This window comes from Asticcacaulis sp. AC460 (assembly GCF_000495795.1).
Taxonomy (GTDB): Bacteria; Pseudomonadota; Alphaproteobacteria; order Caulobacterales; family Caulobacteraceae; genus Asticcacaulis.
The window spans coordinates 1-57,671 of record NZ_AWGD01000020.1 but is presented as its reverse complement, the minus strand read 5'-3'; the positions used below and the strand labels follow the sequence as shown (position 1 = coordinate 57,671).

Below are 57,671 nucleotides of genomic sequence, written 5' to 3'. Positions count from 1 at the left end.
CCAGCAGGGTCCTGGGGTTGCTGTAGATCGAGCGTTCGCCGGACGGCTCGTCCACCCACAGATCCATGTCGGTCTTGTCGGTGTTCCATTCCAGCAGGATGCGGATATCGACGTCCAGCAGCGCCGTCAGTTGTTTCGGCAGGACCGCGGCGATATCGCCCGCCGGCACATCCAGGGCTTTCAGCTTTGCCGCCAGGTGGTTGGCTTCCATCAGCGCGATCAGTTCGATACCGTCATAGTCGTCATCCCACGGCGTCAGAACGACCTCGCACAACAGGACCAGCGCCCGCAAATAGGCGTCGGCGGCCGCGTCTTCATCGAGGCCTCCCGCCTCAAGCCGGGCATCGGTCGCCGCAATGATCGCCAGTGCCAGGTTGCGCTTAGCCTGGGGCTTGTCCGGCGTCATGCGCGCCACCTGCTCATCCAGCCAGATGGCGTCGTCGAAGGCGCCGTAGCGCAGCAGGCGGCCGGCCAGGATGATACGGGTGGTGATGTCGCTGTCGGACAGTTCCAGGGCGGTGCGCGCCACGGCCGGCGCCGCTGTGGCGAAACCGTTGCGGAACATCCACTCGGCCATGTCGAAATAGAAGGCCGGCGTGGCGCCATTGGCCTTTTCCTGCTCGGCAAACACGGCGCGGAAGGCGGCCACGTCGCCCGGCTTGACGCCCTTGAGCGCCCCCAGATAGGGCCGGTCAGGGTTCCATTCCGCCGTTTCGATCTCGATCTGACCTTCGCCCGCCTCCCGGACGCCGGAAGCGTCGCGCTTGGCCATGACGGAACTGTGCAAAGACCGGCGCGCCCCGGTTACCACCACCATCCCGTCGCTGTCCGATTGGGCCTCCATGGCGGGTGGCGTTGCCGCAGGCGCCGGCAGTGCCGCCATTTCGGCCATGGCGCTGTTGCGGTCGTCGCTGCGCCGATTCCGCTTCTGTATCTCCCGCCGCGCCTCACCCAGGCTCAGCGGTTTGGACTCCCACCACAGCACCTGGCTCTCCCAGGCGTCGGTAATGTCCTCCAGCCGCTCGGCCTTGCGCCGGGCGGCTTCGGTGGCGACCTCATCACGGATAAGGGTGTAGTCGTCGAGAAGGGCCTTCGGCGCCGTCGCCGGCGGCGCGATCCCGGCCCGGGCATAGTCGGCGCCGGTTTCAAGTACGATGAAGCTGACGTCCGGCGTGGCGACGCGATACCGCCGCGCCGTCGCCAGGATCTTGTCCGCGTCGGGTGTATCGGTGGCGCCCAGGGCGTCGATCAGCGCCGCGCCCCACGCGACACCGGCGCCGTCATGTTCGATGATCTGTTTCGGGTGCAGCGGAAAGGTGTGCACGCGCTCACCGTCGTCCAGCGCCAGCATGTCGCCGCGCGGCAAGGGACCGACGATGCGGTAATAGTCATCGCCCATCGGCGTGACCGTATAGTCGGCAAGCGAACCGTCGCCGGCAAAGACATCGGCCGCCCGCGGCCCGCGCGCCACCAGAAGCTTCATCGCCGCCTCCGGCCCCAGTTCGGCCAGGTCGACATAGGCGCCCCCATTGCGCACCGAGACCTGGCGCAGCACGTCGCGTCGCGCCTCCGGGTCCGACGAAAGGGTCAGAACCCGGCACGGCCAGCGCCCCGGCTTGAAGCTGTCGATGGTCATGCGGCCATCCGACACGACCAGGCAGATATCGGCGCGGCCAGGCACGGCCTTCTGCAGGTCGGTAAAACGGGTGGCGCCGGTGTACTGGACCTGGCTCAGCGCTTCCAGAATAACCTCCGGCGTCGGGCTGTCGAAATGGCGGACCGTCGGCTTGCCATCGGAAAACAGGACCAGATCGAGCGATTTTGGCGCCGTGCGGGCGACATAGTCGGCGACCAGCCTGGCCTCTGCCGCCACATTCTGCGTGGCGCGCGACCGCGAGGCGTCCCAGTACAGCCGCACGGTTCGCGTCCTGTAGTTGCCGGCCGGTTCGGCGGCGACGATCAGTTCGAAAAACTTGTCGCCATTGCTGTGGCGGGTCAGGGTCAGGGGCTGGTCCGGCTCCAGCCCGGTGACGGCCACCTCCCCCGCCAGACTCACCTTCTCGCGCTCCAGCACGAAAGCTTCGCCGGAACGGGTAAAGGCCTGTCCCGCAAGGGTAACCAATGGCGCCGCCTTCATGCCCAGAGCCGTGACCGTCAGTTTCAACTTTTCGACCTCGCCGCCGGTGGTCACCGGCAGAACGAATCGGCCGTCGGGTCCCAGGGGAGCGATATAGGTGATGCGCACCGTCCGGCCCGCGCCGGGCAGGATCGGGAAGATGCGCGTGCGGAAGGCATTGCCGGTAACCTCGCCCAGGCCGGGATCGACGCCTTGCCGCAGTTGCTCCTCATAGGCTTCGCGGGCCTGTTCGCGCGGCTGAAGGACTCCGTCGACCATGACGCCGTCGATATCCAGGGCATAAGCCGTCACCGAGGCGCCGATCGGCAGGGCCAGGCTGAAATCGCCTTCCAGCGCATCCTCGGTCGGATTGGCAAAGGTGACCAGAAGGGTGGTCTGCGCCATGCGGCCGGCGATATCGATCTTGATATCCAAAGTCGAAATCTTCAGCGCGGCATCGACGTCCTCGCCGCGATCGTTGCGGATGTTGTGCGCCACCAGTTGCAGCGCCGGCGCGGGCGGTTTTACGGCTGTTTCCGCCCAGGCCGGGGCACCCGCCACCAGCCAGGCCGCCGTCATCATCAAAAGTGCCGTTCTTCGCATGTCCCCGCCCCCGTTTGTCAACCCGCGCCGACGCTGCGACGGCATCGTGGCAAAGTGAAGGCAGGACAGGCAGGGCCGGAACCTGCATCGCAATGCAGCATAACCGCGATTTTCGGCTTGAGTCTGCGGCCATGCGGCGCATATAATTGCAGTTGAGACCACTATCACGTTTAGGTGTGGCGGCGACCGGCGATTCGGGTAAATTTTCCCTTTATGCACGGCGAATCTGAGCTAAAACGCAATTTCCCTTTGTGTTTGGCCCGCCGGAAGGCTAAATCTGAAACCTCAGCGTTCACGTATCGTAACCGATTCCTTCAGCCATGTGAGCCTCGCGTTACCAAAACGGCTTGCATTCTTGCGCGATGCAAACAAGTTACGACATTGAACGGTCTAAAAGTTTTTATGGATTGCTCATGAAAAAGATAGAAGCCGTCATCAAGCCCTTCAAGCTCGACGAAGTGAAGGAAGCCCTTCAGGAAATCGGGGTTCAAGGCATGACTGTCCTGGAGGCCAAGGGCTACGGCCGCCAGAAGGGTCACTCGGAACTCTACCGGGGTGCCGAATACGTTGTTGATTTTCTTCCGAAGATCAAGATCGAGCTGGTCGTGGCCGACGACCTTGCCCCCGCCGCCCTGGAGGCCATCCAGACCGCGGCGCGCACCGGCAAGATCGGCGACGGCAAAATCTTCGTGAGTGACGTCCAGGACGTCGTTCGCATCCGAACCGGAGAGTCCGGACCACAAGCGGTCTAGGTCTTTCTTTGTAATTAACGGCTTAACGGGGCGTCAAACATGACTTCTGCCGACATTCTCAAGCTCATCAAGGAAAAGGACGTCAAGTATGTTGACGTGCGCTTCTCCGACGTGCGCGGCAAAATGCAACACGTAACCTTCGACATCGACCTGGTCGACGAAGACTTCCTGGATGACGGCACCATGTTCGACGGTTCGTCGATCGCCGGCTGGAAGGCGATCAACGAGTCGGACATGAAGCTGCGTCCCGACCTGAAGACGGCCTATATCGACCCCTTCTATCAGCAGACCACCCTCTTCCTGTTCTGCGACGTCGTGAACCCCGACACCAACGAGCCGTATAACCGCGACCCGCGTTCGATCTCCAAGAAGGCCCTGGCCTATGTGAAGTCGGCCGGCGTCGGCGACACCGTCTATTTCGGCCCGGAAGCCGAATTCTTCATCTTTGACGACGTCCGCTGGTCGATCACGCCGGAAAACACCGGCTACGCCTATGACGCCTCGGAACTGCCGGGCAACTCGGCCAAGGTCTACCCCGAAGGCAATATGGGCCACCGCCCGGGCATCAAGGGCGGCTACTTCCCCGTCAACCCGGTCGACTCGGCGCAGGACCTGCGCGGCGAAATGCTGGCCGTCATGGGCGAACTGGGCATGGAACCGGAAAAGCACCACCACGAAGTGGCGCCGGCCCAACACGAACTGGGTCTGAAGTTCTCGGACATGCTGACCATGGCCGACCGCCTGCAGCTGTACAAGTACGTCGTCCACAACGTCGCTCACGCCTACGGCAAGACGGCCACCTTCATGGCCAAGCCGATGTTCGGCGACAACGGTTCGGGCATGCACGTCCACCAGTCGATCTGGAACAACGGCAAGCCTTTGTTCGCCGGTGACAAGTATGCCGGCCTGTCCGACATGTGCCTGTGGTACATCGGCGGCATCATCAAGCACGCCAAGGCCATCAACGCCTTCTCGAACTCGACGACCAACAGCTACAAGCGTCTGGTCCCGGGCTACGAAGCCCCGGTGAAGCTGGCCTATTCGGCCCGCAACCGCTCCGCCTCGATCCGTATTCCGTGGGTGTCGTCGCCGAAGGGCAAGCGTATCGAAGCGCGCTTCCCCGATCCGATGGGCAACCCGTACCTGACCTTCACCGCCCTGCTGATGGCCGGCCTCGACGGTATCGAGAACCGCATCGATCCGGGCGCGCCGGCGGACAAGGATCTGTACCACCTGCCCCCCGAAGAGCAGAAGAACATCCCGGAAGTCTGCGGCAGCCTGCGTGAAGCTCTGCAGAGCCTGGACAAGGACCGCGCCTTCCTGAAAAAGGGCGGCGTCATGGACGACGACTTCATCGATTCGTATATCGACCTGAAGATGGAAGAAGTCATGAACCTGGAACTGCGCCCGCACCCGGTCGAGTTCGACATGTACTACAAGTGCTAAGGATTGCTGCCTGACGGCACTTGTCATTTGCCACAGGCATTACCATCTGCTACAGGCCGCCCCGAAACGGGCGGCCTGTTTCGTTTCCGGCCGATTTTCCGGTAAAACGCCCTCAATTGTCATACAAATTTTATTTCACTTGAAACCAAATTAGTTTCATCCGTAACCACATCTATTTATGGTGTTTTGGCGCGCTTTGGCCACAATTTGACACATAAATGACGCAAACGGCACCGCGAACCGGCCTAGTCCTGCGTTAAGCGCACATTAGTCTTTTCGATCCCCCGAAGTCACGGCACTGTGAGCATGTGCAATATCCGCTTATCCAAGGGGGATACTTTGAAAACGTGGATCAAACTCTCGAGGGCCGTCGCTGCGGCTGCCGCCCTCCTTCTGGTGGCCCCCGCCGCCAGCATAGCTTTGGCTCAGGACACTGCGGTGGCCTCTGCTGAAGCCGTTGCTTCCGATGCCGCCTCGGCGGTCGAGGAAGCGGCACCTGCTGCTGAAGCCGCTCCGGCGGCTGAGGCACTGTTGCCATCCCAGGTCCCGCTGGTGTCGGATCCGGCGGCCACCACCTATCTCATCTTCTGTACCGCCATGGTGCTGATGATGACCCTGCCGGGCCTGGCGCTGTTCTACGGCGGCATGGTGCGCAGGAAGAACATCGTCGCCACCGTGACCCAGTCGGTCGCCATCACCTGCTTCGTTTCGGTTGCGTGGTGGGCGGTCGGCTACTCTCTGGCCTTCGGCAAGGTCGCGGAATCGATCTTCGGCGTTCCGGCAGACACCGCGAACCTCTTCTTCGGCGGTTTCGACAACCTGCTCCTCGCCAAGACGACCATGGCTACGGCCTACAATAACGGCTTCGTCGCTGGCATTTCCGAATATACCTGGATTGCTTACCAGCTGACCTTCGCCATCATTACCCCGGCCCTGATCACCGGTGCGTTCGCCGAACGCGTCAAGTTTTCGGGCCTGATCCTGTTCATGATCCTGTGGTCGCTGCTGGTTTACGCGCCGATCTGCCACATGGTTTGGGGCGGTGGTCTGCTGGGTCAGGCTGGCGTTCTCGACTTCGCCGGTGGCGCCGTCGTTCACTGCAACTCGGGCGTGGCCGGCCTGGTCGCCGCTCTGTTCCTGGGCCGCCGTAAGGGTTACGGCTCGGAAAACATGGCGCCGAACAACGTCGTGTTCGTCATGGTTGGCGCCTCGCTGCTGTTCGTCGGCTGGATCGGCTTCAACGCCGGTTCGGAATGGGCTGGCGACAACATCGCTTCGGTCGCTCTGCTGAACACCATCCTGGCGGCCTGTATGGGCGGCATCTCCTGGAAGGTTGTTGAGTGGATCTTCCGCGGCAAGCCGTCGCTGATCGGCATCCTGTCCGGCCTGGTTGCCGGTCTGGTTGTGATCACCCCGGCTGCCGGTTTCGTCAACCCGATGGGCGCCATGATCTGCGGTGCGCTCGCCGGTCCGGTCTGCTACATCTCGGCTACCTGGATCAAGAAGCTGCTCGGCTACGACGACTCGCTCGACGCTTTCGGCATCCATGGTGCCGGTGGTTTCCTGGGCGCCGTCCTGACGGGCATCCTGTGCGATCCGAAGATCAACAGCCTCGGCAACCCCGGCATGGAACAGGTCATGAAGCAACTGTACGGCCTGGGCATCACGATTGCCTGGTCGCTCGTCGGTACCCTGATCATTCTTATCATCTGCAAGTTCACGACGGGCCTTCGGGTGTCGGAAGCTGATGAAGAAGCCGGTCTCGACTCGACCCAGCACGACGAAGTCCTGGATCACTAAAACCACCCATCTTAACCAGAAACTGTTGCACAAAAGAGATAGGGCGCTTCTTCGGAAGCGCCCTGTTTTCTTATAACACACCACGTTTCAGCGCGGACCGCGCGAACGACTGGGCATTTTTGACACACCCTCGGGTTTTGTAGTCACACCCCTTTGACACCTGTCACAAATGTGTAAATCTGTTTGCACTGCAAAAGAAACATAAAATTCTGCACGGGAAACGCCTTGGGTCGGGTTAGGCACATAACTCATCTGAGGAACAAGAACATGAAGAAGATTCTCCTGGCCGCGACCGCCCTCGCCGCCCTCGCTTTTGCTGGTTCGGCTTCGGCCGAAGGCGCCGTCAGCTACAATATCGGCGTCACCAGCGACTACGTCTTCCGCGGCTGGACCCAAACCGACGGCAGCCCCGCCATCCAGGGCGGCGTCGACTACGGCAACGGCATCTTCTATGCCGGCGCCTGGGCCTCGAACGTCGATTTCGCCGACTACGAAGTTGACCTATATGCCGGCGTGAAGCCGGTTGTCGGCAACTACACCTTCGACGTCGGCGTCGTGACGTACCAGTACGGTGACGAGCTGCTGAACGCCACGGAAGCCAAGGCCGCCGTGACCTACGCCCTGCCCAAGGGCAGCATCGGCGCCGCCTATTACTACAATATCGATTTCGATGACACCGCCTACTATGAAATCAACGGCGCCTATCCGCTGACCGACAAGCTGACCCTTTCGGGCGCGGTCGGCGAGCAGGAACTGGGCGGCGCCAAGTATTCGGTCGGCAACATCGGCGTCACCTACGCCTTCAACTCGACCCTGGGTCTGGACGCCCGATTCTCGGACACCAACATCCCGGAATGGTTCAAGCCTTCGGGTCCGCGCCTGGCCGTTACGCTTAAGGCCGCCTTCTAATAACCCGGAGGGGTTTTTCGTCAGGGTCGCTCTCCCACGGAGGGCGGCCCTTTCTTTTTGCGCCCGCGAGACCGCAGCGCAGCAATAAAATCATTTATTTATCAGTGAATTAAATATGACAAATTTAGCAATACAGGTTTCGCCCACGAAAATCACCGTATCGAATAACGCCTCTACGGCCCTGTAAAATTGCCGTAAGCCTTTGAAATAGTCGTGGTAAATATGCATCAAAGCGTTGCTAAACGACCTTGGGGGCTATACCGCTTCGCTTTTTTTGGTACATTAATCTAGGTTTTACCGACACACCTCACCGATCCAAAAAAGCCGTGGCTCATGTCGCAACGGCGCAAACCAAGGAACTGGGAATTTACTATGAAAAAGACTCTTCTTGTTGCCGCTGTCGCCCTCAGCGCCCTGTTTGCCGGCGCAGCCTCGGCCCAGGACGCGGGCGAGCTGAGCTTCAACATCGCCGCCACCAACAACTATGTCTGGCGCGGCGTCAGCCAAACCGATGACAACGGCGCTCTGCAAGGCGGCGTGGACTACAAAAAGGGCATGTTCTACGTCGGCGCCTGGGGCTCCAACGTTGACTTCGGCAACGAAACCGCCAACACCGAGGTGGACCTGTATGCCGGTCTCACCCCGACCGCGGGCGACTTCTCGTTCGACTTTGGCTACATCCACTACATGTACCCGGATCAGTGCGACGATTGCGACTTCAACGTCGGTGAACTGAAGGCCGCCGTCAGCCACCCGATGGGCGCTGGCTCGATCGGCTTCGCCATGTATCTGCCGGCCGAAGACCTGGCTGACCCGTACTATGAAATCAACGCTTCGCAGCCGATCGGCGACAAGTGGACCGTTTCGGGCGCCATCGGTAACTACGAAGCTGCCGGCTACACCACCTGGAACGCTGGCGTGACCTACGCCATCACCGACTCGCTGTCGCTGGACATGCGCTATTCCGACGCGTCGCGCGTCGCTGGCGTGGACCTGCCGGACAACGTGTATGCCACTCTGAAGGTCGGCTTCTAATCGACCGAATGTAAATGGGCCATGCTGGCCTGGTAACGAAATCGGCCGCAAGTCCTCGTGACTTGCGGCCTTTTTCTTTGTGCACGCCTTGCCAAAGCAGGCGTTTCGCTTACTTGATTTGCAACGAATCACTTCAAAGTATCGCTTATGACGTCGTCTACTCCGCAGCCCAATCTGTTCAACGGTGGTGAGGAACCGGAAGGCTCCCCCTCCTCCGTACCTGAAAAGCCTTCCGCGCCCGAAAAGCGTCCCGCCCCCAAACTTGTCGCGGCCGAACCTGTGAAAACTCCTGAACCGCATACACCTGATTCGGATTATGGCGCGTCCAGCATCGAAGTGCTGGAAGGGCTGGAACCCGTGCGCATGCGTCCGGGCATGTATATCGGCGGAACGGATGAAAAGGCGCTGCACCATCTGTTCGCCGAAGTCCTGGACAACGCCATGGACGAAGCTGTGGCGAATCACGCCAAGGCGATCTGGGTTGAGCTGGATGCCGATGGCTATGTCAGCGTCCGCGACGACGGCCGCGGCATCCCCGTCGATCCGCACCCCAAATACCCGGGCAAGTCGGCGCTGGAAGTCATCATGACGGTGCTGCACTCGGGCGGCAAGTTCTCCGGCAAGGCCTACGCCACCTCCGGCGGTCTGCACGGGGTCGGCGCCTCGGTCGTCAACGCCCTGTCGGAGCGCCTGGAGGTCACGGCGTGGCGCGACGGCTTCGAATGGCAGCAGAACTTCTCCCGCGGCCACTCGCTGGCCCCCATCGAGCAGATCCAGCCGTCGAAGAAGAAGGGCACGAAGCTGCGCTTCCTGCCGGATGTCGATATCTTCGGGTCCTCGGCGCATTTCAAGCCCGCGCGCCTGTACCGGATGACCAAGGCGAAGGCCTATCTGTTCCGTGGCGTGCAGATCTTCTGGAAATGCGCCCCGTCGCAGATCCACGACCAGACGCCGCCTGAGGACAAGTTCTACTTCCCCAACGGCCTGGCAGATTACCTGGCCGAGCGGGTCAAGGACACCGACGCCCTGACCGAGATCTTCTCGGGCCGCGTTGAGCGTAAGGACGATGCCGGCGCGGTCGAATGGGCGGTGGTGTGGTCAGGCGCCGGGTTCGACGACCATGACAGCTTCGTTCAGTCCTACTGTAACACCATTCCGACGCCCGACGGCGGCACGCACGAGGCCGGGTTGCGCGCAGCCCTGACCCGTTCGCTGAAAACCTATGCCGAAATGACCGGTGACAAGCGGGGCGGCCTGATCACGGCGGAAGACGTGGCGGCCTATGCCGGCATCGTCATCTCGGTCTTCATCCGCAATCCGGAATTCCAGGGCCAGACCAAGGACCGCCTGTCGTCAACCGACGCGGCACGTCTGGTGGAACGCGCCCTGGCCGATCCGTTCGATCACTGGCTGACCGGCTCGCCCAAGCAGGCCGAGAAGCTGCTGCAGTTCATCATCGAAAAGGCCGAAGAGCGGCTGAAGAAGCGCAAGGACAAGGAAGTCCAGCGCGCTTCGGCGACGCGTAAACTGCGCCTGCCGGGCAAGCTGGCCGACTGTTCGCGCCAGGATGCCATCGGCACCGAACTGTTCATCGTCGAAGGCGACTCGGCCGGCGGCTCGGCCAAGCAGGGCCGTAACCGCAATACCCAGGCCATTTTGCCTTTGCGCGGCAAGATCCTGAACGTGGCTTCGGCGACGGTGGACAAGCTGCGGCAAAACTCCGAACTGTCGGATCTGGGCCTGGCCCTGGGCGTCCAGCCTGGCGCCAAGTTCAAGGAAGAGGATCTGCGTTACGAGCGGATCATCATCATGACCGACGCCGACGTCGACGGCGCCCACATTGCCAGCCTTCTGATCACCTTCTTCTACCGCACCATGCCGGCCATGGTCCGAAACGGTAACCTGTACCTGGCCATGCCGCCCCTGTACCGGATCGGCCATGGCAAGGAAGTGCACTACGCCAAGGACGACGCCCACCGGGCACAGATCCTGGCCAAGCATTTCAAGGGCAAGAAGCCGGAAATCGGCCGCTTCAAGGGCCTGGGCGAGATGATGCCGGCGCAGTTGAAGGAAACCACCATGGATCCGAAGACGCGGACCCTGGCGCGGGTGACCTTGCCGCACGACGAAGAGGATATCGAGGATCTGGTCGAGACCCTGATGGGGCGTAAGCCGGAGCTGAGATATCGCTATATTCAGGATCACGCCGAGTTTGCGGCAGAAGACCTGGATGTCTAACGGGGTTTGGGGCCTGCGGCCCCAAGTCTTCCTCTTCTTTCTTCTGACCTCGCCCCCTTGGGCGAAGTCAGAAGAAAGAAAAAGAAAGAATTTGTGGGGTCGCAGACCCCACACCCCGTTACGCATCCATTGACTACCGCACCGCAAAAGCGCAATGAACGGCCATGACCAAGTTTACAGATCTGGGCCTGGGTGCCGAAGTCCTCAAGGCCATTGCCGAAACCGGCTACGACACGCCAACCGCCATCCAGGAGCAGGCGATTCCCGTCGCGCTCACCGGCCTCGACGTCCTGGGTATCGCCCAGACCGGTACCGGTAAAACCGCCGCCTTCACCCTGCCGATGATCGAGCGCCTGGCCGCCGGCCGCTCCAAGGCCCGCATGCCGCGTTCCATCGTCCTGGCCCCGACCCGCGAACTGGCCGACCAGGTCGCTGAAGCCTTCGAAAAATACGCCAAGTATCATAAGCTCAACTGGGCCCTGCTGATCGGCGGCGTCTCCATGGCCGACCAGGTCGCCAAGCTGGACAAGGGTGTTGACGTCCTGATCTGTACCCCCGGCCGCCTGCTCGACCTGTTCGAACGCTCCAAGGTCCTGCTGACCGGCGTCCAGATCATGGTAGTCGATGAAGCCGACCGCATGCTCGACATGGGCTTCATCCCCGATATCGAGCGCATCTTCAAACTGACCCCGCCGACCCGCCAGACCCTGTTCTTCTCGGCCACCATGCCGCCGGAAATCACCCGTCTGACGACGCAGTTCCTGCGCAACCCGGTCCGCATCGAGGTCTCCCGCCCCGCCTCGACCAACGAAAACATCACCCAGTATGTCCTGCGCGTTCCGCATAAGGACCCGCGCGCCAAGCGGATCGCCCTGCGCGCCCTGCTCAAGACCCTGGATATCAAGAACGGCATCGTCTTCTGCAATCGCAAGACCGATGTCGACATCGTTGCGAAATCCCTGACGGCCCATGGTTTCAATGCCGCCCCGATCCACGGCGACCTGGACCAGGCGCTGCGGATGCGGACGCTCGACTCGTTCCGTAAAGGCGACCTGACCCTGCTGGTGGCTTCCGACGTTGCCGCCCGCGGTCTCGATATCCCCGATGTCGGCCACGTCTTCAACTTCGACGTCTCGCACCATGCCGACGACTACGTCCACCGCGTCGGCCGCACCGGCCGTGCCGGACGCAGCGGCGAAGCCTACCTGCTGCTTTCACCCGCCGATGAAAAGAACTACGACAAGGTCGTCAAGCTGATCAAAAAAGATCCCGCGGTCCTGGAGCTCGACGTCGACTACAGCGCTTTGAGCGAATCACCACGTCAACCCGGACGCGAATCGTCGAAGCCGCGCACCCGCAAGGATCGTGATCACGCCCCCAAGGGTAAACGCGACTTCGAAGCGGACATGCAACCGATTGAAAAACCGGTCAAACCCGCAAAAAAAGAAGCCCCGACCCCGGCCCCAGAAGCGATCGAAACCCGCCCTGAAAAGCCGGCGCGTCGTGAGAAAAAGTCTGAAAAATCAACCGATAAGCAGAGGGTCGAGAGCCCCTTTGGTGATCACATGCCGGCCTTCCTCCTACGGCCAGTTGTGATCAAGGCGGATTCCTGACGAAAAAGTAACCGGCGTTAACCGCCTGTCAGAACAATTCCTCTAATGTCCATCCGTCACGGGACAAGTGACCCTAGAAAGGGACGCCAGAGGGATTGATGAGCAACGATATCGAAATCAGCGTCAGAAGCCCCGCCGCCTATGCCTTGGCGGGCGAAGCTCTCCGGCTGATGCAGGACCACGGCGTTTGGCCGACACCGCTCAACTACGAACTCTGGCTGTACGTTGCCGGCGACCCTGACGGCGCCCTCGCCCAGGAAATCCACCGCCTGATCAAGGCGGGCGAAACCATTACCGAAGAAATCTCCGAAAGCCTGGCGGCCAAGTTCATCGCCCGTCTGAAGATGAATGACGAAGTCCGCGACGCCGGACTGAAACTGACCCGCGAACTGGCCTCGATCACCGAAGTCATCATCGAAGCCCAGAAGGCCCAGAAGAACTACGGCGAAACCCTGGAAGGCGCGCGCAAGACCATGAGCGCCGTCGATGCGGCCGCTCTGAAGGGCCTGATCGACAGCCTCACGGTCGCCACCAACCAGGTTCTGACCCAACACAGCGTCCTGGAAGGCCGCCTGTCGGAGTCCTCGCGCGAAGTCACCCGTCTGCGCAAGCACCTGGACCAGGTGCGCATGGAGGCCATGACCGACGCCCTGACCAACCTGGCCAATCGCAAATCCTTCGACGAAGCCCTGGACGCCCACTGCGACACGGACGACGTCACCAAGCCGCTAACCCTGGCCGTCATCGATATCGACCACTTCAAGCGCTTCAACGACACCTGGGGTCACCAGACCGGCGATCAGGTCCTGCGTTATGTCGCCTCGGTCCTGGCCCGCATCGGCCGTCCGCCGCGCATGGCCGCCCGTTACGGCGGCGAAGAATTCGGCCTGCTTTTCCCCGGCGAAACCGCCCCGACGGTCGAGCGCCTGCTGAACGAAGCCCGCACCGAAATCGCCTCGCGCGTTCTGAAGCGCCGTTCGACCAATGAAGACCTGGGTACCGTCACCATTTCGGCCGGTATCGCCCAGCGCACCTACGGCGAAGACGCTTTCGACCTGCTGGACCGCGCCGACAAGGCCTTGTATCTGTCGAAAAACAACGGCCGCAACAAGGTCACCGTGGCCGAAGGCGAAAGCCGCGGCTCCAACGCAGCCTGATATCGCCGGACTTATCACGCGCTTTAGGCCTTGACTTCAAATTTGAACAATGTTCAAATAACTTGTCTTCCGGGGCCTCATTGTCATGAACAGCTTTCTCTTTTCCGTTGCCTACTGGTTCCTGTCGGTCACCTATGGTCTGACCGCCCTGTTCCTGACCATCTTCCCGGGCCGCAAGCCGGTGAGTTGGGTCATCAAGCGCTACACACGGCGCATGGTCCAGGCGATGGAGATTTTTGCCGGCATCAAGCTGGAGGTGCGCGGCCGGGACCGCTTGCCCGACGGGCCGGTCATCTTCGCGTGCAAACACCATAGCTGGGGTGACGGTTTCTGCATCTATTCGCAGTTCGGCGACCTGGCCTTCGTCACCGGCGACCATCTCGAGAAGTTCCCGCTGATGGGCAAGCTGCTGCAGAAGCTTGGCGCCATTGTCGTCAACAACTGTGGCGGCCACGAAGCGCGCAAGAACCTGGCCTCGCGTTCGGCGGATGCTGCCAAGGACGGCCGCAGCATCCTGATCTATCCGGAAGGCCACCTCAACGCGCCGGGTACCTACCGCAAATACCGGTCGGGCGTGTGGCACATGATGAACAATTTCAACATGCCGGTTGTGCCGGTGGCGACCAATCTGGGCCTGTTCTGGCAGGAAGAGCATTACAAGAAGACGCCCGGCACGGCCGTTCTGGAATTCCTCGATCCGATCGAGCCGGGCATGGACAAGAACGCTTTCCTGGATCTGCTGCGTGACCGGATCGAAACGCGTTCACAGCAGTTGATCGCCGAAGCCACGGGCGAACCGTTTACGCCGTCCGTGCTGGTGGCCGGGTAAGGTAAAGTTAATCGGCTTGTACGATTATTGGGATAATTCCTTCACCGGAGATGTCCCATGGCGCGACGCTTTCATGTCAGAGCCCAGATCGACGAAGACCGCCATCGTATCGTCTTCGTCATTGCCGGTGAGATCGATAGCCGCGTGCTGATCGATTACTTCATCGACGTCTATGCAGGACTGGCCGAACCCTGGGCCTACGAGCGTCTGTTTGACTATCGCCGCGCCGAAGGCCTGGTCGATTTCGACGAAATCACCCGCCTGGCGGCCTGGTGGCAGGACCGGGTCGGCAACCGCGACTACAGTTCGCGCGTCGCGGTGGTGGTCAACAATCCGCTGGACCACGCACGCGTCCATGTCGTCAGCGCTCTGTTCCCGCGGGAAATCCGCGAAGCCTTCACGACCGTGGACGAAGCCATGGAGTGGCTGGACGGTACCCCCACCCGGCTGCGGGCATAAAACACCGTTCCGTCGACACGAATCGTGGTCTCCTCAAAGAAAATACAAACGGGGAGACACCATGCCAATGTCCCTGGTCAGTGTGACCGTCGATGAAACGCGACGCCTGATCACGGTGCGCCTCATCGGCAACGAACCCGGACAGGTCTATGTCGACCAGGCCCTGGCCAACTACGACCGCATCGACCAGCCGTGGCGATACAACCGCCTGATCGATTTGCGTCAGTATCGCGGTTTCATGGCCCTGAGTGAAATCGAACAGGTGGGACGTTATTGGGCGAAACGGATGGTCGGCCGTATAGAGCGCCCGCGTATCGCCCTCCTGACGCGCGATCCATTGGCGCATGCGCGCATTCGTTCCGTGGGAGCGATGTTCACCGACATCCATTTCCGCGCTTTCAAAAGCCGGCGCGAGGCGATGGACTGGCTGGCTGAAATGGAAGCGGCCGTATAGAGCGCTATTCGATCCGAAAGAATCGAAATGGCGCTCTAAAATGCCGCTTCAACTTCAATCTCAATGAGCTGCTTTTCATCGAACAGGCGCTCGATCTGCACCCACGTGGCCGCTGGGTAGACGTCATCGACGTAGAACTGTTTGCGGATAGCGATCGCAGCCTTCACCGCTTCTATGTCACGGGTGTAGATGGTCTCGATGACCACAGCTTTGCTATCCAGGCCATGGGCTTTAAGTATCTCAGCAATTTCGGCATAGATGTTGGACGTCTGTTCAGCCACCGTGGCGCCCTGGGCCGTGACGCCGGAAATATAAAGCGTGTCGCCATGACGAACCGCGCGCGCGTAGCCGATGTCTTTTTCCCATGGCCGATAGTCGTCACGCTTCACCTCGGCATGGACCGGCGTCGCCATCAGGAAGGCCGCCAAAGTGATCAAACCCCAACGCATACCCGCCTCCCCTGATCTGATGCTTTATTCCGCCGCTGCCGGCTTGATGGTCACGCTTTCGCCGCAGCCGCAGGCATCGGTCTCGTTCGGATTCCGGAACACGAACTTCGACGCCAGCTTGGTGGTCTCGTAATCGATCACGGTCCCGACCAAATACAAAACCGCCTTCGGATCGATCAGCACCGTGACGTCCTTGTCGGTGATGACTTCGTCCAGCGCGCCGATGTCCTCGGAATAGGACAGGACATATTCCTGGCCGGCGCAACCACCCTGCTTCACGCCCACGCGCAGGCCGGCATAGGGCTTGTCGGCGCGGGCCATGATCGTCTTGACCTGGTCGGCAGCTGCCTCGGTCAGGGTGACGATGGCCGGGCGCGGACGGCGGGGACGCGGCGCGATGTTGGGGGTGGCTTCCATGATCAGAACATATTCAGTTGCAGCTTGGCTTCATCGCTCATGCGAGACGACTCCCAGGGCGGTTCGAACACCAGGTTGACCTCGGCCGACGCGACACCCTTGACGCCCATGACGGCCTGTTCGACCCAGCCCGGCATTTCACCGGCCACCGGGCAACCTGGCGCGGTCAGGGTCATGTCGACCACGACATGGCGGTCGTCGGAGACATCGACGCGATAGATCAGCCCCAGTTCGTAGATGTCGACCGGGATTTCCGGGTCGTACACCGACTTGAAGGCAGTGATCAGCTCATCGGTCAGCCGGTCGAGTTCGGCCTGTTCCAGCGCCTGCGGCTGGTTGGCCCCCATCTCGTCGAGGCTGAACAGGTCCTGGGTCGGGGTTACGTCATCACTCATGCGAAGAAACTCTGTGCTTTCTCGACAGCCTCGGCAAGGATGTCGATCTCGGCTTGTGTATTATATAGGGCGATCGAGGCGCGAACGGTAGAGGTCACGCCCAAACGGGTCATCAAAGGTTCGGCGCAGTGGGTGCCGGCGCGAACGGCGACGTTATAGCGATCCAGGATCTGCGCCACGTCATGGGCATGGGCCTGGCCCAAAGAAAAGGTCAGGATCGAGCCCTTTCCCGGCGCCGTGCCATGGACACGCAACGAATTGATCTGGGTCAGGCGGTCATAGGCGCGCTGATACAGGGCGTGTTCATGGGCCTCGACCTCGGCGCGGTCGAACTGGTTCAGCCAATCGATCGCCACTTTAAGCCCGATGACCTCCAGGATCGCCGGCGTACCCGCTTCGAAGCGGTGCGGCGGTTCGTTCCAGGTGATCTCGTCTTTGGTGACGCGGCCGATCATCTCGCCGCCGCCCTGCCATGGCGGCATGTCATGCAGCAGTTCGGACTTGGCGTACAGCACGCCCAGGCCTGTCGGGCCATACAGCTTGTGCGCCGAGAAGACATAGAAGTCGGCATCGATCGCCTTGACGTCGACCTTCAGGTGCACAACGCCCTGGGCGCCGTCGATCACCACCTTCGCGCCGACCGCATGGGCTTTAGTGGCGATCTCGGCGACCGGGTTGATGGTCCCCAGCACATTCGACATGTGGGTGACGGCGACGATCTTGACCTTGGACGACAACATGGCGTCGAACGCCGCCATGTCGAGGCTGCCATCATCCAGCATCGGTACATAACGCAGCACCGCGCCCTTGCGCTTGGCCAGCATGTACCACGGCACGATGTTGGCGTGATGCTCCATCTCGGTCGTCAGGATCTCGTCGCCGGCCTGCAGGCGATCGCCCCAGCTATTGGCGACCAGGTTGACGGCTTCGGTGGCCGACTTGGTGAAGACGATCTCATTCGTTTCCGCGCCGATAAAGCTCGCCACGGTCTCGCGGCCGGCCTCATAGGCGTCGGTGACCTCATTGGCCAGGCGATGCAGACCCCGGTGCACATTGGCATAAGAATGCCGCATGGCGTGCGAGATGGCCTCGATCACCGCTTCCGGCTTCTGCGCCGAAGCGCCGCTGTCGAGATAGACCAGAGGCTTGTTGTTGATCACGCGGCTCAGGATCGGGAAATCGCTGCGGACCTTTTCGACATCAAACGGCATGATAGTCCTCCGCCTCATGTTCGAGGAAGTCCAGCACCGCCGCCTTCAGCACCTCATCCGGAATGGCGTCGGCCACCGGCATGACGAAGGCATGGGTTAGCAGGCCGCGCGCCGTGGCTTCATCCATGCCGCGCGCCTGACAGAAGAACATCGCCTCCTCGTCTAGTGCGCCGATGGTGTTGCCATGGGCGCATTGCACGTCGTCGGCGTAGATTTCCAGCTCCGGCTTGGCGCGGATATGGGCGCCGTCGTTCAGGATCAGCGCCTGGTGCCGCATGCGAGCGTCGGTACCATCGGCGCCGCGTTCGACCAGGATCCGTCCCTGAAACACCGCCGTCGCCTGATCCTTGACCAGACCACGGATGGTCTGGCTGGTCACGCCATCGACTTCACCATGGGTGACACGCGTCGTCAGATCGAAATGCGCCTTGCCTTTCAGCAGGTAGGCGCCGTCCAAAGTCACCTCGGCGCCATGGCCGGCATGGTTGAGATGCGTCTCGAAGCGCGAAAATTGTGCACCGGCGGAAAACACCGCCTGATGGACCTTGGCACCCGGCTTTGTATCAATCGTTGATCGTCTTATCGACAGGGCATTAAGCGGTTCATCCAAAACAACAATTCTGATGAATCCACTGTTTTGTCCCAGGCTTATCCCCAGTTCGGTATGGGCGGCATAGGCGCCCTGGCCTTCGTAGGTCTCAAACACGGTCAGGCTTTGATCGTCAGCCACCTGCAAAACGGCGCGGCCCTGATGGCCGACGACCGGTCCGGTGACGCCTTCGTCCAGATGGCGAATCCACAGCCTGCCGTTCGACGCCGCCAACGCTTCGTTCAGGCCGTCATAATTGCCGTTGCGCACGGTAAAAACGGCGAATCCCTGCGCTGCAAACCGCGACACCAGATCAACATTGATAACCTTGTCTTTCTGGGGAATTTCGCGCAAGGCCCGCGACAGGTCGCTGTACTTCCACTCCTCGACCCGACGGTTCGGGTAGGATGATTGGTCGAACAGATCGAGCGGCATCAACTGCGTCACGCCGCCACTCCCAGATATTCGTCATAGCCGCGGGCTTCCAGCTCCAGCGCCAGTTCCGGACCGCCCGATTTGACGATGCGGCCGGCGACCAGGACATGGACCTTGTCTGGCTTGATATGGTCCAGCAGGCGCTGATAGTGGGTAATGACCAACATGCCACGATCGGACGAACGCAGGGCATTCACCCCATCCGACACAACCTTCAGCGCGTCGATATCGAGGCCGGAATCGGTCTCGTCCAGGATCAGGAACTTCGGCTCCAGCATGGCCATCTGCAGCACTTCCATGCGCTTCTTCTCGCCGCCGGAAAACCCGACATTGAGCGGCCGCTTCAGCATGTCCATGTCGATCTTCAGCGACTTGGCGACTTCGCGCACCCGGCGCAGGAAATCCGGCGCCGACACCTCGTCCTCGCCGCGCAATTTCCGTTGCGCATTCAAGGCCGTACGCAAAAAGGTTAAGGCCGGAACGCCGGGAATTTCGAGCGGATACTGGAACGACAGGTACAGGCCGGCCGCCGCGCGTTCATGCACGCCCTTGTCCAGCAGATCCTCGCCATTGAAGGTCGCCGTTCCGCCGGTGACGCTGTAGTTCGGCCGCCCCGCCAAGGCGTAGCCGAGTGTCGACTTACCGGCGCCATTGGGTCCCATGATGGCATGGACCTCGCCATTGGGCACAGCCAGGGTCAGGCCGTTCAGGATGGTCTTGGTGTCGACAGCGACGGTGAGGTTTTGTATCGAAAGCATTGTTTTATCTTCTCTTATCCCACCGAGCCTTCAAGGCTGATGGCGACCAGTTTCTGGGCCTCGACGGCGAATTCCATGGGCAGTTCCTGCAATACGTCGCGCACGAACCCGTTGACCAGCAGGGCGACAGCCTCTTCCTGACTCAGGCCGCGCTGCATGGCGTAGAATAGTTGATCCTCGCTCAGCCGCGTCGTCGTCGCCTCATGCTCAAACTGCGCCTTGGCCGTGTCCGCCTCGACATAGGGCACGGTATGGGCGGCGCAGGTCTTGCCGATCAGCAGGCTGTCGCACTGGGTGAAGTTGCGCGCCCCCGTCGCCTTGGCGTGGGCCGACACCAAACCGCGATAGGTATTCGACGACCGGCCGGCCGACACGCCCTTGGAGATGATGCGCGACCGAGTGTTCTTGCCCAGGTGGATCATCTTGGTGCCGGTATCGGCCTGTTGAGCGCCGTTGGTGACGGCGATCGAATAGAACTCGCCGACGCTGTCGTCGCCGCGCAGGATGCAGGACGGATATTTCCACGTCACGGCTGAACCGGTCTCGACCTGGGTCCACGACACCTTCGACCGCGCCCCACGGCAATCGGCGCGCTTGGTGACGAAGTTGTAGATGCCGCCCTTGCCCTCGGCGTCGCCGGGGTACCAGTTCTGCACCGTCGAATATTTTATATTGGCGTCTTCCAGGGCCACCAGTTCGACCACGGCGGCGTGAAGCTGGTTCTCGTCGCGTTGCGGCGCCGTGCAGCCTTCCAGGTAGGACACATAGGCGCCCTTGTCGGCAATGATCAGGGTGCGCTCGAACTGGCCGGTATTCTCCGCATTGATGCGGAAATAGGTCGACAGCTCCATCGGGCAGCGCACACCCGGCGGGACATAGACGAACGATCCGTCCGAAAACACCGCGGCATTCAGGGCGGCGAAATAGTTGTCCGACACCGGCACGACGCTGCCGAGATATTGCCGCACCAGATCAGGATGTTCACGCAAAGCCTCGGAAATAGAGCAGAAAATGACACCCGACTTCTTCAGCTCATCTTTGAAGGTGGTGATCACCGATACCGAATCGAACACGGCGTCGACGGCATATTTCGGCGCGCCCTCGACCCCGGCCAGGACCATCTGTTCCTTCAGCGGGATACCCAACTTCTCATAGGTCTTGAGGATCTCCGGATCGATTTCGTCCAACGACTTCGGCCCGGCCTTTTTGCGCGGCGCGGCGTAATAATACAGGTCCTGGTAATTGACCCGGGTATAGTTGACCTTGGCCCAGTCGGGCTCTTCCATCGTCAGCCAGCGCTCGAACGCCGCCAGACGCATCTCCAGCATCCATGCGGGCTCGTTCTTCTTGGCCGAAATGAAGCGCACGATGTCGGCGTTCAACCCCTTGGGGGCGAACTCCATCTCGATATCGGTCACGAAGCCATGCTCGTAGGTTTCGAGCTTGGCGACCGTATCGATGGTTTCCTTGACCGCGGCCATTACGCCATTTCCTTTGCGTGACGCTTCAAATACACTTCATAACCTTTTGACCATACGTCATAAAAACGCTGCCAATCTTCTGCCTGCGTCGTCCATCCGGCCGACACGCGCAATACCTTGTCGGCCAGATCCGGCAACCCCAGGTTGGTGACCACGCGGCTCGACTTGACCTTGCCCGACGAACAGGCTGAACCCGACGAAACGCAGATCCCGGCCATGTCCATATGGATCAGTTGCAGGTTCGACGCCCATTGCGGCTGCGCCAGGCACAGCACGCCCGGCACCCGCGGCGCCTCCGCCCCGACAATCACCACGTCCAGGGCCTGCAAAGCCGCCTCGACCTGCGATTGGGCGCGGCTTACGTCCTCGCAGACCGGCTGGCAAGCCTTTATTGCCGCCGAGAAGGCCGCAATTCCCGGAACATTCTCGGTCCCCGCGCGCAGGCCCAGTTCCTGGCCGCCACCGATGGTTCGCGGCTTCAAAACCCGGTCGCGGTCGTAAACCAGGGCGCCAACGCCCTGCCCGCCGCCGATTTTATGTGCACTGACGGATAAAGAATCAGCGCCAAGCACCTGAAAATCCACGACCATCTTGCCGAGCGCCTGGACGGCGTCGACATGCAACCAGCCACCGCGGGCATGAACCACGTCCGCCACTGCGGCCACATCGTTGATCACGCCGGTTTCGTTGTTGGCCAGCATGACGGCGACGAACGGCCGGCCCTCACGGGTCAATACCGCTTCCAAATTCGCCACATCGACCTGGCCCGACGCCGTCAAGGGCGCTACCACGGCACCGGCCACGCCGGCGTATACACTGTCATGCTCGCCGGCCGACACCACGACATAGTCAAACCCGGCCGCCTGCCACAAGGCCAGGGCATTGGCCTCGGTACCGCCCGACGTAAACACCAGGCCCGCACCAATCCCGCCGACCGCGCTCAACACATCCGCCCGCGCGTCTTCCAACACCACCTTGGCCTTGCGGCCGGCGGCATGGATCGACGACGGGTTGCCGCCCATCTCCGACGCACGCAAAAACGCCTCGCGCGCCTGCGGGCGCAGCGGTGACGTCGCGGCATGGTCGAGATAGAGCGTCATTTCAAGCCTCCAGGAGCGCCGGCGGGCGCACCGGTTCGGGCGTGGTGATCTGAACCTTCTTGCGGGTGCGCTTGCGGATCACGTCCTCAAGCGACACCTGGGACAGGTAATCGTGGATGGCGACACCCAGATCTTCCCACAGATTGTGCGTCAGACAACGCTGGCCGCCCGGCATGCAGCCGATTTCGCGCGCCGCCTGGTCCTTACCCAGGCGCTTGTTGGCGCCCAGTTTGTTCGACGTCAACTCGCAGCGTGTGGCCTTAATCGGCTCATCGACCGCCAGGACGATTTCCGAAACAAAAAGCCGATCCGCGCCGCGCGCCAGTGAATAACCACCACCCGGCCCGCGCGCGCTTTTGACCAGCCCGGCCTTGCGCAAACGGGCGAACAATTGTTCGAGATAGGACAGCGAAATCTGTTGCCGTTCCGAGATTTCCGACAGCGAAATCGGCCGTCCCACCTGACCGTTCAAAGCCAGGTCGGTCATGGCCATAACGGCATAACGTCCCTTGGTGGATAAGCGCATAAGCGACCTTCGCGGAATTCTTGTAAAAACCTGCGCAAAGACAAATCTTTGTGCTAAGAGGCGCGTCTAGCGCGCGCCAACCGGTCTGACTGCGACCTTAGTAATTCCGAGTAAAACAGTCAAGTATTATGGTGTGCACTGCGGAATTTTTTGATTTAACAAGGTGATTGCATGCCTGAAGTCATCCTGGCGGGAGCCGCCGGACGCATCGAAGCCCGATACAGTGCCGGCAAGACGGAAAACGCGCCGATCGCCCTGATTCTGCATCCGCACCCCAAGGCCGGCGGCCACATGAACAATCCGGTCACGGTACAATTGTTCCACCTGTTCATGACGCGCGGCTTCTCGGTCCTGCGCTTCAACTTCCGCGGCGTGCAAAAGTCCCAGGGCGAATTCGATTCGGGCATTGGCGAGCTGGCCGACGCGGCCACCGCACTGGACTGGCTTCAGGCCAAGAACCCGACCGCAGCGCAATTCTGGGTCGCCGGCTACGACTTCGGCGCCTATATCGGCATGCAATTGCTGATGCGCCGCCCGGAAACCGACGGCTTCATTTCAGTTTCACCGCCGACCAACGCCTATGATTTCAGCTTCCTGGCACCCTGCCCGGCTTCCGGCATGTTCCTGCACGGCGGCAATGACAGCATCGTGCCGACGACCGAAGTCGACCGCGTCGTCGCCAAGCTGCGCACCCAGAAGGGCATCACCATCGACCACGAAGTCGTGCCGGATGCGAACCATTTCTGGACGGAGCAACTGAGCGAGGTCGAGCGTCACGTCGGCGCCTATCTCGACCGCCGCCTGTCCGGTCACGCCGAATAAAAATGGCTCGGCGCCTGTTCTTCCTGCCGGGCGTCGGCGGCAATCCTGACTTCTGGCGGCCTTTGGGCGACAGGCTCCCCGTCGATTGGCATAAGACCTATTTCGGCTGGCCCGGCCTTGGCGCCAATCCGCCGGATCCGGCGGTCAATAGCTACGACGATCTGGTCGGCCTGGTCGAAGCCCAACTTGGCGGCGAACCTGTCGACCTGCTGGCACAGTCCATGGGCGGCGCCATCGCCTTGACTGTGGCTTTGCGCCATCCCGACAAGGTGCGGCGGCTGGTTCTGGCGGTGACGGCTGGCGGCATGGATGTCTCGGCCCTGGGCGCCCACGACTGGCGGCCGGAGTACCGCCGCGAATTCCCCCAAGTGGCCGATTGGGTTATCGATCAACGGCCGGACGTCTCCCATGACCTCCTCAACATCCACCAATCGACCCTGCTGATCTGGGGCGACAACGATCCGATCAGCCCGCTTGCGGTGGGTCGGCACTTCGAGCAGTATCTGCCGAACGCTCGGTTGATGGTCGTCCCGGGCGGCGAACACGACCTGATCCACACCCGCCCAAACGACGTGGTGGACGCCATCAGTACGCATTTTGCGTAGCCCCCTCCCGCGCGAAGCGCCTTTAAAGAGGGTACGCGGCCTGCTGAATCGTCTCATTACCACTGTCCATCTGGCTTATCTGGCTTATCTGTGGATAGCCCTCGCCGAGGTTCCGCAGCGATGGAGGCGGTTATAAAATGCCGCTCTCCGGTACGACGGAGCCGACGCAAAGGGTTGTCCACAGATAAGCCAGATAAGCCAGATGGACGGCGTCTACGCACTCAACCGGCATGTAAGCGAATGATTGAAGGCGCTTCGCGCGGGAGGCGCCCTTTCATCAATATTCAGTTCACCCCATACATCAGGAACTGCTCGAACTTGCCTTCCTTGGTGACATAGACGCTTAAGCGCAAATCCTTGCCGTTCTCCATCCGCAGACGATAGCTGCGCATCTCCATGCCGCCACGATTGCTCGACCGGGCCAGCGTGAACTGGATCGGCGCACCCATGGCACCCAAATTCTCGCGGTGGTCCGCTAGGGCCCGCTCGCTCAGGAAATCGTTGAAATTATCCGTGAAGGCCGAACGGTCCGCCTCGCCTTTCTGGAGCGCTTCGAACGTGGCCAGCACTTTCGCATCGACACCGGTTTGCGGCAGCAGGATATAGGCAATACGGTCGGCGATATCGCCGTGCGCCGAACCGGTCATGGTGTTGGTCAACACCACGATCGCCACCCCGTCCTCGAGATAGATACGGTTTTCGGTCAGATAACCCGCGCCCTCGCCGCCATGCGACACCAGAGTCCGGCCATTGGTCTTGGCGACGAACCACCCCATGGCGTAGCCGGTGTCCTTACCGTTGTTCAGCTTGACCGTCTGGATCTGAATGTCATGCCCCGCCGGCGACAACAATGACCGGCGGATCAGGGTCATGTCCCACTTGGCGACATCTTCCGCAGTCAAAGCCAGTGGCCACGACCCGTAGGGCCAATTGCGCCCCGCCTTGGGCGTCAACCGGTTCGGGCCCAAACCCTGACGCTGGTAACCCACGGCATCGGGCGCCTTCAGCTCGACGGCCGAAGCATCCAGACCATCGGTAATCCCGGCCGGTTTGAAGATGCGGTCCTCGATGAACTTGTAGAGCGGCTTGCCGGAGACCTTTTCGACGATCTGCCCGGCGACGACGAAGCCGGTATTGGAATATTGCCAGTCCTCGCCGGGTTGATAGTCCAGCGGCGCCCTGGCGAACTGATCCATAATGGCGCGCGGCGTGGTCTGGCCCTGGACCGACGGCATGACATAGTCCTGTGGCCAGTAGTCGGAATAGCCCGAGGTATGGCTCAGCAACTGGCGGATGGTGATGTCGTTGGCCTGGGTCAGCTCCGGGAACCACTTGGAGACCTTGTCCTCCATCGAGAGCTTACCGTCATCGACCAGCAGCATCACCGCCGCGGCAGTAAAGGCCTTGGAAACCGAGGCGATCTGATAGCGCGACGCCGTCGTCGCCGGCACATCCGGTCCGATCTGGGCCAGACCATAGGCCTTGGAAAAGGCGATCTTGCCCTTTTCGACCACAGCCACCTGGGCCGAAGGCGTCTGGTTGGCGGCCATGGCCTGTTGCACCACCATGTCGATGCGGGCGGACTGCTCCGGCGTGACGGCTAAGGCGGCCCCCGCGGCCACCATCAGGGCGAACACCGCGCCAACTCCCAAGAACGATTTTCCAGCCATCGAAGCCTCCCCAACACGTATCTACCGTGACTAACACAGCGGCCAAGCGGCTCCAAGGCGCGGAGGATTACAAATCTGTCACGGGCAGCGAATTCTGACTCCGCCGGTACCGCCGTCGATGGTCAGGGTCTTACCGCTCTCGCCCAGCACCATGCGCAGGGTCCTCTGCCATTGCGCGCCCTCACCCGACATCTCCGCGACGACGGTAATGTCCGTGGGACCTGCGATCGACACGGTTTCGACGGCGCCGCGGCTTTCATAGAATTGCAGGTCCTTCGGCGCGATTTCCAGCTTCAATTCGCTGCCGTCGGCACAGGCGGCCGTGCTGGCGTCCCAACGCCCAGTAAAGGCGTCCGGAATGACATCGCCCGTTGCAACCGGCGTCATGACGGACGCTGCCGGTGCCGCACTGGCGACCTCGGACGAGGCAGTGGGTACGGTTTCGGTTCGCGGCGCACAGGCGGCCAGGCTCAGCAGAATAAGCGCAACGTACTTCATACTGGGTCTCCTCAGAAGATCCAGTGTCGGCCACGCAACATAAGAAAGCGATAGGATCGGCTTTCCCGGCTCAGGCGACCGACTGGCTGCGCCCTCTCGGCGAAGAGATCACGCCGCCGGTCAAGGGCTCCGGCGCCGAGGTCGTACCCGGGAAGGAAATCGGCAATCCACGCAGGGACCGCGCCGCCATATAGGCGAAGGCCTCGGCCTCGACTGCGCCGCCGCGCCAGCCCAGATCCTCGGCCAGCACCACCTTCGCCGGCGCCAAGGCCGCGGTGATGCCGCGCACCAGATGGGCGTTGTGGCGGCCGCCTCCGGCCAGGATGACGGTCTTCGGTGTCGCGCCGACCTGGTCGATTCCGGCCAGCAGGCTTTGCAGGGTAAAGGCCGACAGGGTCGCCATGCCGTCCTCGATCGCCATGCCCTGGACCCGCTCCAGGGTGAAGTCGTAGCGGTCCAGCGACTTGGGCGCCGAGGCCGCGAAATAGGGATGGCCCATATAGGCGGCGACCACTTCGTCCTTCACAACACCGGACGCCGCCAGTTGGCCTTCGTGGTCGTAATCACCGCGGCCGTGCTGGCGCATCCACTGGTCCATCAGCCCGTTGGCCGGGCCGGTATCCAGCGCCGTCAGATGTTCGTCGATCAGGGTGATGTTGGCGACCCCCCCGAGATTGACCACCACGACCGGAAGCTCCAGCCCCGCCTTCTGCACCAGGGCGCGGTGATAAACTGGGGCCAGCGGCGCGCCTTCCCCGCCGGCGGCGACATCGGCCTGGCGGAAGTCGCTGACTACGGTCACGCCGGTGGCGTCGGCAAAGGCCTGGCCGTCGAACAGCTGCACCGTGCGGCCCTTGCGGCCGGCCTGGGGGCGTTCGTGCAGGACCGTCTGGCCATGCACCCCCATCAGCTCGATATCTTTGAAACTCAAGCCGTTCTGCCGGAGGAAATGATCCGCCGCTTCAAGATGAAATCCGACCAGGACCCGGCGGGCTTCCTCGAACACAGCAGGCTCGGCCGCGCCGCGGGGCCAGCCCAGGGCGGCGCGCACGGCGTTTTCGAGGATACCGCGCACGGCCGGTGGCATGGGCTTTTCCGCCCACGGCCCGAAATCGGCAATGGCTTCGCCATCGGTGTCCAGGATCGCCAGGTCGATCCCGTCCAACGACGTTCCGGTCATGAATCCCAACACTTTCATGAATTTCTCCACGCCTTGACTTGACGCCGGACGGTGCTTTCGTCACACACCGTTCTCTCTGTTTCACACCGATACTGCACGCAAATCATGACCGAGCCAAGCTTCAAATCCGAATTCCTGCGCACGCTTCAGTCGCGGGGCTTCATTCACCAGTGCACCGACGCCGAGGCGCTGGATGCCCTGGCGGCCAAAGGCATGATTACCGGCTATATCGGCTTCGATGCCACCGCGTCGTCGCTGCATGCCGGCAGCCTGGTCCAGATCATGATGCTGCGCTGGTTGCAGAAGACGGGGCACAAGCCGATCGTCCTGATGGGCGGGGGCACGACCAAGGTCGGCGACCCGTCGGGCAAGGACACCCAGCGCCAGCTTCTGGACGATGCCAAGATTGCCGAAAACCTGAACGGTATCAAACAGGTGTTCACGAAATTTCTCACCTTCGGTGAGACTGGCAACCAGGCGACCATGGTCAATAATGACGACTGGTTGTCGCAATACGGCTATATCGAATTCCTGCGCACCTTTGGGCCGCACTTCACCATCAACCGGATGATGACCTTCGATTCGGTCAAGCTGCGGCTGGAACGCGAACAGCCCCTGACCTTCCTGGAATTCAACTACATGCTGATGCAGGCGGTCGATTTCCGCGAGTTGAACCTGCGCAACGACTGTATTCTGCAGATGGGCGGCTCGGACCAGTGGGGCAACATCATCAACGGCGTCGAACTGACCCGCCGGATGGGTGAAGGCCGTGAGGGTGCGCATGCCTTCGGCTTGACCACGCCACTGTTGACCTCGGCGTCGGGCGCCAAGATGGGCAAGACGGCTTCGGGCGCGGTGTGGCTGAACGCCGACCTGCTGTCGCCCTACGATTACTGGCAATACTGGCGCAATGCGGAAGACAAGGATGTCGGCCGCTTCCTGCGCCTGTTCACGGAGTTGCCGCTGGACGAGATCGCCCGCCTGGAGGCGCTGGAAGGCGCCGAGATCAACGACGCCAAGAAGGTCCTGGCTGACGAGGCGACGAAACTGCTGCACGGCGGCGAAGCCGCGGCGACGGCGCGCGACACGGCCCAGAAGGCGTTCGAACAGGGGGTCCTGTCGGCCGACCTGCCGACGGTGGAAATCGAGCGCGCGGTTCTGGACGAAGGCATCATGCTGGCGGCCCTGGCGACGAAGATCGGCCTGACCTCATCGAACGGCGAGGCACGGCGCCTGGCCCAGGGTGGCGGTCTGCGGGTCAACGACGTGGCGATCAATGACGGCAACCAGCTGGTAACTGCTTCGGACCTGAACGCTGACGGCGTCATCAAGGTGTCCCAGGGCAAGAAGAAGATCCTGCTGGTGAAGCCAGTCTGAGGTTGTCCTGAACCCTTGCAAGAGGAACACGGAAGCCACCGAAGCCGCTGCGCGGCGGCACGGAAGACACGGAATTCCGGTTGACCCGTCTCCCGCACGAAGCGCCTCTTGATGTCTACATAATGCGCCTATGGTGCCCATAAACACCGTCGATCTGGCTTATCTGTGGACAACCCTCGCCGAGGTTCCGCCGGATCGAAGGCGGTCGAATTTCCAACGTCCGAACTCGCCGCTACCTGCATTAAGTGTGGTCCACAGATCAGCCAGATAAGCCAGATCGACGGCATTACCACGGACCTTCTGACGCACACGAAGAATCTATTAAGGCGCTTCGCGCGGGAGACGGATCAACCGGAATTCCGTGTTTTCAGTGTCGCCGCGCAGCGGCCTTCCGTGGCTTCCGTGTTCCTCTTGCAAAGGTTCAGAACCAACACAAGCACCGCGGCCTAATTCTTTGAACGCGCTTCGCTTTCTTCGCGGATCTGGGCCAACTTTTCCTTGACCGGCGGCAGGTTCAAAGCCGCGATCGGATCGACCTTCTCCTGGTCGCGTTCCCACACCTTGATAAAGCCCGGCATCATAACCGACAACGGATCGACCATCGGCGCCGGGGTCTTGTACGTTCCGCCGAGCCCGTATTTCAGCCCCAGCAGCCCCAAGCCGTTCGACCCCAGACTGCCGAACAGCGCGTTGACGCGATAGGCCGGGATCAGGGTGCCGTCGAAATCCATCGTCTTGGCCTCGAAATTGGTCGTCCCGCGCAGGCTGAAGCCCATGGCCTCGCCTTCGGCCCAGCCGTTATCGATGAACAGGGTATGGTCGCGATAGCGCACCGGGAATTCGAAGTCCGAGAAGGCAATCCCCTCGCCGGTCAGGGTATCGGCCACCCCTTGCAACGAAGCCACCGTCAGCAACTGCGCCATGACCGGGATCTGCTTGACGCGGACATCCTCGCCCTTCAGCGTCGCGTCGATCTGCCCGTCCATATAGGCGCCCTCAATCACCGCATCACCACCCCAGACATTGCGGCCGCCCGACGCCGTGCGGATAACACTGCCCAAATCCGCCGTCATCACGCTGAACAGGCTGTAGGTTCCCTGGGATTTCAAGGTCAGGGTCACCGGCTTGCCATCGGCCGTAATCGCTGCCCCTTCGCCCGTCAGGCCGCTGCGGCCATCCCAGCTCAGATCGACATTGAACCGGCTGAAGGCGCCTTCCGTTGACATCTTCAACTGGTCGAGATCGACCACCAGGTGGACGGGACGGATATCCTGCGTGCGTTTGACACCCGGCGCCGACACCGGTTTGGCGACCGGTCGGCCGGACTTGTCCGGGCCCTTCAGCCACGGCCGCAGATCCAGCTGGCGGCCACTGATCGAGATGACATCCGACGTATCCGCGGCAAAATACTGATAGCGGACGTCAATGAAGTTGTTGAGATAAAGATCGGAAAAATCAGCGAATTCCAGCTTTCCGTCTGCGTCGAACGAAGCCCGCCCATCGATGCGGATCTGGTCGCCCGCGCCGGCGATGCGCGAGACATTGACGCCCTTTTGGCCATCGCCCTTGTCGTCCATCGAAATGGCAAAGCGTGCCGCCTCGCCTGCCGGCTTGTCCCAGTCGGTCGCCTTGATGCGCAGCTCCGCCGCCCGGGCGTCGACATTGACCAGGGCCGCCGGATGACCGGGCGTCTCATACAGGCTGAAGACAAAGCCGGTGTCGCCGGCAATCTCGATCGGGTCGTGATTGTAGCCAAGGGCGCGCAAGACCTCGTCGGTCACCTTGCCTTCGACGCGCAGCGTATAGGGGTCGGCCGGCGCCACGGCATCCCGTGAAGGCATATCGAAATCAACCACTTGCCCCAGCAACCTGACTTCGCCGCGCAGGTGGCCGCCGGCCTGTTGCCACAAGGCGGTGACATCCACCGGCTTGGCGGGACTAAAGAAGGCCGGCGGCAGGCCCAGGGTTTCCCAGTCCTGCGGCAGCACGGTCATTTTCAGACGACGCAGCAGTTCGTCGCTGCCCTCGACCTCGGACCAGCCCAGCACGGCATTGATATCGTCCAGCTTCAGAAGGGCTTCCTTGGACTGGTCGTCCAGGGCGACATTGACGGTCAGGTGGCGAGCCTGGTTGAACACCGGCAGGCCGCCATAACCCAGTTCGCGCGCCTCATCGGGCGTGATGATCGACTTGTAGACCAGGCGCGCCCGCTTGCCCTCGATATAGGCGATATCGCCGGACAGGGCTTCGGCATCGACCTCGCCGGACCAGATCTCCCCCGACCGCAACAGGGAAATCCGCGTCGGCAGTTCGCGCTTCAACCGTTCGAACACCGGCAGGCCTTGCGCCTGCATGCCTTCGGCCAGGGTGGCGCCTTCGATCACGACCTGGGACGGTCTCCCATTCTCAACTTCACCGCCGTCGCCTTCCCAGTTGACGGTGCCGCGGAAGATATCGGCATCGACCGTGCCTTCGCCCTTCCCGCCGGCCATGGCGAAATGGCCGGTGATCGCTACCGGCACGCGCGGCGAACCACCGAACTGGGCGGCGTTGAAGCTACCGGTAAAGTCGACCTCGGCCCCCGGCGCGTCGAAATGGGTCGTGTAGGTGATGTCGCCGGCATAGGGCCCGACCTTGGCAGGCCCGGCAACCTCGATCCGGTCGGCTATCAGGTCGCCCTTGACCGTCAGCGCGCCTTCGCTGAGGTCCCATCCCAGGGCCGCCTGGGTCATCGACGCGTCGGTGATCCGGCCGTCGAAGCGGAGGTCGAAATTGTCATTGGTCACACCGAAGGTCGGGAAGGCGATATCGACACGAACCGTGGCCCGGCCGGTCATGCGTTCGCGCGTCAGCCCCGCCTGCGCCAAACCGCCGTCGGCCAGCGGATCGACCGCCTCGATCACCGCCACGGCGTCACCCTCGGCCTCCAGCCAGATCGAAGTCTTCGTGGCATGGTCATGGAAGTCGGGGACATCCAGCGCCCCCTTGGTCAAAACGACATCGACCAGGCGACCGGCGTCGACATCCATGGTGAAACTGTTGCCCAGCAGGGTGCCATGGCCGCGCAGGCCGGTGGCGTGTTCCATCCGCTCTTCGATCATCAGGCCCAGATTGTCGAAGTCGAAGTCGAGGCGCAGGTCTTCGTCCTGGAGCTGGTCATGCTCGAAATGGCCCGGCGGTGCCTTCAAAACAAAGTCGGCATTGGCGTAGTCTCCGCCCTGGATGCGCTTGATCAGCTCGCTGCGAGTCCCGGGCGACAGGTCTTCGGGCCAGAAGGCGAAGACCTCGTCCTTGGTGAAATGGCCATTGATCTGCGCCGTGAGGTCGGCCCCCAGCCTTCCCTGCGCGTCGGTATAGACGACGCCCTGGCTTTCGAACGGCGCGCCGTTGAGTGAGCCCTTCCCGGTCTCGATCTCCAGCCGGCGCTGTTGAGGGATATAGGCGCCCTTGAAATGCGCGTCGGTCAGGGTCTGGCGCGAAAAGTCGTCCGCCAGACGCCCGGTCAGGCGCGGCCCGGAAAAATCAAACCCGATCTTCAGGTCGCGCTTCTTCTTGGGATCAGCCGGCTCAATGACGACCTTGCCCGACAGGTCGGTGTCGAGAAGATGCGAGCGCACACGAAAGGTCTGGAACTGCGCGGTGTGGTCGGTGGAATTGTAGCTGGCGCGGATACGGGCGCTTTCGAAGACCTGATGACTGCCGCCCATCTCAACCTGGCCGGCGCCGGCGTCGAGGTCGACCCAGGCGCCGTCGAAGCCCCGGGCCAGGCTGTAGTCGATACGGGCCAGGCCGTTCACCGGCGCGTCGATGCGCGACAGGTAGCGCGTCACCCCAACCGACGGGAAGACATGGGCCGGCACCAGCTGTTTCAGATTGGCCGAGATGGACGCCTGTTTCAAACCGATCAGGCCATTGGCCTGGGCCTGGAAACTGGCCTGGCTGTCGGCGCCGGTGATGGTCAGTTGGGCCTTGGCCTCCAGCTTCCCCCTCAGCTTGGAAAAATCGATGGCGGCGATCTGCGCCGTCCAGTCCAGGTCCGAGTCTTCCTGGATCAGCCGCAGTCGGGCGTTGCGGACGCTGACCTGGCGGGCGAAACTGACCGGCCGGCCCAGCTTTTCCTGGCCGGTCAGGTCGAAGAAGAACCGGTCCAGTCCCGCCGGGCCGGTATCGGGCTTGCCACGGGCATCGAACCCCAGTTCGTAGCGCCCCTCCTTCGAAACCGAGGCGACGACCAGGACGTCGCTGGCCGTCAGACGGGCGGGCGCAAAGTGCGCCAGGATGAGACTGTCGGCCGCCAGGGCCGTCTCCAACCGCCCGGCGCGGACAATGGTACGCTTCGAGGAGTCCTGAATTATCAAATTGTCGAAACGGAAGCCGACAGCTCGCGAATCCGCGAACCATGCCAGGTCGAGATGGCCGATACTGGCCTTCGTACCCGGCAGGCTGGCCTCGATGCGCGAAATGATAACCGGACGGATGCCGTCTATGCGGATCGGCCCCAGCGACAACCGCCAGGCAAACACCAGCAACATCAGCAGCAGCCAGCCGAAAACGAACAGCCGCGGGCGCTTGCGAAAGGTTTCCAGGATTTTCTTCAGCGGCTCGGGCGGCAATTGTTTGTTTCGTCTGGACGCGCGCCGCCAAAGCAGTGCAGTTACGGCGACTCTTTTTACAGGATTTGTGTCTTTAGACAGTTAAGCGAGGCTATGTCATGGCGAAATCGTCACAAATGGCAACTTCTTTTACGCCGTATGCCGCGCCGGACTTCGAACTACCGTGCTCAGACGGTAGCGTCGTCCGTCTGAAAGACCTGCGTGGTCATTGGGTTGTGCTGTTTTTCTACCCGACCGACGATACCGAAACCTGCACCAAGGAGGCCTGTGCTTTTTCCGAAGCTGTGCCAGAATTCGACACCCGTGGGGTGAAATTATTCGGACTGTCCAAGGATGATCTCACCTCGCACGGGAAATTCATCCGCAAGTACGGGCTGAAAATGCCGCTTCTGTCAGATGAATCCACATCGGTTATCAATGCGTTCGGGTCGTGGGGTGAGAAGTCGCTGTACGGGCGTAAATATATGGGTACGGACCGATCGACCTTTATTATCGACCCGCAAGGACAGGTGCGCGCAGAGTGGCGCAAGGTCCGGATCAAGAACCATGTCACGGAAGTGTTAACCGCGGTAACGGCTTTTCAGGCTTGAAATGTCCTTATGCAATCCTTATCTCGGTTTTGGGACTGGGCGGCGGCACCGATTTTGAAGGTCGTTGGATGCGACTTTCAAATTGGGACGGAAGGCAAGGACCGCAATGATCAACCTCCTGTTTTTAATGACTTTCCTGATTTTCCTGTCGCACAGCTTGACAGCCGCGCGAGTTAAACCTTGCGCCGTTCGAATCACCAAGGCATAATTAATAAACGGTTTAGGTGGCGGCGGTTATGCGTGAAAACGGCTCTGAAGGCTTAGGCGACTGGATGGAGTCCATCCTCCCGGAACGCCACATCTTTATCCGCACCGGCGGCGAGACAAAAGGCTATGTCATCAGCCCCGGAAAGCAGTTTTTCCTGATTTTCGTGGCCTCGGCCCTGGCCACCTGGCTGGCCATCTCAACGGGTATCAGCCTTTTCTTCGCCGCCGCTCATGGCAGCGGCGCCGAGAACCAGATGGTGATGATGAAGCGCCAATCCGAGCGCTGGATCGCCGATCGCCAAGCCCGCCTGGATATGGCTACCCACCACGCCACCGCCAATTCCGGTTCGCTGGAAGACCTGGCCACCACGGTTGAGAACCGCCATGCCGGCCTGGTCAATCTTCTCAAGGATTTCAAGGGTGTACCCGGCGCAGCTGTGGCCCTGGCTCCGGCCCAGGTCGACGAAAGCCTGCCGCCGATGGAGCGCATCTACGCCATCCGCGCCGAGCAGGAGCGCATGGTCAGCCAGGCTGAAACCTTCGCCAAGACGCGCGCCGAGCGCCTGCGCCTGGCCTTCCGCATCGCCGGCCTGAATCCCGCAATCTTCGCCGGCGGCCAGGGCGGCCCGCTGGCCGGCAAGGATGCCAAGACTTTGGCCGCCGTCCTCAATGTCGACGAAGACTTCGCTCGCCGCGTCTCCAATGCCGCCAACGACCTGTCGGACATGCGCGGCCTGCAGAACAGCTCCGACCGCCTGCCCTTCGGCCGGCCGACCTTGGGCACCCGTGAAACCTCGGGCTTCGGCGTCCGCTTCGACCCGTTCAACCACGCGCCGCGCTTCCACGCCGGCCAGGACTTTTCCGGCGCCTACCTGACGCCGATCTATTCGAGCGCTCCCGGCGTCGTCTCCTTTGTCGGTGTCCGCACGGGCTACGGCAACTGCGTCGAGATCGACCACGGCAATGGTTTCAAGACCCGCTATGCCCACCTCGCCAACTTCACCGTCAAGACCGGTCAACGCGTCGCCGTCGACCAGCGGGTGGGTTCGATGGGCTCGACAGGACGTTCGACCGGCGTCCACCTTCACTACGAAGTGTGGCTGAACGGTCGCCCGCAAAACCCGGCACGCTTTTTGAAGGCAGGAGATTATGTTCAGCAAAACTAACAAACCGGCACAACCCGTGCCCGCCAAGCCCGCTCCGGCTCCGATCGAGTCGCCGCAGATCAATCTCAACCGCAGCCAGGCCGCTCAAGCGCCGCGCCCCGCCGCCAAGTTGTCCGGCCTGGGCTCAGGCCTGGTCATCGACGGCAACATCACCGGCAACGGCGATCTGCACCTGGATGGCACAGTTCGCGGCGACGTGAAGTGTGGCCACCTGATCGTCGGCGAGTCCGGCAGCATCGAGGGCAAGGTCGAGGCCGACACCATCGAGGTACGCGGCCGTATCGTCGGCTCGATCTCGGGCAAGCAGGTCAAGCTTCAGGCGACTGCCTATGTCGAAGGCGACATCACCCACGAAGCCCTGGCCATCGATGTCGGCGCCTACTTCCAGGGCCGCTGCCTGCAGTCGCGCCGCGTCGACGCCCCCGTTGGCGCGACCAGCCCGTCGGTCAGCAGCCCCGCCGCCTCGACCAGCGACTACGGTTCGCCGTCGCTGGGCACCTATGATATCAGCGCCCTGGGCGACCTGAAGTAATCCACCTCACCGAACATAATCTGTGAAGAAAGCCGGGTAAGCATCAGAGCTTCCCGGCTTTTTTCGATTTACAGGCAATTGACCGGGACCTTGTCGTCGGTCCAGTCGGCAACGGCTATCCCGCCGGCCGCCACCTTGACCGGCTTGCCCATGGCCGTACCTTTTCCGGTCAGGAAGTTGACATCGCACGTCCCACCGGCCTCAAGGTCCAGCGTATCGCGGCTCACCGTTGTCACTCCGGCCACGACCATCTGGTTGTTGCGCCAGGCCAGGGTCAGGGTCTGCTGCCAGCGAGACCGGCCGATGGCGTCGTTGCCGGAAACGACCTGCAACCCGCCGGCCGGCGACAGTTGCAGCGACGGCTGGGTGCCCCACATACTGCCGCTCCACACCAGTCCGGGCGCAAAGGCGGCCGGCTTCATCGTATCGCCGTCGGACATGTAGACGATAAGATCGACGCTGTCTTGCGACTGCACCAGAACGGCACGGTCGAAGCCGCCGTCCTCGTTCCAGTCCGCCGTGATTGTGCTGATCACAGACTCGGGCGCCACCGTGGCGGGCTGCGCCAGGGTCGCGGTAGGGACGGTCAATAGAAGCATAACCGTTGCTGATCGGATCATCGTCATTTCCCTCTTGATTTCGTCACACTGTATCTGACCACTGTCGGGCGATTCAAGTTCAGAACTTGGGCCGGACCATGCTACCTCTTGCGCTTCATCGCCTGCGAATCCCGTTCATGCCGCCTTCCCCCGCCAGCGCCCGGAAAACCAAGACCCGTCCGCCCCTGACGCTTCAGGCCTTCTGGTTCATCCTGAAGGAAACGGCGCGGGAATGGAACGATGACAAGGTACCGCGCCTGGGCGCCGCCCTGGCCTTTTATGCCATGCTATCCATGGGTCCGCTTCTGCTGATCGTGGTCGCCTTTGCCGGCATGGCTTTCGGGCGCGCCGCCGTCGAAGGCTATATCTTCGACGAGATCAACAAGCTGATCGGGGCAGCGGGCGCCGAAGCCGTCCAGACCATCCTGGCCAATACCAGCAACCCCAAGGCCAATCTCATCGCCTCGATCATCGGCTTCGTGACCCTGATCGTCTCGGCGACCAGCTTCTTCGCCCAGCTCCAGGACGCGCTCAACGCCATCTGGAACATCGAAGAGCGCGAGAGCGCCCACTGGACATGGTTTATCCAGAAACGCCTGCTCAGCTTCGTCATGATCGCGGGGGGCGGCGTCATCCTTCTGATCGGCCTGGTGATTTCGGCGATCCTGCCGGCCCTCACCTCGGCCTTCGGCAATGTGATCCCGATCAGCTTCGCCGTCCACTTCCTGCACAACCTGGTGTCATTCATCATCATCACCCTGGTCTTCGCCATGATCTTCAAGGTGTTGCCGGATGTGCATATCGAATGGCGCGACACCTGGATCGGCGCGGCCATTACAGCCCTCCTGTTTGCCTTCGGTAAGCTGTTGATTGGTATCTATCTGGCCCACAGCGCCTTCAGCAGCACCTATGGCGCCGCAGGGTCGCTGATCGTGGTGTTGGTATGGATCTATTATTCGACGCAGATATTCTTCCTGGGCGCAGAGTTTACGCAGGTCTATTCACGCTACATGGGCGCGCAGATCATCCTGAAGAAAGGGCGTAGAAAAGCCCCGGCTCATACGGTGGCCACGGACAATGCGCACGCGGCGGATAATGCCGAAGTCGTCAATATCGCCAAGACCGAACCGCAGCAGGCCAAGCCGGAATTGTAAGAAGGAGCCTCCGGCGGCCAGGGTGCGAAGCACCCTGGACCCGTTACGCGTCCGCGCCGTCGCGGGTCACGCCGACGCGCTGGGCCAGCGAAGCGCCCATGAAGGCGTCGAGATCACCGTCCAGCACCGCCTGGCTATCGGAGGTTTCGACATTGGTGCGCAGATCCTTGACCATTTGATAGGGTTGAAGGACGTAGGAGCGGATCTGGTGGCCCCAGCCGATGTCGGTCTTCTGGTCTTCCAGCGCCTGTTGGGCGGCTTCACGCTTCTGCAGTTCCTGTTCGTACAGGCGGGCGCGCAGCATCTTCCAGGCTTCGTCGCGGTTGGCGTGCTGCGAGCGGCCGGCCTGGCAGGCCACGGCGATGCCGGTCGGGATGTGGGTCAGGCGGACGGCCGAGTCGGTCTTGTTGATGTGCTGGCCGCCGGCGCCCGAGGCGCGATAGGTGTCGGTACGGACATCGGCCGGGTTGATGTCGATGACGATGGCGTCGTCGACCACCGGATAGACCCAGACCGAGGCGAACGAGGTATGACGGCGCGCGTTGGAGTCGAACGGCGAAATGCGGACCAGGCGGTGAACCCCTGCCTCGGTCTTCAGCCAGCCATAGGCATTCTCGCCCTTGATCAACAAGGTCGTCGATTTGATGCCGGCCTGTTCGCCTGCGGTTTCTTCCTCGACATCGACGCTCATGCCGTGAGCCACAGCCCAGCGCGTGTACATGCGCAGCAGGATACCGGCCCAGTCGCAGGATTCGGTGCCACCGGCGCCGGAATTGATTTCGACATAGGCATCGTTGCCGTCAGCCTCACCCGACAGCAGCGCTTCCAATTCGGCGCGGCCGGCATGGGCCTTGAGGCCCTTCAGCATGGCACGGGACTCTTCGATCAGTGTCTCGTCGCCTTCCATGTCGCCCAGTTCGGCGAACTCGATGGCGTCCTTGAGTTCCTTTTCGAGCGTCTTCACGGCATCGATCGAAGCGCCGAGTTTGGAGCGCTCGCGGTTGATCTTCTGGGCTTCGTCGGGCCTGTCCCACAGGGTCGGGTCTTCGACCCGGGCGTTCAGTTCGTCGAGACGGCGTAGTGCGACATCCCAGTCAAAGACGCCTCCTGAGCAGTCCGATGGACTGCTCGATTTCGGACGCGGCGGTCTCGATATCCAAACGCATGGTGCTTCCTAAAGTCTTGGCCTCAAATCTTGGAGGTGCGGGTTTATCCCCGCGCGGCCGCGATGGCAAGCATGAGGTTGGATGGGCTGGTGGAAATTACCCCTGAAGTGTCAGTACAGCTCGCTTGCGTCGTCCAGGGTCTTCTTCTTCGGGGCCGCCGGTGTCTGGACGGTCGGTGCTTCCACGGGCGCCGGCGTCTGTAGGTCGCCGTCGGTCCAGGTGTCCAGGTACGGCCGCGGACCGTCATCCTCCGCACCGGGCTGGTACTTGGGCTCGGTGCCCGGCTTGAACGCCTCCTCGCGGCCGCGGATCGACACGAACACAGCGTCGCGTGGCTTCTGGAAGTCCTTTTTCGGCTTGCCCTTGGTGGCATTGCGCATGAAGTCGATCCAGATCGGCAGGGCCGCCTGTGAACCGGTCTCCTTGTCACCCAGGGTGTGGTTGTCGTCGAAGCCGACGAACACGCCCACAACCATGTCGGCGGTAAAGCCGACGAACCAGGCCGAACGGTAGTCGTTGGTCGTGCCGGTCTTGCCGCCCATAGGAATGCCCAGGGACGCCGCCGAGCGGGCGGTACCGCGTTCGACCACGCCCTGCATGAAGCTGTTAACCTGGTAGGCGGTGATCGGGTTCATCACCGACTGACCGGGTGCGGTCAGGCGCGGGCTTTCCGTGCCGTTGAAGGGTTGGGCGCAGACCGGACAGGCGCGGTCGTCGGCCTTATAGACCACCTTGCCGTCGCGATCGAGCACCTGGTCGATCAGGTGCGGGCGGATCTTGCGTCCGCCATTGACGAAGATCGAATAGGCTCCGGTCAGATTGAAGGGCGTCACCTCTCCGGCGCCCAGCACCATCGACATTTCCGCCGGCACCTTTTCCGAGATGCCGTATTCGACGAGCTTCTGGGTGATCGGCTTGATCCCGACCTTCTGGGCCAGGCGTACGGTCATCAGGTTGCGTGACAGCTCGATACCGCGGCGGATCGGCTGTGGTCCCATATAGTCGTGTTCATAGTTCTGCGGCGACCACATCTTGCCGTCGCCGCCCATCATGGTGATGGGACCATCCTCGACGATGGAGGCCGGCGTGAAGTCGCGCTCCAGCGCCACGGCGTAGACAAAGGGCTTGATCGACGACCCCGGCTGGCGATTGGCCTGAGTGGCGCGGTTGAACTTGGAGACCGAGTAGGAATAGCCGCCGACCATGGCCAGGGTGCGGCCGGTGAACGGATCGACCGCCACCAGGGCGCCGTTGACATTGGGCACCTGACGCAGGCGGTAGCCCGAACCTTCTGGATTGGGTTCGACGAAGATCAGGTCGCCGGTCTTCAGTCCGCGGCCTGCAAAGGCCCAGGCGATGTCGCTGGAAATCAGGCTGCCCTTGTCACCGGTAATGGTTTCGATCGCGACGCTGCCTTTCGTGGCAGACGTCACGATAGCCTGGATCCATCTGGCCCGTTCCGACGGGGGCTCTTTTTCGGCGGCAATCCTCTGCCAGTTGGACGCCGGCTTCTCATTGCCCCAGGCGCCGCGCCAGCCATGGCGGCGGTCGTAGGTTTCCAGGCCGTTCATCAGGGCCTGGCGGGCATAGGTCTGCAGCTTGGGGTCCAGCGTCGTCTTGATGTAGTAGCCGTCGGTATAGATGGCGTTGGGATCGTTCGGGAACAGCTTGCGGGCGCGCAGTTCCACCTCGGACACGAAATAGTCGGCGTCGTGATAATGGGCGCGCTGAGGCTTGTCCTGGACGATCAGATCTTCCTTCTTGGCTTCCTCGGCCTCGGCACGGGTAACGAAACCCGCCTGGGCCATTTCGTCGATGACCCAGTTGCGCCGGGCCATGGCCGCGGCCTTGTGCGTGGTCGGACGGTAGTTTTCCGGTCCTTTGGGCAGGGCTGCCAGATAGGCCGATTGGGCCAGGGACAACTGGTCCACAGGTTTGCCGAAATAGTTGAACGCCGCCGAACCGACGCCGTAGGAACGATAGCCGAGATAGATATCGTTCATGTAGAGTTCGAGTATCTGTTCCTTGCTGAGCGAGCTTTCCAGCCTCCGCGCCAGGATGACTTCCTTCAGCTTGCGCCCCAGGGTGCGCTCATTGCCCAGCAGCAGGTTCTTAGCGACCTGCTGGGTGATGGTCGAACCGCCTTCGAAGCGGCGGCCGGTGACGAAGTTATAGACGTTCTTGAGCATAGCGCGCGACACGCCGCTGACGTCGACGCCGCTGTGCTGGAAGAAGGCGCGGTCCTCGGCCGCCAGAAAGGCGTTGCGCATGCGCTCAGGGATGCGGTCGTAAGGCACGTTGACGCGGCGCTCCTGGCCATATTCGCCGATCAGGGTGCCGTCCCAGGCAAAGACGCGCGCCGAATTGACCGGCCGGAAGTCCGCCAGTTCGGAACCATCGGGCATGTCGTGAAACAGCCACGCGGCATAGATGGTCAGGGCAAAGCCCGCAATGGCCACGACCGTCATCAGGGCGACGCCCGCCATTTGGAACCAACGCTCAGACGACTTTAACAAGCAACCTCCGACGCACGCCACCGGCGCTCGAAGCGCGGGTATCGGAACACGTTTACCAAAGTGGGGGAATTAGGCAAAGGACTTCGGTGAAAATTCACGCCCGTCCACACCATTTAAGGGTACAGCGCGTTTTTCGTCCGACCTAGCGGCAAGAAAGCCCGGTGAAACGCCGCAGGAATCCGGTGCCTGATTCGAAAAAAAGCCCCCGTCCTGCGACGGGGGCCAAGGCTCTGATCAACACACGCTACTAACTCGTTACGGGAGGCCGGCGAAGGAGGCGTAGCGCACTTCGTTGGCGAAATAGACGTCGATGGCGCGGGCCACCTGCCCCATCATCACCTCACGGTGACGCGGATCGCTGAGCATGGCTTCGTCTTCCTTGTTGTTGACGAAGCCCATCTCCAGCAGCACGGCCGGGACATCGGGCGCCAGCAGGACGAACAGCCCGGCCTGGCGCAGATTGGTCTTCAACAGCGGCGTCGACGCGCTGATATGGTCCATGACCAGCTGAGCGAAGGTCGCCGAACGGTTCTTGGTGGCGCGCTGGGTCAGGTCGATCAGGATGCGGCTGACCACCGCGTCCGACTGCGGCATGTCGGGCAGCGACCAGTCGCCCTTGACCAGGGCTTTCTTGGCGGCGCGTTCGGTGCCCGAATCCGACAGGGTATAGATCGAGGCGCCACGGGTGTCGCCAGATCCACCGGCATCCGAATGCAATGAGATGAACAGGTCGGCATTGGCATTGCGGGCGATGCGCACCCGCGCCGGCAGGTCGACGAAGGCGTCGGTCTCACGCGTCATGATGACGGTGTAACGCCCGGTCTTTTCCAGCGACGCCTTCAGCGCCTTGGCCGCGGCCAGGTTGACGTCCTTTTCGTAGCTGTTGCCGCCCAGCGCCCCGGGATCCTTGCCGCCATGGCCGGCATCGATGACGATGACCTTCTTGTCACGCGTCGCAGCGGCCGCCATCTGGGTCTTGCCCGAAGCGGGCGCGGCGATCACCGGGACCGGAGACGGTTTGTCCACCGAGGTGTCGGCATTGCCGGGCACGATGTCGACGACATAGCGATAGACGCTGATACCGTCGGCGGGTGGCAGCAGGAAGCGGCGATGAATTTTGCCCTGCCCTTTGAAGTTGAGTTTCAGGCGGGTGGAGCCGGCGATGTTTTCGACCTTCCAGTCGGCGATCAGCCCCATGCCGGTTCCCGACAGGGCCTTCCCCATCTCGACATCCGGCAAGGCGATGATCTGCTGGGCGGTTTCGCTGTCACGCGTCACCACCTTGGCGTCGACCGCCCTGTCGAGTTCGATGACGATACGGGTCTGGGTGGCGTCACCGCCCAGGCGCACCTTCACGATGTCACCCGAGACATTGACCGGCGCGGCCATTACGGCAGGCGCCAGGCAGACACCCGCCCCCGCAAAACCGGCAGCCAGTATCCGCGAAACCCTGAAAACGCGCACCAAACTCAACCGATGTACCAAGGTATTATACCGTCGGAACATTCACTACTCCACGCACCACATGTTCTATGTATTAGTCGTAAGACCTTGTTTTTGACGCCTCACATGGATCCAAAAGTGGCGGACCACTTGAATTGGTATGAGGCTTGGGGTGACTATGGCAGACACGAATGGAAATACGATTAAGCGGCAGGGTTTCCCCGTGCTTAATCTATTTGGTTTCCAGGTAGTTAAGAAACGGTTGCTGCAACCCTGAGTTTTTGCGAGCGGCGTTATCGCAACGGCACGCGGCTCCTTACCCGTCAATAAAAACAGTTGACGTGAAACGCAATTTACCGACATGTGGCAAATTGGTATCGCTCCCCCGCGAGTCCGGCTGTAGCTAGGGACGACTTGCGTCTGCGAACCTTGTGATAACGGGACCGAGGTCTTATCTCGCCGCCAGATGCCTGGCGGCAGTTTTCGCCCGGAACCGGCGTCACGTCCGTAAAAAAGAACCGGCGCGCATCATGCCGCCACTGAGTAGAAACGAATCCATGGGCTGCGCCTTGAGCCTCCATAACGGAACTCCTGCCACCGCCGGCGTCTTCGCCGCGGCGGCCGCGCGCCCTCACCCCACCCTTAAGCGCCACGCCTCTGTCCGTCCGGCTCCGCCGGGACGTGCGTCCGAGCGCTCCGGAGATACTATTAATGTCAAAGACTATGTTAATCGACGCGACCCACACGGAAGAGACCCGTGTCGTCGTGCTCAACGGCTCACGAGTTGAAGAATTTGATTTCGAAAGCCACGCCAGGAAACAGCTTCGCGGCAATATCTATCTTGCCAAGGTCACACGGGTAGAACCGTCGCTTCAGGCGGCCTTCGTTGAATACGGCGGCAATCGCCACGGCTTCCTGGCCTTCAACGAAATCCATCCCGACTATTATCAGATCCCGGTCGCCGACCGCGAGAAGCTGATGGCCGAACTGGCCGCCCAGGCCCAAAGTGCTAAAGACCACGCCAAGGACAACGGGCGCGACCGCGACACCGCCGGCGGCGAAGATGCCGACGACGACGATCATCACGAGGATGACGGCGACGACCTGCCCGATGAAGAGCGCCGCCTGCGCCAGCACCTGATCCGCCGCTACAAGATCCAGGAAGTCATCAAGCGCCGCCAGATCCTTCTGGTCCAGGTCGTCAAGGAAGAGCGTGGCAACAAGGGCGCCGCGCTGACCACCTACCTGTCCCTGGCCGGCCGTTACTGCGTGCTGATGCCGAACACCGCCCGTGGCGGCGGCATTTCACGCAAGATCACCAATGCTCCGGACCGCAAGCGTCTGAAGGCCGTCGCGCAATCGCTGGACGTGCCACACGGCATGGGCCTGATCGTCCGCACCGCCGGCGCCAAGCGCACCAAGCAGGAGATCAAGCGCGACTACGACTATCTGCTGCGGGTGTGGGAGACCATCCGCGAGACGACGTTGAAATCGAACGCACCGGCGCTGATCTACGAGGAAGAAGACCTGGTCAAGCGCGCCATCCGCGATATGTTCGACAAGGACTTCGACGGGGTCCTGGTCGAGGGTGACGAGGGCTACAAGGGCGCCAAGGACTTCATGCGGATGATCATGCCGTCCCAGGCGAAGAAGATCCAGCTCTACAAGGCCAACGCCCCCCTCTTCGCCCGTTACGGCGTCGAGGACCTTATCTCGAAGATCTATTCTCCGGTCGTGCCGCTGAAGTCCGGCGGCTACCTGGTCATCAACCAGACCGAAGCCCTGGTCGCCATCGACGTCAACTCGGGCAAGTCGACCAAGGAACGCAATATCGAAGCCACGGCTTTGAAGACCAATATGGAAGCCGCCGAGGAAGCCGCGCGCCAGATGCGCCTGCGCGACCTGGCCGGCCTGGTGGTCATCGACTTCATCGACATGGATGAGGCGAAGAACAACCGTTCGGTCGAAAAGAAACTGAAGGACGCCCTGGCCGAGGATCGCGCCCGCATCCAGATGGGCAAGATCTCCGGCTTCGGCCTGATGGAAATCAGCCGCCAGCGCCGCCGTACCGGCTTCCTGGAAGGCACCACGGTGACCTGCCCGCACTGCGAAGGCATGGGCCGCGTCCGCTCGGTCGACTCGGCCGCGCTGTCGGCCATGCGCCGCATCGATATGGAAGCCATGCAGAACGGCGCCGGCGCCATCACGGTCAAGCTGCCGACCGCGGTTGCCCTGTACATCCTCAATGAAAAGCAGGTCCACCTGGCCAAGCTGCGGCTGGAATGGGGCCTGAAGGTCAATATCGAAATCGACAACGACCTGAGCCATACCGACCTGCAGATCGTCCGCACGGTCCTGGCGACCGAGGTCGACTTCATCCCGCCGGTTCGCCCGGAACCGATCGCCTTCGATCCGACTCCGGAAGAGATTGCCGAGGATGAAGCCCTGGGCGAAGAGGATGAAGAAATCGTCGCCTCCGATGAGGAGGGCGAGGAAGGCGAACGGACGGAAGCGCGCGGTGATCGCGGCGACCGTGGCGATCGTAACGGCAAACGCCGCCGCCGCCGCCGTGGCGGCCGTGATCGCTTCGAGAACGAAGAGCGCGCACCGGTGCAGGCCGAAGGTGCCGAGGCCGGTGATGAGGCCGAGGGTGACGAAGGCGACGACGAGGACGAAGGCGATGGTTCCGATCCGCGTCACGGCCGTAACCGCCGCCGTCGTGGCCGTCGTGGCGGCCGCCGCGCCGGTTTCGACAACCGTCCGCGCGAGACCTACAGCTGGGTCCGTGCCCGCACGCCGTCGCTGGAAGCGCCTTACGTCTGGATCGATCCGTTCGAAGAGCAGCAAAAGCGTTTCGAACAGACCGAACGGACCCGCGACTTTACCGCCACAACGGCCTCCGTGTCGTCGGAAGTTTCCGTTGCCGCAGCCGTGGTTCAGGTGCTGGGTGCCGAAGTGACGTCGCCGACCTCGCTGGTGCCGGAAGACCTGCGCGACCAGCCGGCGCCCAAGCGCCAGCGGCCGCCGCGCCGCCGCAAGGGTGGCGTTGATGCCGCCGATCCAGTGACGCCAGACCATTCGGAATCGCTGATTACGGCGCCTATGCCGACCTCGACCGATGTCGATTCCGGTGTTGCCTCGGAACTGGAGCCGGAAACGGCGCCGGCCGTGGTGGCGATCGAGCCGGAAGCTCCGGCCCCGGCCAAGAAGACCCGTTCGCGCAAGAAGGCCGCGCCGGTGGTAGAGGCTCAGGAAACGGCCGTCGAAGATCTGACGCCGGTGGTGGCAGAGGTTGCGCCGGAACCCGAGCCCGAACCGGTCAAGGTGCTGGAGCCGGTCGCCGCCGAGCCCGACCCCAACGAAATCACCGCCCCGCCCGAAAAGCCCAAGCGCGGCTGGTGGCGCAAGTAAGTTTACGGCCCGCTTGACAAGCGGGCCGTAGTCTTTTGTAAATTCATGGTTTTCACAGATTGTGCCCTAGGGGGCGGACGTACCGTTCAAAAAGCGCAATTTGTGATACGCCTGAGCCGGCATTCATCCACGGTTCAGCCGCACGCCTTAGATTTGTCACGCTTGCTTCCTATCTAGAGTCTGAGTTCTCGGGGTCTTCTGCGTATGCACGACAAGCCTTCTCACACTCCCCTCGCCCGGCGCCTGCTGAAGGCCGCCGCCGGTGTCGTTGCCGGGCTCGCCGTGCTGGCCGCGTCAACAGCGGTCCACGCCCAGAATGTTATCCGCGATACCGAAATCGAGCAGTTCCTGCATAAGCGCACCCGGCCGATCCTGGATGCCGCGGGTCTCGATGCCGACAAGGTCCAGTACCTGCTGGTCGCCAGCGACGACCTCAACGCCTTCGCCACCTTCCGTTTGCGCATGGGCCTGAACACCGGCCTGATCCTGGAAGCCAAGACACCCAACGAACTTTTTGGCGTCATCGCCCACGAAACCGGCCACCTTTCCGGCGGCCACATGATGCGCACCGACGAAATCGAACGCTCGGCCCGTGCCCCGATGGCCGTCGCCCTGGGCCTCGGCATCATCGCCGCCATGGCCGGGTCACCCGACGGCGCCATGGCCATTATCGGCAGTTCGCCGACCTTCGGCACCCTGAACGCCCTGCGCTATATGCAGACCCAGGAATCCGCCGCCGATATCGCCGGCATCAAGGCGCTCGAAAGGGCCGGCATGTCGGGCAAGGGCCTTGTCGATTTCTTCTATAACCTGCGCGACTACGAGATCTACTCGAACGCGGAACGTTACGCCTTCTTCCGCACCCACCCCCTGTCGCGTGAGCGCATCCAGTCGCTGACCCGCCTGGCCCAGCAGCAGCCCCACTACAAGGAAGTCGACCCGCCCGAGGTGGTCGAGGAGTTTCGGATCGTCCAGGCCAAGCTGGCGGGTTTCATGGATGACCCGGTCAAGACCTTTAAGGCCTATCCCGAAAGCGACACGTCGTATCCGGCGCGCTATGCCCGGGTGATCGCTACCTACAAGCAGGGCAACTGGGACAAGGCCCTGACCGACCTGGACATGCTGATCGCGGAGCAGCCCGAAAATCCCTACCTTCATGAGCTCAAGGGCCAGATATATTTCGAAACCGGCCGCGCCGTCCTGGCCAAGCCGGAACACCTGAAGTCGGTTGAACTGATGCCCCAGGCGCCGCTGCTGCGGGTCAATCTGGGCCAGACCCTGATCGCCACCGGCGACCGTGCGGACGCCACCCAGGCTGTGTTTCACCTGCGGGAATCGCTGAAGTACGAGGAAGACAACAGTTTCGCCTGGCGGCAACTGGCCCAGGCCTATGACGCCCTGAATGAGCCCGGCATGGCGCGTCTGGCCACCGCCGAAGAGCAGTTCTACAACGGCAATTACGAAGGCGCGCGTACCTCCGCGGTGTGGGCCCAGAAATACTTCGAGCCCACAACGCCGGAATTCCGCCGCGCCCGCGACCTGGTCATGGTGACCTCGTCCGAAATGGGCGTCAATCCCGTCGAAGGCGAAACCAAGCGCCGCCGCCCCTACTAACTTCTGAAAGTTCTGACGTGTCCGATTCCGAGATACCTGCCGCCGAAACCTCCGCGACCCGCAACACGGCCTCAAAGGCCGAGGGCTGGCGCGACATCCAGGCCCACATCACCACAGGGCTTGCCGTGTTCGCCGTGATCCTTGCCGGCGCGCCCTATGTCGTACCGCAAGTCTCCGCCTGGCAGACCCAGAAGGGCCTCCTCGAAAAACCGGCCATGCTACGCGACGCCAGCGAAAAACTGCAGAGGCAGGCCAATGAGGCCATGGACGCCAAGACGCGCGAAATCCTCAAGGCCCGCGCCGAGAGCCTGAAAACCACGCTTTACGGCAACAAGATGGATCCGATCCTGGGCAATCCGGCGGCGGCGATCAAGATCGTTGAATTCCTCGACTACAAGTGCGGCGCTTGCCGCGCCGGATCGCCCCACCTGAAAGCCTTCCTCGACGCCAATCCGGACGTGGCGATCATCGTGAAGGAATATCCGATCATCAGCAAGAACTCGCATCTCGCGGCCTACGCCCTGGCGGCGGCCGAGGCCGGCCAATACGAGGCCGTGCACTACGCCTTCATGACCGAGCAGGTCGACAGCGACGAGGACGTCGCGCCCATTCTGAAGGCCGCGGGGCTGGATCCCGCGGCGATCAAGGCACGCAAGGAATCCGAAGACATTCAGAACTATGTCGTCCAGACCGTGATGCTGGGGCAGGATCTGGAAGTCAATGCGACTCCGACCTTCATCGTCGATGGGGAGCCGATCAGCGGGACCGACATACCGGGCCTGGAGGCCGCGGTCCAGAAACTGCGCAAGAAGCAGAAGTCGTAAAGACTGTTTGGAAAGCCGTCAGGCTGAGCCGAAAAGGGCTGGTTTCGAGAACCGGAGCGGAGCGTACTCAAGTACGTGAGCACCGGAAGCGCAGAAAACGGTCCTTTGCAGGCCGGCCTGACGGACTTTCCAACAGTCTTTTACCTGGCGCCGAACACCCGCTTACCCCAGGTCCGGGTGGCGGGCTTGGACAGTTCCAGAGGTTCCTGGTTGGCGGCCTGTGCCGGTTCGCCACGCAGCATGCGCAGCTTTTCCACGGCCTTCAGATTGACCTGAGCGCCCAGACGCTCGATCTCTTCATAGACCTCGACGGCCTTTTCCATCTGTTCCAGCGATTCATAGACCGCGGCCAGATTGTACAGTCCGCGCGGCGAGGGGTCGTTCTTGCAGGCGCGTTGGGCCGCGGCGATCGAATCCCAGTTGCGGCTCATGGCCAGCAAAATCTGCGAGCGCAGCACATGGGCCCGCGCCATGTCGGGTGAGAGTTGCAGGCACAGGGTGACGGCCATTTCAGCTTCCGAGAAGCGATTCAGCCGGCGCAGGCAGGCCGCCTTGCCGTAGCAGGCATTGGCATCCATGGGGTGAATCGCCATGTAACGGCCATAGGCCTCGGCTGCCGCCTCATACTCCTGGAGCGCGCCCAGGGCATCTGCCGCCATGAGGGTCGCCTCGGCATCGTCCTGCGCCCCCATTTCCAGCAGCGCATCGGCATAGGCGCGTTCACCCATGCGGTTGGCCGCGCGGCGGATGGCCAGGCCTTCCCGGCGCATGACGGGATGGTCGGGTGACTTGCGAAGGGCGATAGCGATCGCCGCCTCGGCTTCCACCAGTTGCCCCTGCAGGCGATATTGCCGGGCCAGTTCGTAGGGAAAGCCCGGATTGTCGGGATTGGCCTCCATGGCCGCTTCCAGTTGATCCAGCGGCAGGCCGCGCAGGCGCATCAGGCTGCGCCCTTCCGGTTCATGACCCAGGATTTCAATCGGGGACAGCCGATAGGGCTCGGCGATGAGCTTATAGTCGGATAGCAATTCCGCCCACGCGGTGGCATCGCCCAAATGGGTCTCCGGCGCGAAGAAGACGGCCTGGCCATGCGGCGTCGCAAACGGTGCGATGCGGTCGTTGAGGTACAGGAACTGCGCGTCGGTATTGGGATAGCGCTCGAAATAGGCCTTTTCCAGCTCCAGCGCCTGGGCTTCGCTCATGTCGCGGCGGACATAGGTGATGGCCTCGCTCTTGGCCTGTTGGCGGAAGCGCGCCGCCAGGTGACGGAAGCGGGCATTGAAGGCGGCATAGTCGGCCAGATAATGGGCCGGATGGTCGAAGCTGTGGTGGAAACGCACGCCGGTGCCGCGGTCGGCGACCAGTTGGCCGTTAGCGGTATCGACCAGGTAAAGGTGCTCAGGGGCGAAGACGTCGAAATCCTTGCGCAAAATCTCGATCAGGCCCTGTGCGGGGACCGCCATCCAGTCGAAGACCTGGGCGGTGTTATCGCCGGAATGCAGGCGAAGTTGGAACGCCACTTCCCAGCGCAGGCCAAGGCTGACCAGGCGACGCTGGTCTGGGCCGCGTTTGGCGTCGTGTCGGGTTTTAAAAAGCGAAGACGTTTTACGCGTCGGTGCCATGACTTTTTAGATTCCTGGACGGGGCTCCGGCGGCCCAGCCTTGGGAATCAGTCATAACCCCGAACGGGTTAAATTCGATTAAATCGTGGAGTCGCCGTAAAGGCTCCACACGCGCAAGCCTTCGTCATGCGCGTGTGGAGCCCTTTGGGCCATCTTACCAGACGATATGGCTCAACACATCGGCCTGGGTCGAGCTGAGCACGGTAACTGTATTGCCGCCGCCAAGATTAATGACGACATCCGCTCCGACCTGAGTAACCATCGCGCTGTTGGCCACGCCGTTAGTCACGCCATGGATATCGATCGTATCGTTCTGGGCGGCGCTGAAATCGGTCACCGTGTCTTTCCAGGTGCCGTTCATAAACACGAAGACATCCGATCCCAGTCCACCCGCCAGGATGTCATTGCCGATGCCGCCGTCCAGCCGGTTGTCACCGCTGTTGCCGGTGATCGTATTGTTCAGCGAATTGCCCGTGGCATTGATATGTCCGGATCCCGTCAGGTTCATCACCTCGACCGCCCGACCGAACAGGGAGTAGGTCACCGAACTGAAGACCGTGTCGGTACCTTCGAAATGCAGTTCCTGGACATTGTCGCCGGTATTGTCGACATAATAGGTGTCATTGCCCAGACCGCCGACCATCTTGTCCGCGCCGCCGCTACCGTCCAGAACGTTGTTACCGCTGGTGCCGGTGAGCGTGTTGTTCAGCGAGTTACCGCTGCCATTGAGATCCCCGGCGCCCGTCAGGGTCAGGATTTCCACGGCCCGTCCAGCCAGCGAATAGCTGACCGACGAGATGATGGTATCGGTGCCTTCCAGGTGGTTTTCGCCGATACTATCGCCGGCATTATCGACATAGTAGGTGTCGTCGCCCAGCCCGCCCAACATGCGGTCGGCACCGGCACCGCCGTCCAGCACGTCATTGCCGGCCGCGCCGTCGAGCGTATTGTTGCCGTCGTTACCCGCGATGAAGTTGTTCAGCGAATTGCCGGTGCCGGTAAGGTTGCCCGATCCCGTCAGGGTCAGTGTTTCGACCGCGCGTCCCCACAGCGAATAACTGACGGACGAGATGATGGTATCTGTGCCTTCAAGGTGGTTTTCGCCGACACTATCGCCGGAATTATCGACATAGTAGGTGTCATTCCCCAGGCCGCCGACCAGACGGTCCGCCCCGGCACCGCCATCCAGCACATTATCGCCGGCGTTGCCGGTAATTCGGTTGTTCAGGGAATTGCCCCGGCCTTCCAGCGCGCCGTCGCCCGACAGCTCCAGATTCTCGACCTCGTCACCCAGGAAATAGGTAACCGTGGATCGTACGGTATCTATGCCTTCACCGGCATATTCCGTTACGGCATCACCCAAATCGATGAGGTAGGTGTCATTGCCGGTTCCGCCGGACATCGCATCGTAGCTGCCGTTGACGCCGCGCAGGATATCGTTGCCGGCTTCGCCATACATCGTGGCACCCAGCCATTCGGCCGCCTGGATAACGTCATTTCCGTCGCCGCCGTAGGCCGCGCCGGAATAGTAGGTCCACTGCATCTGGATGGTGTCGTTACCGGCGCCGCCGTAGGTTCCGGCGTTGCCATAGATCAGATCGTCGCCATCGCCGCCGCTGGCAGTCGCAAACCCATTGGTGTTGGTGTAAAGCGTGTCGTTGCCGGCCCCGCCCTCGACACGGTCCAGGTACTGCGAATAGCGTCCGTCGACCAGGTCGTCGCCATCGCCGCCGAACAGGCCGGATGTGTAATAGCCCGCGATCAGGCTGTCATTGCCGCCCATGCCAAAGACCAGCCCGAAGGCTCCATAGGGATTGCCGACATCGGTAAGGCTGTCGTTGTAGTCGCTGCCTTCGATCCAGGCGGTGCCCTCGATGTTCTGGATCGTGCCGCCGCCGATCACCTGACTGGCGAGGTTGCCGTCGAAGGTCACGCCAGCCGTTGCGCCCTGGAAGCTGATGAGCAGATTGTCCAGGCCCTCTCCGCCATCGACATTGTCACCATAGCCCGCCGACAGCCAGTCTGCGCCATTATTACCGCTCAGGGTGTCGACCTCGCTGCCGCGGTCAAGTTGTGGCGCCACATAGCTGTCTTCGCCGTAGTAGGGTCCGTGATAATCGCCTGGCGGCGATTCCGCGTACAGACGATCATCTCCCTTGCCACCGTTCAGGAGGTCACCGCCGGCGCCGCCTTCCAGTGTGTCGTTCCCGCCATTTCCCCGGAAGCTGTCATTCCCGCCATTGCCGACCGCAGTGTTGCCCTCTTCACTGCCGACGAAGGCATCGTCTCCGCCCTCGCCGACGAAGTTCATTACACCCAGGCCAACGCCGGCGATGACCACCTCAACGAGATAGGTGCCGTCCGCAAATCTCAGCGCTTCGACGCCGTGGAGCGTATCGGTGCCATCGGGTGAACCGTCGCGCATGTCGACTACGGTCACGACCAGTGTCTCGGAGTTCTGGGTCACCAGATAGTCGGCGCTGGCGCCGCCGTAGACCGCAATGTCACCCGTCATGGCTTCCGAATGATCGCCACCGTTCAGGACGTCGTTGCCAGCTCCACCGATGAGCGTGTCGCTGTTGTAACTGCCGGTCACAGTGTCGTTGCCGGCGTCGCCAAACAGCATTGAAATGAACTGGGCCGAGCCGTCAATGACGTCATCACCCTCGTCGCCATGGACTTCGCCGTCGTAGTAGCTGTAGGTCATGACGATGCTGTCATTGCCCGCGCCACCGAACGTCCTGCCGTGTGCGTGGATCAGGTCGTCACCGTCACCACCGTAGGCGATCGCAAAGGTATTGCTGTTGGTGTCCAGCGTATCGTTCCCCGCGCCACCTTCGACGCTTTGGAGATACTGGGAATAACGCCCGTCCACGACATCATCGCCGTTCCCGCCATATACACCGACAGTGTAGTAACCCGCGATCAGGTTATCTTCGCCGCCCATGCCGAAGATAACCGGCGCGCTGCCGCCCCAGCCATATCCTTCGCCATGGATGACGTCATTGAATTCGCTGCCTTCGATCCAGCCAAGCGACTCGACGTTTTGAATCGAGGCGCCGTCGATGGTCTGGCTGCCCAGCGACAGGTCAAAGGTGATGCCCGTTGTCGCTCCCTGGAAACTGATGAACAGCTTGTCTGCGCCGCTACCTCCGTCGACATTGTCACCGTACCCCGCCGACAGAATATCTTCGCCCTCGCCGCCGCTCAATGTGTCGGCCCCGGCGTCGCGGTCCAGAACCGGTGAAACGTAGGGAATGTAATAGTAGGGTGTATTGTAGACCCCCAGCGGAGCGGACGCATAGAGAACGTCACCGCCGGCTCCGCCATCCAGCGCGTCGCGACCGTCGCCGCCGATCAGCGTATCACTTCCGGCGCCGCCGTTCTGCGTATCGTCGCCGTCCAAGCCGTCCAGGGTGTTATTGCCGTCGTTACCAGTGAGAGTATTTCCTGTCGCATTGCCGGTTCCCATCAGGTCGGCCGCACCGCTCAGGGTCAACCCTTCCACCGAAATGCCAGACGATAAGGTATAGTTGATCGACGCAATGATTGTATCCGTACCTTCCGACGCGTTTTCGCGCACATCGTCGCCGATACTGTCGACAAGATAGCTGTCGTTGCCCAGCCCGCCGATCATCGTATCGTCACCGCCCCGGCCGTCCAGAACGTCGTTCCCCCCGGCGCCATCCAAAACATTACCGCCGCCGGTGCCGGTGATCTCGTTGTTCAACGAATTGCCCGTGCCGTTCAGGTTGCCGGAGCCATTCAGGGTCAGCGTCTCGACCGCGCGGCCAAACAGCGAATAGCTGACGGAACTGATGACCGTATCGCTGCCTTCCAGGTGGTTTTCGCGTACACTGTCACCGGCGCTGTCGACGTAATAGGTATCGTCGCCCAGCCCGCCAATCAAGGTGTCGTTGCCGCCGCCACCCTGCAACGCGTCGTCACCAGCCCCGCCAGTCAGGGTTTCTGACGTTGCATCGCCGACGGTGAGCCTATCCTGGCCGGCGCTTCCCGCCGCCAGGAAATGGCGTTCGTAGATGTGCTGTGAATTTGCGATATTGACCGTCCAGGTGACGGCAAAGCCGCCATCGTCCAGCGCCACGACGTCGATGCCCCACAGGCTTCCCCGGGCGACCTCTACCGCGCCTCCGGCCTTTTGCCCGTCCGAACCGTATTGCTGGACAAAGGCGGTCATGTCCGCGCCGTCGTATTCACCCCACGCCACCAGGAAGCTGCCGTCGGCCTGGCCCGCGACCTTAACGCCATGCGACGAGACGGCTGCCGCCGAACCTATCTGAAACTCGCCACCGACTCGCGCGCCGGATTCATCGAAACGCTGGGCCGTCAGGCGCGCGCCGGCCGTCGTGTACCAGTCGGCGGCGCTGTCCCAGGCGATGACGTAACCGCCATCGGCCAGCGCGGTGACGCTCGGCAGGTATTGATCATCGGCTCCCACGCCGTTGACCAGGAAGTCCTCGCCGATGGCAACACCACTGGCGTCGAACATTCGCGCCGAAACACCGAAACCGTCGCCGTCCTGCGCATTACTGGTCCAGGTGATCACGAAGCCGCCGCCGTCGAGCGCCGTAAGGCTGGCAACGACCGGATAGGCATAATCCGTGCCCCGGACCGTCAGCGAGGTGACGTCGATACGCGTTTCTCCACCGATTGCCGCACCGGAGACGTCATATCTCTGGAAATACAGTTCCGGCAGTTGCGCTGTCGTCGTCGACATCGACGTCCAGGCAATAACGATATCGCCATTGGCCAATTGCGCCATCACCGGACTATCCTGGGTGCCGGGACGGGTGGCGTTGACGATGAACTCATCCCCAACAGCGTTCCCCGACGCATCATAGCGCCGCGCCAGAATGTTGGCGGAAAATTCGTAATTTACCCAGTCCACCCCCTGGCCCATCCAGGTGACCAGGAAGCCACCATCGCTCAACCCGATGACGTCGCTGTTGGACACCCACCAACCCGCCTGGCTGACGGCGATTTCAGCACCCGACTCGTGACCCGATGCGTCATAACGCTGGACGACGATCTTACCCTGTTGCCAGTCGCTCCAGGTGATGACGTAGCCGCCATCCTCCAATCGCGCGATTTGGCTGAAAATCTGCGATCCCAACTCGGTGGTATCGTCGGGCGCCACTTTCGAAGCCTGGTCGGTGTAATAGGTCTTGGCCATTATGTTTCCCCGGTTCTGTTAAGTTGTGTTCTGGATTTACCATGGGGCTGCTCACGCCGGGTGACGGTCGTTCAGCCCGGTCGGCATTCACGCGCTGGCATTGCCCACGGCTGTTCTACTGCTCGCGTCACCATTAAAGGTGTCGCCGCCCGGATCGCTCATCAAACGCGCCATTTTTGGAACCCCCGCAAGGCGTTCGACTCCGTGTCCCCGTCGAACCGCCAGGACAAGTCATGACCAATATTCGTTATAAGGTCAACGCGCATTCAGGGCTTAATCCCTGACGAAATATGTCTATATCAATCCGGCCAAGGGCGAGGACGGGTCGGCATACAACTTTCGTTGCATCCGGCCGGCGAGATAGGCCTCACGACCGGCAATGACCGCATGTTTCATGGCCCGCGCCATGCGGATCGGGTCCTTGGCCTCGGCGATCGCCGTGTTCATCAGCACCGCGTCGCAGCCCAGTTCCATGGCAACAGCCGCGTCCGACGCCGTGCCGACACCGGCATCGACCAGGACCGGCACCTTGGCGTTTTCAATGATGATTCGCAGGGTCACGGGGTTCTGCACGCCCAGGCCCGAACCGATCGGCGCGGCCAGCGGCATGATAGCCACCGCCCCCGCCTCTTCCAGCTTGCGGGCATAGACCGGATCGTCCGAGCAATAGACCATGACCTGGAAGCCGTCCTTGACCAGCAGTTTCAGGGACCGCAGGGTTTCTTCCATATCGGGATACAAGGTCTTCGGGTCAGACAGGACCTCGAGCTTGACCAGGTCCCAGCCGCCGGCCTCGCGCGCCAGGCGCAGGGTCCGCACAGCGTCTTCGCCGGTATAGCAACCGGCCGTATTGGGCAGGTAGGTAAAGCGGTCCGGCCGGACGAAGTCCATCAGCATAGGCTGCTTGGGATCCGAGATGTTCACACGGCGCACCGCCACGGTGACGATCTCAGCGCCCGAGGCCTCAGCCGCAGCCGCATTCTGGGCATAGTCCTTGTACTTGCCGGTGCCGACAATCAGGCGGGAATTAAAGGTGCGTCCAGCAACGCTCCAGGTTTCCGGTTGTACTGCCGTATCAGCCATCAGTTGCCACCACCTACAAAATGCACGATTTCCAGCCGGTCGCCGTCTTCGAGACCAGTCGCCAGATAGGTCGAACGCGGAACGATTTCGAGATTGCGTTCCACGGCTACCTTACGTCCGTCCAGGCCGATCTCATCGATCAGCGCCGCCAGATTGCCCGCCGTAACCTCACGCGGTTCGCCATTCAACAGAATTTTCACCATTTTTGCGCCATTTTTGTGCAAATGCGTAACCATCCGCGAGACTTGCGCTTGTGAGCCGGAAATCTCCGCGCTACAAGTCCCGCTTTCGCCAACTGCCCACAAGCAGGTTCATGTCCAAACCCATATATGTCCTCAACGGCCCCAATCTCAACCTTCTTGGGGTCCGCGAGCCGGAAATTTATGGCTACGATACCCTGGCCGACATCGAATCGCGCTGCCGTACCCGCCTGTCGGGCACGGGCACCGATCTGGTCTTTCGGCAATCGAATCATGAAGGCGAACTGATCGACTGGATTCACGAAGCCCGCGAATCCGCCTGCGCCCTCATCATCAACCCGGCCGGCTATGGACACACCTCCGTCGCGCTGCTCGACGCGCTCAAGGCGCTGTCGATCCCGGTGATCGAGTGCCACCTTTCCAACCCCCAGACCCGCGAGCCCTTCCGCCATCACTCTTATGTGTCATTGGCTGCCAAAGGGATTGTTGCAGGATTTGGTCCCATTGGTTATGAACTCGCCGTCCAGGCCGTTCTTGCCATGCTCAAAGCCTGATTCCGTAACGCTCAGGCCTCAATCAAGGTTCCTACATGACGACCGCAAAACCCTCCGTTGACCCGATCGATCCCAAGCTGGTCCGCAAGCTCGCCGACATCCTGAAGGAGACCGAGCTGACGGAGATCGAAGTCGAACAGGGCGACCTCAAGATCCGTGTCGCGCGCCAGTTGACCGCCGCCCCGGTGTCCAACTATGCCGTCGCGCCCCAGGCCTATGCGCCGGCTCCGGCAGCCCCGGTTGCCGCCCCGGCCGCGGA

General features: G+C 61.8%; 44 protein-coding genes and 1 pseudogene (1 of these 45 running past the window's edge). 23 read left to right on the top strand and 22 right to left on the bottom strand.

Annotated elements, in window-relative coordinates:
- A protein-coding gene (locus ABAC460_RS35915; protein WP_162150322.1) for a VIT domain-containing protein crosses the window boundary here: on the bottom strand, window positions 1-2,719 show its 5' portion. Its footprint begins 260 nt before the window's first position; 2,719 of the gene's 2,979 nt are visible here — the first part of the coding sequence; its start codon is at window positions 2,717-2,719; the stop codon falls past the left edge of the window.
- Between the two features lie 413 nt (window positions 2,720-3,132).
- Here ABAC460_RS35915 and ABAC460_RS35910 point away from each other — a divergent pair, with 413 nt between their 5' ends.
- From ABAC460_RS35910 to ABAC460_RS35865, 11 genes are all read left to right on the top strand, one after another.
- Window positions 3,133-3,471 (top strand): P-II family nitrogen regulator, encoded by a 339-nt coding sequence (locus ABAC460_RS35910; RefSeq protein ID WP_006274230.1) that lies wholly within the window; start codon window positions 3,133-3,135, stop codon window positions 3,469-3,471.
- A 39-nt stretch (window positions 3,472-3,510) separates the two neighbouring features.
- A complete protein-coding gene (gene glnA / locus ABAC460_RS35905) occupies window positions 3,511-4,917 on the top strand; it encodes a type I glutamate--ammonia ligase (RefSeq protein WP_023453542.1) in 1,407 nt (468 codons plus the stop codon).
- Window positions 4,918-5,256: 339 nt separating this feature from the next.
- Window positions 5,257-6,717: an ammonium transporter gene (locus ABAC460_RS35900; protein WP_235075804.1), complete on the top strand. Its 1,461-nt coding sequence runs from the start codon at window positions 5,257-5,259 to the stop codon at window positions 6,715-6,717.
- 267 nt (window positions 6,718-6,984) lie between these two features.
- Window positions 6,985-7,626, top strand: a complete 642-nt coding sequence (locus ABAC460_RS35895) for a TorF family putative porin (protein ID WP_023453540.1) — start codon at window positions 6,985-6,987, stop codon at window positions 7,624-7,626.
- 372 nt (window positions 7,627-7,998) lie between these two features.
- Window positions 7,999-8,661, top strand: coding sequence for a TorF family putative porin (locus ABAC460_RS35890; RefSeq protein WP_023453539.1), 663 nt, complete (start codon window positions 7,999-8,001; stop codon window positions 8,659-8,661).
- 147 nt (window positions 8,662-8,808) lie between these two features.
- Complete coding sequence (gene parE / locus ABAC460_RS35885; protein WP_031236785.1) at window positions 8,809-10,899, top strand: DNA topoisomerase IV subunit B; 2,091 nt, start codon at window positions 8,809-8,811, stop codon at window positions 10,897-10,899.
- Window positions 10,900-11,063: 164 nt separating this feature from the next.
- A complete protein-coding gene (locus ABAC460_RS35880; RefSeq protein ID WP_023453537.1) occupies window positions 11,064-12,512 on the top strand; it encodes a DEAD/DEAH box helicase in 1,449 nt (482 codons plus the stop codon).
- 98 nt (window positions 12,513-12,610) lie between these two features.
- Window positions 12,611-13,669 (top strand): GGDEF domain-containing protein, encoded by a 1,059-nt coding sequence (locus ABAC460_RS35875; protein ID WP_023453536.1) that lies wholly within the window; start codon window positions 12,611-12,613, stop codon window positions 13,667-13,669.
- A gap of 85 nt (window positions 13,670-13,754) precedes the next feature.
- On the top strand, window positions 13,755-14,498 hold the full coding sequence (locus ABAC460_RS35870; RefSeq protein WP_023453535.1) for a lysophospholipid acyltransferase family protein: 744 nt from the start codon (window positions 13,755-13,757) through the stop codon (window positions 14,496-14,498).
- A gap of 57 nt (window positions 14,499-14,555) precedes the next feature.
- Window positions 14,556-14,957 (top strand): STAS/SEC14 domain-containing protein, encoded by a 402-nt coding sequence (locus tag ABAC460_RS0124620; RefSeq protein WP_023453534.1) that lies wholly within the window; start codon window positions 14,556-14,558, stop codon window positions 14,955-14,957.
- A 61-nt stretch (window positions 14,958-15,018) separates the two neighbouring features.
- On the top strand, window positions 15,019-15,411 hold the full coding sequence (locus ABAC460_RS35865; protein WP_155914640.1) for a hypothetical protein: 393 nt from the start codon (window positions 15,019-15,021) through the stop codon (window positions 15,409-15,411).
- A gap of 35 nt (window positions 15,412-15,446) precedes the next feature.
- On the opposite strand, the gene ABAC460_RS35860 is transcribed toward ABAC460_RS35865, so the two are convergent.
- The 9 genes from ABAC460_RS35860 to ABAC460_RS35820 are packed head-to-tail and all read right to left on the bottom strand — an operon-like array spanning window position 15,447 to window position 22,772.
- On the bottom strand, window positions 15,447-15,860 hold the full coding sequence (locus ABAC460_RS35860) for a Rid family hydrolase (protein ID WP_023453532.1): 414 nt from the start codon (window positions 15,858-15,860) through the stop codon (window positions 15,447-15,449).
- A gap of 24 nt (window positions 15,861-15,884) precedes the next feature.
- Window positions 15,885-16,277: a HesB/IscA family protein gene (locus ABAC460_RS35855; protein WP_023453531.1), complete on the bottom strand. Its 393-nt coding sequence runs from the start codon at window positions 16,275-16,277 to the stop codon at window positions 15,885-15,887.
- A gap of 2 nt (window positions 16,278-16,279) precedes the next feature.
- Window positions 16,280-16,672, bottom strand: a complete 393-nt coding sequence (locus ABAC460_RS35850) for an SUF system Fe-S cluster assembly protein (RefSeq protein ID WP_023453530.1) — start codon at window positions 16,670-16,672, stop codon at window positions 16,280-16,282.
- Window positions 16,669-17,883 carry an aminotransferase class V-fold PLP-dependent enzyme gene (locus tag ABAC460_RS35845; RefSeq protein WP_023453529.1) on the bottom strand — a complete coding sequence of 405 codons (1,215 nt, stop codon included), beginning with the start codon at window positions 17,881-17,883 and terminating at the stop codon, window positions 16,669-16,671. The genes ABAC460_RS35850 and ABAC460_RS35845 overlap by 4 nt, the downstream gene beginning before the upstream one ends.
- Entirely contained in the window at window positions 17,873-18,919 is a 1,047-nt protein-coding gene (locus ABAC460_RS35840) for a SufD family Fe-S cluster assembly protein (RefSeq protein WP_023453528.1), read from the bottom strand. Before ABAC460_RS35840 ends, ABAC460_RS35845 begins: the two co-directional genes overlap by 11 nt.
- Entirely contained in the window at window positions 18,916-19,665 is a 750-nt protein-coding gene (gene sufC, locus ABAC460_RS35835; RefSeq protein ID WP_023453527.1) for a Fe-S cluster assembly ATPase SufC, read from the bottom strand. The genes ABAC460_RS35840 and sufC overlap by 4 nt, the downstream gene beginning before the upstream one ends.
- Before the next feature lie 14 nt (window positions 19,666-19,679).
- Window positions 19,680-21,146 (bottom strand): Fe-S cluster assembly protein SufB, encoded by a 1,467-nt coding sequence (gene sufB / locus ABAC460_RS35830; protein ID WP_023453526.1) that lies wholly within the window; start codon window positions 21,144-21,146, stop codon window positions 19,680-19,682.
- Window positions 21,146-22,246, bottom strand: coding sequence for a cysteine desulfurase family protein (locus ABAC460_RS35825; protein ID WP_023453525.1), 1,101 nt, complete (start codon window positions 22,244-22,246; stop codon window positions 21,146-21,148). The genes sufB and ABAC460_RS35825 overlap by 1 nt, the downstream gene beginning before the upstream one ends.
- A gap of 1 nt (window position 22,247) precedes the next feature.
- The gene (locus ABAC460_RS35820) at window positions 22,248-22,772 is read right to left on the bottom strand and encodes an Rrf2 family transcriptional regulator (RefSeq protein WP_023453524.1); all 525 of its coding nucleotides are present in this window, start codon (window positions 22,770-22,772) and stop codon (window positions 22,248-22,250) included.
- Between the two features lie 171 nt (window positions 22,773-22,943).
- Here ABAC460_RS35820 and ABAC460_RS35815 point away from each other — a divergent pair, with 171 nt between their 5' ends.
- Both ABAC460_RS35815 and ABAC460_RS35810 read left to right on the top strand, forming a co-directional pair.
- Complete coding sequence (locus ABAC460_RS35815; RefSeq protein ID WP_023453523.1) at window positions 22,944-23,594, top strand: alpha/beta hydrolase; 651 nt, start codon at window positions 22,944-22,946, stop codon at window positions 23,592-23,594.
- A 2-nt stretch (window positions 23,595-23,596) separates the two neighbouring features.
- Window positions 23,597-24,199 (top strand): alpha/beta fold hydrolase, encoded by a 603-nt coding sequence (locus ABAC460_RS35810; RefSeq protein ID WP_023453522.1) that lies wholly within the window; start codon window positions 23,597-23,599, stop codon window positions 24,197-24,199.
- Between the two features lie 284 nt (window positions 24,200-24,483).
- On the opposite strand, the gene ABAC460_RS35805 is transcribed toward ABAC460_RS35810, so the two are convergent.
- From ABAC460_RS35805 to ABAC460_RS35800, 3 genes are all read right to left on the bottom strand, one after another.
- The gene (locus ABAC460_RS35805) at window positions 24,484-25,869 is read right to left on the bottom strand and encodes a serine hydrolase domain-containing protein (RefSeq protein ID WP_081716537.1); all 1,386 of its coding nucleotides are present in this window, start codon (window positions 25,867-25,869) and stop codon (window positions 24,484-24,486) included.
- A 78-nt stretch (window positions 25,870-25,947) separates the two neighbouring features.
- Window positions 25,948-26,367, bottom strand: a complete 420-nt coding sequence (locus ABAC460_RS48310; RefSeq protein ID WP_023453520.1) for a hypothetical protein — start codon at window positions 26,365-26,367, stop codon at window positions 25,948-25,950.
- 70 nt (window positions 26,368-26,437) lie between these two features.
- Complete coding sequence (locus ABAC460_RS35800) at window positions 26,438-27,565, bottom strand: anhydro-N-acetylmuramic acid kinase (protein WP_023453519.1); 1,128 nt, start codon at window positions 27,563-27,565, stop codon at window positions 26,438-26,440.
- A gap of 87 nt (window positions 27,566-27,652) precedes the next feature.
- On the opposite strand from ABAC460_RS35800, the gene tyrS reads away from it, so the two are divergent.
- Window positions 27,653-28,924 (top strand): tyrosine--tRNA ligase, encoded by a 1,272-nt coding sequence (tyrS, locus tag ABAC460_RS35795; RefSeq protein ID WP_023453518.1) that lies wholly within the window; start codon window positions 27,653-27,655, stop codon window positions 28,922-28,924.
- 446 nt (window positions 28,925-29,370) lie between these two features.
- Here the strand turns inward: tyrS and ABAC460_RS35785 are convergent, their stop codons facing one another.
- Window positions 29,371-33,537: a YhdP family protein gene (locus ABAC460_RS35785; protein ID WP_023453516.1), complete on the bottom strand. Its 4,167-nt coding sequence runs from the start codon at window positions 33,535-33,537 to the stop codon at window positions 29,371-29,373.
- 98 nt (window positions 33,538-33,635) lie between these two features.
- On the opposite strand from ABAC460_RS35785, the gene ABAC460_RS0124610 reads away from it, so the two are divergent.
- The 3 genes from ABAC460_RS0124610 to ABAC460_RS35775 all read left to right on the top strand — a co-directional run bounded on the left by ABAC460_RS0124610 (window position 33,636) and on the right by ABAC460_RS35775 (window position 36,032).
- Window positions 33,636-34,127, top strand: coding sequence for a peroxiredoxin (locus tag ABAC460_RS0124610; protein ID WP_031236779.1), 492 nt, complete (start codon window positions 33,636-33,638; stop codon window positions 34,125-34,127).
- Window positions 34,128-34,399: 272 nt separating this feature from the next.
- On the top strand, window positions 34,400-35,500 hold the full coding sequence (locus tag ABAC460_RS35780; protein ID WP_235075803.1) for a M23 family metallopeptidase: 1,101 nt from the start codon (window positions 34,400-34,402) through the stop codon (window positions 35,498-35,500).
- On the top strand, window positions 35,484-36,032 hold the full coding sequence (locus ABAC460_RS35775) for a bactofilin family protein (RefSeq protein WP_023453513.1): 549 nt from the start codon (window positions 35,484-35,486) through the stop codon (window positions 36,030-36,032). Before ABAC460_RS35780 ends, ABAC460_RS35775 begins: the two co-directional genes overlap by 17 nt.
- 68 nt (window positions 36,033-36,100) lie before the next feature.
- Here ABAC460_RS35775 and ABAC460_RS35770 read toward each other — a convergent pair whose 3' ends face one another.
- Entirely contained in the window at window positions 36,101-36,652 is a 552-nt protein-coding gene (locus tag ABAC460_RS35770) for a hypothetical protein (protein WP_162150321.1), read from the bottom strand.
- Window positions 36,653-36,768: 116 nt separating this feature from the next.
- Here ABAC460_RS35770 and ABAC460_RS0124605 point away from each other — a divergent pair, with 116 nt between their 5' ends.
- Window positions 36,769-37,785 (top strand): YihY/virulence factor BrkB family protein, encoded by a 1,017-nt coding sequence (locus tag ABAC460_RS0124605; protein WP_023453511.1) that lies wholly within the window; start codon window positions 36,769-36,771, stop codon window positions 37,783-37,785.
- A gap of 43 nt (window positions 37,786-37,828) precedes the next feature.
- Here the strand turns inward: ABAC460_RS0124605 and prfB are convergent.
- From prfB to ABAC460_RS35755, 3 genes are all read right to left on the bottom strand, one after another.
- Window positions 37,829-38,951 (bottom strand): peptide chain release factor 2 gene (prfB, locus tag ABAC460_RS35765; RefSeq protein ID WP_155914638.1). Its coding sequence is split into 2 segments (ribosomal slippage): window positions 37,829-38,881 and window positions 38,883-38,951, totalling 1,122 coding nucleotides; the frame shifts between segments, so codons are not numbered across the junction.
- Between the two features lie 110 nt (window positions 38,952-39,061).
- Window positions 39,062-41,467 carry a penicillin-binding protein 1A gene (locus ABAC460_RS35760; protein WP_369794101.1) on the bottom strand — a complete coding sequence of 802 codons (2,406 nt, stop codon included), beginning with the start codon at window positions 41,465-41,467 and terminating at the stop codon, window positions 39,062-39,064.
- Window positions 41,468-41,722: 255 nt separating this feature from the next.
- Window positions 41,723-42,907, bottom strand: coding sequence for an N-acetylmuramoyl-L-alanine amidase family protein (locus ABAC460_RS35755; protein ID WP_035426174.1), 1,185 nt, complete (start codon window positions 42,905-42,907; stop codon window positions 41,723-41,725).
- 714 nt (window positions 42,908-43,621) lie between these two features.
- Here ABAC460_RS35755 and ABAC460_RS35750 point away from each other — a divergent pair.
- From ABAC460_RS35750 to ABAC460_RS0124600, 3 genes are all read left to right on the top strand, one after another.
- Entirely contained in the window at window positions 43,622-46,321 is a 2,700-nt protein-coding gene (locus ABAC460_RS35750; protein WP_031236774.1) for an Rne/Rng family ribonuclease, read from the top strand.
- 204 nt (window positions 46,322-46,525) lie between these two features.
- Window positions 46,526-47,935, top strand: a complete 1,410-nt coding sequence (locus tag ABAC460_RS35745; RefSeq protein WP_023453506.1) for a M48 family metalloprotease — start codon at window positions 46,526-46,528, stop codon at window positions 47,933-47,935.
- A 17-nt stretch (window positions 47,936-47,952) separates the two neighbouring features.
- A complete protein-coding gene (locus tag ABAC460_RS0124600; protein WP_023453505.1) occupies window positions 47,953-48,759 on the top strand; it encodes a thioredoxin domain-containing protein in 807 nt (268 codons plus the stop codon).
- A gap of 140 nt (window positions 48,760-48,899) precedes the next feature.
- On the opposite strand, the gene ABAC460_RS35740 is transcribed toward ABAC460_RS0124600, so the two are convergent.
- The 4 genes from ABAC460_RS35740 to thiS form a co-directional block, all read right to left on the bottom strand.
- Window positions 48,900-50,381: a DUF1796 family putative cysteine peptidase gene (locus ABAC460_RS35740; RefSeq protein WP_023453504.1), complete on the bottom strand. Its 1,482-nt coding sequence runs from the start codon at window positions 50,379-50,381 to the stop codon at window positions 48,900-48,902.
- A 154-nt stretch (window positions 50,382-50,535) separates the two neighbouring features.
- On the bottom strand, window positions 50,536-55,575 hold the full coding sequence (locus ABAC460_RS50805; protein ID WP_023453503.1) for a calcium-binding protein: 5,040 nt from the start codon (window positions 55,573-55,575) through the stop codon (window positions 50,536-50,538).
- A 294-nt stretch (window positions 55,576-55,869) separates the two neighbouring features.
- Window positions 55,870-56,658, bottom strand: a complete 789-nt coding sequence (locus ABAC460_RS35730; protein ID WP_023453502.1) for a thiazole synthase — start codon at window positions 56,656-56,658, stop codon at window positions 55,870-55,872.
- Complete coding sequence (gene thiS / locus ABAC460_RS35725; RefSeq protein ID WP_035426172.1) at window positions 56,658-56,858, bottom strand: sulfur carrier protein ThiS; 201 nt, start codon at window positions 56,856-56,858, stop codon at window positions 56,658-56,660. The genes ABAC460_RS35730 and thiS overlap by 1 nt, the downstream gene beginning before the upstream one ends.
- Window positions 56,859-56,971: 113 nt before the next feature.
- Here thiS and aroQ point away from each other — a divergent pair, with 113 nt between their 5' ends.
- Together aroQ and ABAC460_RS35715 are read left to right on the top strand one after the other, a co-directional pair.
- The gene (gene aroQ, locus ABAC460_RS35720; RefSeq protein ID WP_023453500.1) at window positions 56,972-57,412 is read left to right on the top strand and encodes a type II 3-dehydroquinate dehydratase; all 441 of its coding nucleotides are present in this window, start codon (window positions 56,972-56,974) and stop codon (window positions 57,410-57,412) included.
- Window positions 57,413-57,447: 35 nt separating this feature from the next.
- A pseudogene (locus tag ABAC460_RS35715) lies at window positions 57,448-57,671 on the top strand (acetyl-CoA carboxylase biotin carboxyl carrier protein); the annotation flags it as partial.

What these genes read in the sequence shown, in the direction of transcription:
- ABAC460_RS0124610 (WP_031236779.1), top strand. Translation starts at nt 33,636, where the DNA reads ATGGCGAAATCGTCACAAATGGCAACTTCTTTTACGCCGTATGCCGCG.
- ABAC460_RS35875 (WP_023453536.1), top strand. Translation starts at nt 12,611, where the DNA reads ATGAGCAACGATATCGAAATCAGCGTCAGAAGCCCCGCCGCCTATGCC.
- ABAC460_RS35745 (WP_023453506.1), top strand. Translation starts at nt 46,526, where the DNA reads ATGCACGACAAGCCTTCTCACACTCCCCTCGCCCGGCGCCTGCTGAAG.
- ABAC460_RS35880 (WP_023453537.1), top strand. Translation starts at nt 11,064, where the DNA reads ATGACCAAGTTTACAGATCTGGGCCTGGGTGCCGAAGTCCTCAAGGCC.
- ABAC460_RS35820 (WP_023453524.1), bottom strand. Translation starts at nt 22,772, where the DNA reads ATGCGCTTATCCACCAAGGGACGTTATGCCGTTATGGCCATGACCGAC.
- ABAC460_RS35750 (WP_031236774.1), top strand. Translation starts at nt 43,622, where the DNA reads ATGTCAAAGACTATGTTAATCGACGCGACCCACACGGAAGAGACCCGT.
- ABAC460_RS35855 (WP_023453531.1), bottom strand. Translation starts at nt 16,277, where the DNA reads ATGGAAGCCACCCCCAACATCGCGCCGCGTCCCCGCCGTCCGCGCCCG.
- ABAC460_RS35805 (WP_081716537.1), bottom strand. Translation starts at nt 25,869, where the DNA reads ATGGCTGGAAAATCGTTCTTGGGAGTTGGCGCGGTGTTCGCCCTGATG.
- ABAC460_RS35800 (WP_023453519.1), bottom strand. Translation starts at nt 27,565, where the DNA reads ATGAAAGTGTTGGGATTCATGACCGGAACGTCGTTGGACGGGATCGAC.
- ABAC460_RS0124605 (WP_023453511.1), top strand. Translation starts at nt 36,769, where the DNA reads ATGCCGCCTTCCCCCGCCAGCGCCCGGAAAACCAAGACCCGTCCGCCC.
- ABAC460_RS50805 (WP_023453503.1), bottom strand. Translation starts at nt 55,575, where the DNA reads ATGGCCAAGACCTATTACACCGACCAGGCTTCGAAAGTGGCGCCCGAC.
- ABAC460_RS35870 (WP_023453535.1), top strand. Translation starts at nt 13,755, where the DNA reads ATGAACAGCTTTCTCTTTTCCGTTGCCTACTGGTTCCTGTCGGTCACC.
- ABAC460_RS35825 (WP_023453525.1), bottom strand. Translation starts at nt 22,246, where the DNA reads ATGACGCTCTATCTCGACCATGCCGCGACGTCACCGCTGCGCCCGCAG.
- tyrS (WP_023453518.1), top strand. Translation starts at nt 27,653, where the DNA reads ATGACCGAGCCAAGCTTCAAATCCGAATTCCTGCGCACGCTTCAGTCG.
- ABAC460_RS35850 (WP_023453530.1), bottom strand. Translation starts at nt 16,672, where the DNA reads ATGAGTGATGACGTAACCCCGACCCAGGACCTGTTCAGCCTCGACGAG.
- parE (WP_031236785.1), top strand. Translation starts at nt 8,809, where the DNA reads ATGACGTCGTCTACTCCGCAGCCCAATCTGTTCAACGGTGGTGAGGAA.
- ABAC460_RS35845 (WP_023453529.1), bottom strand. Translation starts at nt 17,883, where the DNA reads ATGCCGTTTGATGTCGAAAAGGTCCGCAGCGATTTCCCGATCCTGAGC.
- ABAC460_RS35865 (WP_155914640.1), top strand. Translation starts at nt 15,019, where the DNA reads ATGCCAATGTCCCTGGTCAGTGTGACCGTCGATGAAACGCGACGCCTG.
- ABAC460_RS35770 (WP_162150321.1), bottom strand. Translation starts at nt 36,652, where the DNA reads ATGATCCGATCAGCAACGGTTATGCTTCTATTGACCGTCCCTACCGCG.
- ABAC460_RS35910 (WP_006274230.1), top strand. Translation starts at nt 3,133, where the DNA reads ATGAAAAAGATAGAAGCCGTCATCAAGCCCTTCAAGCTCGACGAAGTG.
- ABAC460_RS35890 (WP_023453539.1), top strand. Translation starts at nt 7,999, where the DNA reads ATGAAAAAGACTCTTCTTGTTGCCGCTGTCGCCCTCAGCGCCCTGTTT.
- ABAC460_RS35895 (WP_023453540.1), top strand. Translation starts at nt 6,985, where the DNA reads ATGAAGAAGATTCTCCTGGCCGCGACCGCCCTCGCCGCCCTCGCTTTT.
- glnA (WP_023453542.1), top strand. Translation starts at nt 3,511, where the DNA reads ATGACTTCTGCCGACATTCTCAAGCTCATCAAGGAAAAGGACGTCAAG.
- aroQ (WP_023453500.1), top strand. Translation starts at nt 56,972, where the DNA reads ATGTCCAAACCCATATATGTCCTCAACGGCCCCAATCTCAACCTTCTT.
- sufB (WP_023453526.1), bottom strand. Translation starts at nt 21,146, where the DNA reads ATGGCCGCGGTCAAGGAAACCATCGATACGGTCGCCAAGCTCGAAACC.
- ABAC460_RS35730 (WP_023453502.1), bottom strand. Translation starts at nt 56,658, where the DNA reads ATGGCTGATACGGCAGTACAACCGGAAACCTGGAGCGTTGCTGGACGC.
- sufC (WP_023453527.1), bottom strand. Translation starts at nt 19,665, where the DNA reads ATGCTTTCGATACAAAACCTCACCGTCGCTGTCGACACCAAGACCATC.
- ABAC460_RS48310 (WP_023453520.1), bottom strand. Translation starts at nt 26,367, where the DNA reads ATGAAGTACGTTGCGCTTATTCTGCTGAGCCTGGCCGCCTGTGCGCCG.
- ABAC460_RS35810 (WP_023453522.1), top strand. Translation starts at nt 23,597, where the DNA reads ATGGCTCGGCGCCTGTTCTTCCTGCCGGGCGTCGGCGGCAATCCTGAC.
- ABAC460_RS0124620 (WP_023453534.1), top strand. Translation starts at nt 14,556, where the DNA reads ATGGCGCGACGCTTTCATGTCAGAGCCCAGATCGACGAAGACCGCCAT.
- ABAC460_RS35780 (WP_235075803.1), top strand. Translation starts at nt 34,400, where the DNA reads ATGGAGTCCATCCTCCCGGAACGCCACATCTTTATCCGCACCGGCGGC.
- ABAC460_RS35775 (WP_023453513.1), top strand. Translation starts at nt 35,484, where the DNA reads ATGTTCAGCAAAACTAACAAACCGGCACAACCCGTGCCCGCCAAGCCC.
- ABAC460_RS35860 (WP_023453532.1), bottom strand. Translation starts at nt 15,860, where the DNA reads ATGCGTTGGGGTTTGATCACTTTGGCGGCCTTCCTGATGGCGACGCCG.
- ABAC460_RS35815 (WP_023453523.1), top strand. Translation starts at nt 22,944, where the DNA reads ATGCCTGAAGTCATCCTGGCGGGAGCCGCCGGACGCATCGAAGCCCGA.
- ABAC460_RS35740 (WP_023453504.1), bottom strand. Translation starts at nt 50,381, where the DNA reads ATGGCACCGACGCGTAAAACGTCTTCGCTTTTTAAAACCCGACACGAC.